Source organism: Nocardioides sp. cx-173, assembly GCF_021117365.1.
Taxonomy (GTDB): Bacteria; Actinomycetota; Actinomycetes; order Propionibacteriales; family Nocardioidaceae; genus Nocardioides.
On record NZ_CP088262.1, the window covers coordinates 2,742,753 to 2,790,000 of the forward strand.

The following is a 47,248-nucleotide window of genomic DNA, read 5'->3' on the forward strand; positions in this document are numbered from 1 at the left end:
GGTCGCCGACCTGCGCGCGGCCGCCGCGCGGCGCGACGCCAAGGACACCGAGGCCGCCGCCCTGATCGCCGATCTGCTCGCCTGCTCCCCCGAGTTCGCGCAGGCCTGGGCGGCCCACGACGTCGCGTTCCGGCGCCACGACCGCAAGCGCCTGGTCCACCCCTCCCTCGGCGTCCTGGAGGTCAACTGCCTCAACCTCGTCAGCGAAGACGGGCGCCAGCGGCTGCTGTGGTTCACACCGGCGGTCGGCACCGACAGCGCCGACAAGCTCAGGCTGCTCGAGGTCGTCGGCTCGCAGCAGGTGTCCCCCCAGCAGTGACCCCGAGCGCCACCATCCAGACGCTTGCGACGCCGATCGCCAGCAGGCCCAGCCCGTAGCCGACCGCGGCCGGCCCCCACTCCAGGACGCTGCCGTGACGGGCGAGGGCGACGCACTGCAGCACCACGAAGGTCACCCCGGTCAGCCCGACGGGGGTCACGGCGGCGGTGTCGTCGACCAGGCCGGCGTGGCCCGCCGCCCAGCCGAGCCCGACCAGCCACGCCCCCACCGCCCGCGCCGTCAGCGGGGTGAGGGGCCACGACCACAGCGTGTCCGCGGTACCGGGCGCGATCAGCAGCACGACGCCCGTCGCCACCAGCACCAGGCCCAGGGCCAGGAGGAGGACCCGCAGCGGCGATGGCAACGGGGTGCGCCAGGCACGATCGATGGGCTCGGCCCGGCGCAGCTCGCGCCAGCCCACGAGCGCGAGCATCAGCGGGACCGCGGTGTAGATCGCCAGCCAGCCGAAGGTGATCGCTCGCGCGGTCTCGGGGTGATCGGCCCCGAGATGGAACCGATCCAGGTGGAGCAGCGTCACGCCCAGCGTCAGGGTCGTGAAGACGAGCACGCTGCCGACCGCCAGGCGGGCGCGATGCCAGTCCCCGGCGCGGGCGCCGGCGAGCTCCAGCACCGCGCTCGACCAGTACGCCGCCCCCAGGAAGACGGCGGTCATCGGCGGCTCGATGGTCCAGGCGAACCAGTCCTCGGTACGACGAGGGAAGACGAAGAGCTGCAGGCCCGCGAGGAAGACCAGGACCGCCGCGATCAGCAGCAGCCGGCGCAGCGCCGGCGAGGTCACGTGGCCGTCACGGCGGGCGAGGGGTGCTCGGCCAGATACCCGTGCAGCACGGAGACGACGGTCGCGCCGTCGCCGACCGCGGTCGCGACCCGCTTGATGGACTCGGCCCGGACGTCGCCGATCGCGAAGATGCCCGGCACGCTCGTCTCCAGGGGCAGACCACCGCCGGTGCGTACGAAGCCGGACTCGTCGCGCTCCACGGCCTCGGGCAGCCAGCCGGTCCGCGGCACCGAGCCGATGAGCACGAACAGACCGGGGGCCTCCAGCTCCTCGCGCGCGTCGTGGCCGGGCCGGGTGTCGGCGACGGTCAGCGCCACCAGGCAGCCGTCGACGGCGCGCCCGCCCACCACCGCGCCGTGGTAGCGGATCGTGAGGTTGCGGGTGGCCTCCAGCTGGCCGATCAGGTAGTCGGACATGCTCGCGGCCAGGCTCGGCCCGCGCACCAGCAGCGTGACGTGCCGGGCATAGCGCGCCAGGTGGAGGGCGGCCTGTCCGGCGGAGTTGCCGCCGCCAACCACGCACACGTCCTGCCCGGCCATCGAGGGCGCCTCGGAGACCGCGGCGCCGTAGAAGACCCCCCGGCCAAGCAGCTCCTCGAGCTCGGGGACGCCGAGTCGCCGGTAGTCGACCCCGCTCGCCACCACGACGCTGCGGGCGCAGACCTCGCTGCCGTCGGACAGCCCGACCCGGTGCACGTCCCCGCCGGGCTGGAGGCGCTCGGCCCGGCGCATGAAGGAGTACTCGGTGCCGAACATCCAGGCCTGCTGGAACGCGCGGAACGCCAGGTGCGCCCCGCTCACGCCGCGGGAGAAGCCGGGGTAGTTGCGGATCAGGGAGCTGGTGCCGGCCTGCCCGCCGACGGCCTGCTGCTCGACGACCAGGGTGGAGAGGCCTTCGGAGGAGGCGTAGACCGCGGCCGCCAGGCCGGACGGGCCGGCGCCGACCACCACCACGTCGAAGACCTGGCCGGCTGGGAGCGGCTTCATGAGGCCGAAGGCGTCGGCGATCTCCAGGTCCGTCGGGTCGACCAGGGTCGTCGGCGGACTGGTGAAGGCGAGGACGACCACCGGCAGCGCGGGCTCGTGGAGGTCCAGGGACTCCAGCATCCGGTGTGCCGCGTCGGTGCCGACCTGGTGGAAGCCCACGGGGATGTGGTTGCGCGCGAAGGAGTCGCGCAGGACATGGGTCCGCTCGTCACGCGCCTCGCCGATGACCCGCACCGCTTCGAAGCCCACGCCCTGGGCGAGGTGCCAGTCGTCGAGGGCGTCGGTGAGCGCGCCGTGGAACTCCTCGTCGCGCGGCCGCTCCGGGCGCACCAGGGAGAGCTCCGCGTGGCCCCGGGCGATGGCGTCGAACACCGGCGCGGAGCTGGCGAAGTCGCCCCAGGTGACCGCCACCGCCCGCTTCGCCGACGGCGCGAGCGGGTACGCCCGGCGCAGGAAGGCGAGGCCCTCGCGGTCGTCGGGTCCGTAGTAGCCGATGACCAGGGCGACGTCGCGCCCCCAGCGCCTCAGCCCCTCGAGGATCGCCCGGGCGTGCGCGTAGTCGGCGCACACGACGACCTCGTAGTCGGCCCCGTAGCGACGGCGCAGCTCGCCACCCATCACCTCGCGCGAGACGGGGTCGGCCGTGGCCAGCATGATGACCGGGTCGGTGTCGTCCATGTCCCGCACCTCCAAGGAGCGCGCTGTCCTTGCGCGGCAACGCTACTCCCAGTCACCCGGCGGGGGTGAAGTCCTTTTTCTCGGTACTCGCCTCGCCGCTCAGCGTGGGACGGGGCTCCCCCAGCAGGAAGCCCTGTCCGAGCACGCCGGGCGGGAGCGCCTCGAGCTGAGCCTGCGTCTCGATCCCCTCGACGATGCAGGTCAGACCGAGCTCGGCCGCGAGCGCGGCCACCGCCCGGATGATCGCCGCGCTCGTCGGGTCGGTGCTGAGCTTCTGGGTGAAGCTGCGGTCGATCTTGAGGGCATCGACCGGCAGGGTCGTGAGGTACTGGAGACTCGCGTAGCCGGTCCCGAAGTCGTCGATCGCCACCGCGACGCCGAGATCGTGGAGCTCCCGGAGCTGGCCCAGCGTGGACGAGCCCAGACCGAGCAGCACGCTCTCGGTGACCTCGACGACGAGGCTCGAGGCTGGGATACCGTGCCGCTCGAGTGCGGAGCGGATCACCGTGGTGAGGTTCACCCGGTGCACCTGGCTGGCGCTGACGTTCACGGCCATCGTGAGCGGTCCCGCGGCAGGGTGAGCGACGGTCCACTCGCGCAGCGCCGTCAAGGACAGCTCGAGGACCTCCTGGTCGAGCAGGTGCACCACGCCCAGGTCCTCGGCGACCGGGATGAACTGGTCGGGAGCGATCGCCTTCCCCTCCTGGTCGGTCAGGCGGGCCAACGCCTCCCACCCCATCAGCCGGAGCCCCCGGAGGTCGAGGACGGGTTGGTAGACGACGCTCAGCCGGGCCAGGCCCTCGGGTGTGGGGGCCAGCGCGTGAGCGAGGGCGGTGGCGACGCGCAGACGCGACTCCCGCTCGGTCCGCAGCGCCTCGTCGAACATCGACACCCGGCCACGGCCGGATCGCTTGGCGCGGTACATGGCGTCGTCCGCGTCGCGCAGGGCGTCGGCCGCGGCGGCCCCCCGGGACACGGTCGCGATGCCCACGCTGAAGGTGACCTCCAGCTCGTTGCCGGCGTGCTCGATCGGGCCGGAGACCCGGTCCTGGATCCGGCGCGCGAGCGACTCCAACGCCGAGGAGCGCTCGGCGGGGCTCTGCGGCGGCCCGCCGGAGCCACGAGTCGGGGCGAGCAGGGCCACGAACTCGTCACCGCCCACCCGCGCTACCGAGTCTCCCGCTCGCAGCGCCCCCTGCAGGCGGCGCCCGACCTCGACCAGGACCGCGTCGCCGGCCGCGTGACCGTAGGTGTCGTTGATGTGCTTGAAGCGGTCCAGGTCGCAGAACATCAGCGCCAGGTCCCCCGCGTCGTCGCCCTGCTGCTCGGCGGTCGTGATCAGCTCGACCAGGCGACTGCGGTTCGGGAGGCCGGTCAGTGGGTCGTGGAGCGCGGAGTGTTGCAAGCGCGCGTCGAGCTCGGCGATCTCGGTGACGTCGCGCAGCACCGCCAGGGCCCGAGGCCGCCCTGAGCCTCGTGCGAACGGCGTGGCCCGGCCCAGGATCCAGCGCGGAGGGCCACCGGGGCGCCGCAGGCGGAACCGAATCATGACGGACTCACCGTCAGGCAGCGTCGCCAACCTGGCCATCGTCTCGTAGACCAGAGCCCGGTCCTCCTCGACGAGGTGCCGCAGGATGCCCGCGGGGGCCTCCGCGGTACTGGCGGCGTACTCCCCCAGCGCCTCCCAGACATTGCGGGAGGTCCACTCCCAGTCCCCGGAGACCAGGTCGAGGACCACCATGACGTCCGGTGACGCGGCGAGGACGGCCTCGTTGAACACCTGGGCCTCGTGCAGGGCCTCGAACGCCTGGCGGTGCTCGGCGACGAGCGCCGGCCCCGGAGTCCGACCTCCCCCGATCCGGCGGCGGCGTGCCACCGGCAGCGCGGCCACGAGCCCGACGACGAGCACGACGCCCAGCGCGAACGTCAGCCATGGCCACATCGCATCAGCGTCGCACGCACCCGGTGCGCCGCCGTCACCGCTCCTCGCGGGACGTACAGTCGAGGTCTATCGAGGTGGACGCCCATGGGGGACTTTCGGTTCTCACGCATGATCGGCTTCGTGATCCTCGGAGCCGCCGCAGGTGCCGCGACGCTTCTCTGGCTCGCGGTCAGCGCCGTTGGTCCGGCCTCCGGTCGGGCGCCAGAGGACGGCCTGATCTTCGGGGTGTGGGACGTCCTCTACGACACCCAGTCGCCCAGCCCTCGTGCGGTCACCGCGGCCATCGGGCTGGCCATGGCGTTCGGCGTCGCCGTGGCCATGGTCGAGCGACGCCTCACCACCAGGTCGCGACGCTCCTTCGCCCCCCGCTCCGCGCCCTTGGCACCTCGGGTGGTGATGGCGGCCACCCGGGGGGTTGACGCCGGGCCGGTGACCGTGACGGTGCTGGTGCCCGCGCACAACGAGGCCGGCTGCCTGACCGCGACCATCGCCTCGCTCCTCTCCCAGTCCCACCCGCCGGAGCGGGTCGTCGTGGTCGCCGACAACTGCACGGATGCGACCGTCGCCGTAGCCGTGCGGTGCGGTGTGGAGGTCGTCGAGTCCGTCGGCAACGCCCACAAGAAGGCCGGGGCCCTCAACCAGGCCCTCGCCCGCCTGCTGCCACTCCAGGGTGACAACGACGTCGTCATGGTGATGGACGCCGACACGCGCCTTGACCCCGGCTTCCTTGCGCACGCCGTCCGGCGCTTCACCGACGACAGGGCGCTCATGGCCGTCGGCGGCCTTTTCTACGGCGAGGAGCGCCCCGGGCTGCTCGCCCAGCTGCAACGCAACGAGTACATCCGCTACGCCCGCGACCTGAAGCGGCGCCGGGGGCGGGTGTTCGTGCTCACCGGCACGGCATCCCTGTTCCGCCCACATGCACTGCGTACCGTGGCCGCCAGCCGTGGCACCTCGCTTCCCGGCACCCCGGGCGACGTCTACGACACGGTGGCCCTGACCGAGGACAACGAGCTCACGATCGCGCTGAAGTCGCTCGGCGCGCTGATGGTCTCGCCCGCGCAGTGCACGGTCGTGACCGAGTTGATGCCGACGTGGCGCGCCCTGTGGGCCCAGCGGCTGCGCTGGCAGCGGGGGGCGCTGGAGAACCTCGGTGCCTACGGCACCACGCCGCAGACCTTCCGCTACTGGGCCCAGCAGCTGGGCATCGGCTACGGGGTCATCGCCCTCGCCGCGTACTTCGTGCTCATGCTGGTGATGGCCCTGTCCCTCGACGAGTGGGTCTGGTTTCCCTTCTGGCTGGGCGTGGGGTTGCTGTTCGTCCTCGACCGCGTCGTCACCGCGTGGAAGGGCGGGTGGCGTGCGCGGCTGCTCGGTGCGGCGCTCTTCCCCGAGCTCCTCTTCGCCGCCTTCCTCTGCGCCGTCTTCACCCGCGGCGTGCTCGACATCTCCCTCGGCCGACAGGCCAGCTGGAAGCACCTGTCGGCGCGCGACGCCGTGACCACCGGGGCGGGACCCCGATGAGCGCGCCGCTCGGGGTCCTGCTCCCGTCGTGGGTGATGCACTCCGAGCTGTTCGGTGTCCTCGCGGCCTTCGTCGCGTTCAACACGCTGATGTACACCGCACTGGCGCTCGCGAAGGTCCTGCCGAAGGTGTACGTCGCTGACTGGCTGTCCCACCGCGACCGGCGCGCCGAGACCCGCAGCATTCATCCGGAGGACCCGCCCTGAGCGCTGCGCCCGCTCGCCGCGCGGCCGGCTAGGCGGGCACGGCGGAGACCGCGATCGGGTCGGTGCGCTCACCCGACGTGAGGTTCAGCGCGATGTCCACGATCATGTCCTCCTGGCCGCCGACCAGCTCGCGGCGCCCGACCTCGAGCAGGATGGCGCGTACGTCGATCCCGTAGCGCTCGGAGGCCGCCTCGGCGTGCCGCAGGAAGCTGGAGTAGACGCCGGCGTACCCGAGGGTCAGGGTCTCGCGGTCCACCCGGACCGGACGGTCCTGGAGCGGGCGCACCAGGTCGTCGGCGGCGTCCTGCAGCGCGAACAGGTCGCAGCCGTGCTCCCAGCCCTGCAGGTCCGCGACCGCGATGAACGGCTCGATCGGGCAGTTGCCCGCTCCGGCGCCGTGGCCGGCGAGGGAGGCGTCGACGCGCGTGACGCCGGCCTCGACGGCGACCACGGAGTTGGCGACCGAGAGCGAGAGGTTCTCGTGGGCGTGGATGCCGATCTCGGTGCCCGCGTCGAGGACGTCGCGGTAGGCGGTGACCCGCTCGCGCACGCCCGCCATCGTGAGCCGGCCGCCGGAGTCGGTGACGTAGACGCAGTGGGCGCCGTAGGACTCCATCAGCTTGGCCTGGTGGGCCAGCTCCTCGGCCGGCGCCATGTGGCTCATCATCAGGAAGCCCGAGACATCCATGCCGAGGTCGCGGGCGGTGGCGATGTGCTGCGCGGAGACGTCGGCCTCGGTGCAGTGCGTCGCGATGCGGACCGAGCGGACGCCCAGCCGGTAGGCGTGCTTGAGCTCCTCGATGGTGCCGATGCCCGGCAGCAGCAGGGTGGTGAGCCGGGCGCGCGAGATGTTCTGCGCGGCCGCCTCGATCCACTCCCAGTCGGTGTGCGAGCCGGGGCCGTAGTTGAGCGAGCCGCCCGCGAGACCGTCGCCGTGGGCGACCTCGATGGCGTCGACGCCCGCGGCCTCGAGGGCCCGCACGATCTTCACGACGTTGTCGGGCGTGATCCGGTGACGCACGGCATGCATGCCGTCGCGCAGCGTGACGTCCTGGATGAAGAGCTTCGTGGTCATGCGGGGACCTCCTGCAGGGAGTGGGTGGCCATCCGCTCGGCGGTGCGCAGCGCGGCGGAGGTCATGATGTCGAGGTTTCCGGCGTAGGCCGGGAGGTAGTGGGCGGCGCCCTCGACCTCGAGGAACACCGACACCTGGTGGGTGGCGGCGGCGTCGCCGGCGAGGGTGTGCACGGGCTGCCCCTCGGGGACGGGCGTGATCTGCACCTGCTGCTTGAGGCGGTAGCCCGGCACGTAAGCCGCGACGGACTCGACCATCTCCTCGACGGAGGTGCGGATCGCCTGGTGCGTGGCCTCGTCTCCGTCACCGATGAGCGCGAACACGGTGTCGCGCATGATCAGCGGCGGCTCGGCGGGGTTGAGGATGATGACCGCCTTGCCGCGCGTGGCACCGCCGACGGCCTCGATCGCGTGCGAGGTGGTCTCGGTGAACTCGTCGATGTTGGCGCGCGTGCCGGGACCGGCCGACTTCGACGCGATGGACGCGACGATCTCGGCGTAGGGCACGGCGGTGACCCGGGAGATGGCCGCGACGATCGGGATCGTCGCCTGTCCCCCGCAGGTGACCATGTTGACGTTGTCGGCGGAGCCGTGCTCGTCGAGGTTGACGGCCGGGACCACGAACGGGCCGATCGCCGCGGGCGTCAGGTCGACCAGCTTCACGCCGTACGGCGCGAGCTTGGCGGCGTTCGCGACGTGGGCCTTCGCGGAGGTGGCGTCGAAGACGATGCCGATCTCGTCGAAGCCCGGCATCGCGATCAGGCCGTCGACACCCTCGTGGGTGGTCGGCACGTTGAGGCGCCGGGCGCGGGCCAGCCCGTCGGAGTCGGGGTCGATCCCGACCATGGCACCCATCTCCAGCACCTCCGAGAGCCGGAGGACCTTGATCATCAGGTCGGTCCCGATGTTGCCCGAGCCGATGATCGCGACCTTGGTCTTGCTGCTCATGCCTGGTCCTCTCCACTGAAGTCGACGGTGACGGTGCCGAGTCCGGAGATCTCGGCGGAGACGTGGGCGCCCGCGGTGACGGCCACCATGGGGCCGAGGGCACCGGAGAGCACGACCTGGCCCGCGCGCAGCGGGGTGCCGACCTCGCGGGCGGTCCGGGCCAGCCACACCAGCGCCGCGAGCGGGTCGCCGAGGCAGGCCGCGCCATTGCCGGTGGAGACGACCTCACCGTCGATGCTCATCGACATCTCGGCGTCGACCGGGGTGAACTCCTCGAGCGAGACGCGCTGCTCCCCCAGGACGTAGAGGCCGCTGGAGGCGTTGTCGGCCACGGTGTCGCCGTAGGTGATGTCCCAGCCGGCGATCCGCGAGTCGACGATCTCGAGTGCCGCGACGGCGTACTCGACGGCCGACCGCACGGTGTCGACGTCGAGGTCGTCGCGGTCCAGGTCCTCGGCCAGCACGAACGCGATCTCCGCCTCGACCTTGGGCTGGAGCAGGCGGGCCATGGGCGCGACCCCGCCGGCGGCGACGTCCATGTCGTCGAAGAGCACGCCGAAGTCGGGGCGATCGACGCCGAGCTGCTGCTGGACCGCCGGGGAGGTGAGGCCGATCTTGCGGCCGACGATCGTGGCGCCACTCGCGAGCCGGGCGGCCGTGAGGCGCTCCTGGACGGCGTAGGCGCGGTCGACGTCGGCGGGGCCGATCAGGTCGCGCACGGGGGCGCAGGGGGTGCCGGTGGACTGGGCGTCGAGGAGACGGGTGGCCGCCTGATCGACGGCGGTCTCGGCGACGGAGGTTGCTGTCATGCCGCCAGCCTGCGGCACGCCGGGCCGACCCCACCAGGCGAACGTTCCACCCACCGGACCCTGCTCAGGGGGCGTCGTGCCGCAGCGCCTCCCGCCGGGCGAGGGTGGCCGCGACGCCGGCGGCGGCGGCCCGCACCGAGGTCGCGTGGGTCTCCGGGTGGAAGCGGGTCACCGGCCCGGTCAGGCTGACCGCGGCGATCGGGCGGTCGTCGGCGTCCAGGACCGGCGCGGCGACGCAGACGATGCCGACCGCGGACTCCTCGTGCTCGTAGGCCACCCCCGCCTCCAGGACGCGCTCGAGCTGGCGGCGCAGCAGGCCGGGGCCCGTCACCGTCCGGGGGGTACGGCGGTCCAGTCGCCCGGCGAGCACCTCGTCGACCAGCGCGGGGTCGCTGTGAGCCAGCAGTGCCTTGCCGATGGCGGTGCAGTGCAGCGGCATCCGCCCGCCGATCCGCGAGGGACTGGAGGCCTGGCGGTGCCCGCCGATCTTGGACACGTAGACGACCTCGCGCCCCTCGAGCACCCCCAGGTGGACGGTCTCGTGGGTGCGCTCGTACAGGTCCTCCATGAACGGGGTCGCCACCTCCAGCAGGCGGCGCTCCACCGAGGCCCGCATGCCGAGCTCGAAGAGCCGGCCGCCGAGGCGGTAGCCGTGCTCGGTGCGCTCGACCAGCCGGGTCGCGACCAGGTCGGACAGCACCCGGTGCAGCGTGCCCTTCGCCAGCCCGGTGCGGCGCACCAGCTCGGCCAGGCGCAGGTCGTGGTCGTCGGCGTGGAAGGCCGAGAGGACCGCGACGACCTTGCCGAGCACCGTGTCGGTGTCGGGTGGTCGCGGGTCGCTGCTCACCCACTGAACCTAGCGCCGAGGTCCGGCGGAGCCGCACAAACCCCGTGATCACGGCCGCCGGACGCCCTAGGGTGACCGCTCACACGATGAGACACCATGAGAGGAACGGACATGAGCGAGCCCTGGCTCCCCGAGGGGTGGGCGCATCCCACCCGGGTCGAGCTGTCGACCGGCCACCACCTGCGACCGATCCATCCCGACGACACCGAGCTCGACATGCCCGCGGTGATGGGGTCGCGCGAGCGCCTGTGGGCGATCTACGGCGAGGCCTGGGGCTGGCCCCCGGCCACCCTGACCGCCGAGAAGGACCGTGAGGACCTGCAGTACCACCGCGACGAGGAGCTGGCACACCGCTCCTTCAACTACGCCCTCTTCGACGCCGACGAGACCGAGCTGATCGGCTGCGTCTACCTCGACCCGACCGACAAGCCCGGCGCTGACGCCGACATCTCCTGGTGGGTCCGCGACGAGTACGCCGGCACGCCGGTCGAGGCCGCGCTCGACGCCCTGGTCCCCCGCTGGGTCGCCGAGGACTGGCCGCTGCGGGCACCACGCTACGTGGGCCGCGACCTCTCGTGGGCGCAGTGGCTGGCGCTGCCCGACCAGGACGAGGACCCGGGCTCCGGCGGCTCCCCCGCAACGTGGGGCTCCACCTTCCCGCGGACGCGGCCCCGCACCGCGTCCGGGTCGGGCACGCCGTGGGTCGGAGCCGACCGGCCGCGCTAGCCGGCCGCGACCGGCACGCGGGCCCCGGCCCGCGACGTCGCCGCCCGGTGCAGGAGCCCGACCACGGCGTAGGCCAGCACCACGCACGCGGCGCCGCCGAGCACGTCGAGGAGGAAGTGGTTGCCGGTGGCGAGCACGACGAGCACCTGCAGGCTCGGATAGGCGACGGCGACGACCCGCCAGGCCCGCGACGGCAGGCCCCACAGCTGGATCGCGCACCACAGCGACCAGCCGAAGTGCAGCGACGGCATCGCGGCGTACTGGTTGGTGGCATCGCCGATGCCTCGCGGGGCGGACGCCGCCGAGCCCCACCAGCCGTAGGCGGAGAAGTCCCGCATGACGTCGGCGATCCCGAGGTCCGGCATCAGCCGGGGCGGCGCGGCCGGCCAGGCGGCGTACACCGCCAGGGCGAGGGCCGAGGCCAGCACGATCGCCCAGTAGCCGCGCCAGTAGTGCCAGCCGCCGTGGCGGCGCGAGAGCAACAGCACCGCCGGCGTCATCACGTAGTGCATCAGCGCGTAGAAGTAGCAGGCCGTCACGGCGACCACCGGCACGGTGCCGATCCAGGTGTTGAGGGGCACCTCGACGCGGTCGAACAGCCACCCCCCCCCAGGCGAGGATGGTGCGGCTGTGGGCGATCGCGAGGCCCGGGTCGTTGCCCTGCGCGGCCCGGATGAGGGTGTAGAGCGCGAACAGCCCCACCAGGACCCCGACCTCGACCAGCCAGTGGGCCCGCGCGGCCGTCAGACGTGTCGTCGTCGCCTCTCGCTCGGCGGTCGCGGCCTGCGCACGAGGCGCCCTCCGGCACTGCTCCAGCATCACCACCATCCCGGGATAGGCTTCAACCGGAGGGTTGCTCCACTTGTGTGGGAAGTGACCAATGCCTCCTCGGAATCCGCAGCCGTTCGCCGGGTTGCGGTGTTGCGCCGACCCCCTGGCCACCCGACGAGCTCGCTGCCTGCGCACCTGCGCGGACGGTCAGCGACGACGCCGCGGCCACCACGCTCCGGCTGCGACGACTGCCCCGACGCTCGTCCGAGTAGCGTGCCGGTCATGGCTGACTCCCTCGACGGCCGCTCGATGCGCGAGCGGATGATGGCCGGCGATCTCTACATCGCCGACGACCCGCAGCTCGAGGAGGAGAGCCACGCCGCGCAGGACCTGATGGCGGCCTACAACGCGACCGGACCCCGCCAGAAGCCGCTGCGCCGGGCACTGCTGGCGCAGCTGTTGGGCAGCCTCGGCGAGGACACCGAGATCCGGGCGCCGCTCTACGTCGACTTCGGCAGCAACATCACGATCGGCGCGCGCTGCTTCGCCAACTACGGCCTGGTCGCGCTGGACGTCGCCGCCATCACGATCGGCGACGACGTGCAGATCGGGCCCGGGGTCCAGCTGCTGACCCCGACGCACCCGGTCGAGCCGGGGCCGCGACGAGACAAGTGGGAGGCCGCCGAGCCCATCACGATCGGCGACAACGTCTGGCTCGGCGGCGGGGTAGTCGTCTGCCCCGGGGTGAGCATCGGCGACAACACCGTGGTCGGCGCGGGCGCCGTCGTGACCAAGGACCTCCCCGCCGACGTCGTGGCCGTCGGCAACCCGGCCCGGATCGTCAAGCACCTGTCCTGACCCCGGCATGCCGCGCCCGGGGCCGGGTACGGGTAGCCATGACCACCAACCCCACCGAGCCCCTTCCCGACCCGGACGTGGTGCCGAGCCCCGGCCCCACCGACCCCGCCGTGCCCCCCACCCCGGGGCCCGGCGAGACGCCGCCGGACCCGACCCTGCCCGAGACGGAGCCCGTGCTCCCCTGAGCGATCGGAGGACGCCGTGGCCGTCACGAGCTTCCAGGATCTCCCCCTCGCCGACCGCGACCGCCCCTGGGACGGCGCCGCCGCCGAGAAGCGCGTGCGCGCCTGGGCCGACGCCCAGGACGAGCCCAACCAGCGGTACCGCGACGCCCACGTCTGGTACGACGCGGAGTCAAAGGACAACTTCACCGCCTACAAGCTGCTGATCGCCGACGTCGTCGACGGCCGGCTGACCGCCGTGCCGCGCGGGGTCATGGCCGCGGGCAACGTCATGCAGGGTTCGCGCGGCGGCGTCGACCTGCCGGCCAAGGACATCGACCGCGTGAAGAGCCACCTGGCGAAGTACTACGCCAAGATGGGCGACTCCGCCCCCTGGGACGACTGAACGACGCTTTCCCTGCTGGTTAGGTTTGACCCATGACCTGGGCGACGTGCAGCCACGGCCACAACCACTGGGGCCGCCGCGGCGCCGCCGGCCTGCTGATTGCGGAGGGCGGGCGGGTGCTCCTGCAACTGCGCGCGCACTGGGCGCACCAGGGCGGCACCTGGTCGATCCCCGGCGGTGCCCGCGAGCGCGGGGAGACCTGGGAGCAGGCCGCGATCCGCGAGGCCGGCGAGGAGCTCGGGTTGGCCGCCCACGAGGTCGCGGTCCGCGGCTCCTCCACCGCGAGCTGCGGCGGCTGGACCTACGAGACCGTGCTGGCGGTGCCGACCGGCCCGCTCCGGCTGGCGGACCTGGCCGAGAGCGACGGCCACGCCTGGGTGCCCGCCGCCGAGGTGACGGACTTGCCGCTGCACGCGAGCTTCCGGGAGGCCTGGTCGGCGCCGGACTCCTCGCTGGCGAAGTTCGTGGCGGCGTCCTAGACCAGTCGCATCCGGACCGAGCGGGTCGCCACGTCGGCCGTCTCCAGACGCACGCGTACGTCGGTCCCGAGCGGCAGGTCGCCGTCCCCGACGACCGGGGCCTCGACGCCCAGCTCGGCCAGCATGACCACGCCGCGGTCGGGCCGCTTCTCCTCGACGCTCACGACGACGGCGTCGAACTCCTCGCCCACCCGGGCGGCCAGCAGCCCCGCCTCGACGAGGTCGAGCACCGCGCGCTCGTAGGCCCGGGCGCGCTGGCTGGACTGCTGCATGGTCCTGGGCAGCCCGGGTAGCGCCGCGAGCACCCAGTCCGGCACCGGCTCGCCGGCGCACAGGGCGACGCACACCTCGCCGGCGTAGCGGTCCGCCAGCCGGCGCAGAGGCGCGGTGACGTGGGCGTACTCGGAGGCCAGCGCGGAGTGCAGCGGCTCGGCCGGCACCTCGCCGTCGAAGGCGACGTAGCCGCTGCCGCGCAGCAGCCGGGCGCTCGCGACCACCATCGCGGCCTGCTCGGGCTGCGTGGGGTCGAGGGAGCGGATGAAGTCGGGGTAGAGCACCTCGGCGGGCCACTCGATGCCGAGCGCGCGGGCGGTGCGGTGCAGGCGCTGGACGTCGCGCGGGTCGGGGGCCGGCAGGGTGCGCAGCAGCCCGACCCGCCCGTAGACCATGAGCGTCGCCGCGCCGAACCCGGTCAGCAGCGAGATCTGGGAGTTCCACAGCTCCACCGGCAGCAGGGAGCGGAACTCCAGGCTCCACCGGCCGCCCTGGATGTCGATCTCCTGCTCGGGCAGCGGCAGCGACACCCCGCCGCGGGCGGCGTCGCGCGCCAGCCGGAGCTCGCCGATCTCCTGCAGCAGCGTCAGCACCTCCCCGCCGGTGCCCTCGTCGACTGCGCGCTGCGCCTGCTCGTAGGAGAGCTTGGCCGTCGAGCGCACCCGGGCGCGCTCGACGTGCACGTCGGTGCCCTCGCCGACCTCGTCGACCCGGATCGTCCACAGCAGCGCCGGGCGGACCTGCCCCTCGACGAGCGAGCCGGCGTCCTCGGAGATCACCTTGGGATGCAGGGGCACCTTGGAGTCCGCGCCGTACAGGGTCTCCCCACGGCGGTGCGCCTCCACGTCGACCGGGTCACCGGGGCTCACGAAGGCGGCGACGTCGGCGATGGCGTAGTGGACGACGTAGCCGTCGCCCGCGCGCTCGATGTGGAGGGCCTGGTCGAGGTCCATCGCCCCCTCGGGATCGATGGTGACGAACGCGATGTCCGTGCGGTCCAGGTCCGGCAGGCGCGGGGCGGCCGCGGCCGCCGCGGCCGCCTCCTCCACCTCGGGTGGGAAGTCCGGGCTCACCTCCAGCTCGCCACGGATCCGCTCGATGCCTTCACGCAGCGTGGTCACCACGGCCGCGCTGTCGGCCCCGTCGGAGTCAGTGTCGTCGGCGACCTTGATGTGGACGACCCGGTTGCTCGGCATCCCCCGACCCTAAGCCCCGACCGCGGCTCTAGGGTTGCGGCGTGCTGATCCTGCTGCCGCCCAGCGAGGGCAAGTCCGCCCCGCGCCGGGGCAAGCCCCTCGACCTCGCCAGCCTCGGCAGCCCGGGTCTGACGCCGGCCCGTGAGCGGGTGCTCGACGCACTGGTCAAGCTGTGCGAGGGCGACCCGGACGTGGCCGCCAAGACCCTCGGCGTGCCCAAGACGCAGCTCGACCTGGTCCGTCTCAACGCCGAGGTGCGGCGGGCGCCCACGGCCCGGGCCGACCAGGTCTACAGCGGCGTCGTCTACGAGTCGCTGGGCTTCGCGACGCTCTCCCCCGCGGCCAAGCGCCGGGCAAGCAGCCGCGTCGCCGTGACCAGCAGCGTGTTCGGGCTGGTCCGCCCTGCTGATCGGATCCCGGCGTACCGCCTCTCCGGCGACGCCGGCCTGCCCGGTCTCGGCGGCATCGCCGCCCACTGGCGCGACCATCTGGGCGACGCGGTCACCGAGGCGATGGGCACCGGGCTCCTGGTCGACCTGCGATCCGGGACCTACGCCGCCTTCTGGCGCCCACCGGCCGAGCTGGCGCCCCGCGTGGCGACCGTCCGGGTCCTGCACGAGGTCGACGGCCGGCGCCAGGTCGTGAGCCACTTCAACAAGGCGACCAAGGGCCGGATCGTGCGGGCGCTGCTCGAGGACGGCCGCGACCCGCGCACCCCGGTGAGGCTCGCCGAGGTGCTGCGCGACCTCGGGTGGACCGTCGAGGTCGGCGACCCCACGGCGAAGGGCACCCAGCTCGACGTGGTGGTCGCCCAGCTCTGACCGGTCCGATCCCACGGTCACGCGCGCCGCGCCGCGTTGTGGCTTGCTACCAGCCCGAGGGGTCCGCGAACGGGTCGCGGGCCGGGGGCAGCGCGTTGTAGAGGCGCATCGACGTACGCGGCTCGTCGCCGGTCGGTCCCCGGCCGAAGAACGACACGACGGTCACCGACGCGGGGGTGAGCTCCATCCGGAACACCGCGTCCAGCGGGGCACTGACGGCGTGGCTGACCAGCGTCTTGATCGGCGTCACGTGGCTCACCACGACGACGGTCCTACCCGGATGCTCGTCGAGGACCCGCTGCAACCCCGCGAGCACCCGCTCCTCCACCACCCGGAACGACTCGCCGCCCTCCGGGGCGGCGTCAAGGGAGCCGAGCCACTCACGCAACGCGTCGGGGTGGCGCTCGCCGACCTCGGCGAAGGTGAGTCCGTCCCAGACCCCGAACTCCATCTCCGCGAAGCCCGGCTCCACGGCCACGTCCTTGCCCAGCACCTCGGCGACGATCTCGGCCGACTCGAGCGTACGGCGCACCGGCGAGGCGATCACGGCATCCACCCGCTCGGCGATGGGAGCGAGCCACTGGGCGGTGGCACGCACCTGGTCGCGGCCCTCGTCGCTCAAGCCGGGGTTGGCACTCGCCAGGCCACCGGAGAAGCGCTTCGCCACCGTGTGCGCCGTGACCCCGTGGCGCACCAGGATCAGCGTGGTCGGGGCGCCGGCGCCGGCGGACCAGCCGCGGACCTGGCTCTGAACCGACGCCGGTGGGTCGCCGGCCGCGGCCGCTCCGGGGCTCTCGATCTCCTCGATCAGCGAGTCCTCGTCCTCCACGCGCGCCGGCACAGTGACGCCGTCGCGGACACCGTCGAGGGCCTCGTTGGCCAGCCGGTCGGCGTAGGAGTTCAGCTCGCGCGGCACCCAGGTGTACGTCGTCCCGGCCGGCGCCAGCCGGGTCGCCTCGGCCGCGAGCGGGCGCATGTCGGGGTGCTTGATCTTCCAGCGTCCCGACATCTGCTCGACCACGAGCTTGGAGTCCATGCGGACCTCCACCTCGGCGTCCGGGGCATGGTCCTGCGCCAGGCGCAGGCCGGCGATCAGGCCGGAGTACTCCGCGACGTTGTTGGTCGCCCGACCGATCGTGCTGCCGTCCTCGGCCAGCACGGTGCCGGTTTCGGCGTCGCGCAGCACGGCGCCGTACGCCGCCGGGCCGGGGTTGCCGCGCGAGCCTCCGTCCGCCTCGATGATGACGCGGCGAGTCACAGCCCGGACTCGCCGGTGCGCACCAGGATCCGCTGGCACTCCTCGCAGCGGACGACCTCGTCGCTCGGCTTGGCGCGGATCACGGCGAGCTCGGCGTTGTCGATGGTGAGCTGGCAGCCGCTGCAGCGGCGCTGGCGCAGCTCGGCGGCGCCCACGCCGCCCTTGCTCTCCCGCAGGCGGTCGTAGAGCGCCAGCAGGTCCGCGGGCAGCCCCTCGACGGCGGGGGCGCGCTCGGCGACCGCGGTCTGGAGCTCCACGTCGATCGCGGCCGCCTTCTCGTCACGCGATGCGACCAGGTCGGCCAGCCGGATGTCGACGGCGGTGAGCTTCTCGGTGAGCTCGGTGAGCGCGGCCTGGGCCTGCTCGAGCTGCTCCATGACCTCGAGCTCCTCGTCCTCGAGCGTCGAGATCCGGCGCTCCAGCGAGGTGAGCTCGTGCTGCATGCGCTCGAGGTCCTTGGGGTTGGTGATGGCACCGGAGTCCATCCGGTCGCGATCGCGGGCGCGGCGTGCCTTGACCTGCTCGACGTCGGCGTCGGCCTTCGCCTGCGCCGCGCTCAGGTCGTCGACCACGATCCGGGCGTCGCGGGCCTGGTCGTCGATCTCCTTGCGCTGCGCCGTGAGCGTCGCGATCTCGGCGTGCTCCGGGAGGTGCGAGCGCTGGTACCGCAGCTGGTCGGCCTTCGCGTCCAGGGCCTGGACGTCGAGCAGCTTCAGTTGGGCGAACGGGTCGGCTTTCAGCGGGTGCTCCTCAGATGCGGGTGGTCCACGGGTCCGTGACGGTCGTGCTCACGTGGGTCACCACCGTATCGCCCAGGACCTCACGCAGCTTCGCCTCCACCACCGGGAGCCAGGTCCACTCCGCGGCCCAGTGCGCCACGTCGACCAGGGCGGGCCCCGCCTTCTCGACGAACTCGCTCGCCGGGTGGTGGCGCAGGTCGCTGGTGAGGTAGACGTCGGCGTCGGTGCGCAGCACGTCGTCGAGCAGGAAGTCTCCCGCTCCCCCGCACAGCGCCACCCGTCGTACGACGCGGTCCGGGTCGCCGGCGACCCGGACGCCGTGCGCGGTCTGCGGCAGCACCTGCGCGACGTGCTCGGCGAACTCCCTCAGCGTCGTGGGGGCGACCGAGCCGATCCGCCCGGTGCCGGTGGTGGCACCGCTGGGGTCGGCCAGCTCGACGACGTCGTAGGCCGGCTGCTCGTAGGGGTGCGAGAGAAGCACGGCGCGCACCACCTCGGCCCGCAGGGCGCGCTCCAGGACCACCTCGATCCGGACCTCGTCGACGGTCTCGATGCTGCCGACGGTGCCGATCGCCGGGTCGGCGCCCTCGAGCGGGCGGAACCGGCCCTGACCCTGGGAGGTGAACGACGCGAAGTCGTAGTCGCCGATGCGCCCGGCTCCGGCCTCCGCAATGGCCGCGCGCAGCGGCGCCGCGGCGTCGGCCGGCACGTAGACGGTCAGCTTGTCGCGCGGTGGCCCGTCCTGGGCCAGGAGCGGCGTGACCTCGGTGAGCCCGAGGGCGTCCGCCAGGGCCGCGGACACGCCGTCCTCGGCGAGGTCCGCGTTGGTGTGGGCCGTCAGCAGCGCGCACCCCGCCGCGGTGAGCGTCGCGAGGGTCCGGCCCTTGGGGGTCGTCGCGGCGACGCTGTGCACCGGCTTGAGGAACAGCGGATGGTGCACGACCAGCAGGTCGGCCCCCCACTCCGCCGCCTCACGGGCGACCTCGATGGTCGGGTCGACCGCGAACATCACCTTCGCGACGGCGGCGTCGGGGTCGCCGGACACCAGCCCGACGGCGTCCCACCCCTCCGCCGTGCTCGGCGGGTACCACGCGTGCAACCGGTCGATGACGTCCTGGAGGGTCGGCATGCGGTCAGGCTAGTGGCGCTCGTGGGTGGTGTGCCGCAGCCCCCCTCCCCCTGGCGTCCTAGGCTCGGACCATGCCCGTCGTGAAGATCAACGCCATCAGTGTCCCGCCGCAGGCCCACGAGGAGCTCGAGAGGCGCTTCGCCGCCCGGGCCGGCACGGTCGAGGGATCGCCGGGATTCCTCGGCTTCCAGCTGCTGCGGCCGGTGCAGGGCGAGGAGCGCTACTTCGTCGTGACCCAGTGGGAGGACGAGGAGTCGTTCGCCGCCTGGCGCGACGGCGACGCCCATGCCGCCCACGCCGGCCCCCAGGACGGCGCTGAGCGCCCGAAGCCCGTCGCCAGCGGCGCGGAGCTGCTGGAGTTCGAGGTGGTCCTCGACGTCAAGCCCAGCTGAGCGAGCCGCCCCCCGACGGGGGCCGCACGCCCGCGCGCTGCTCAGCTTCTCCACGAGTCACACGAGCCGTGGGAAACAGGCGCCTTCCGTATGAACCTTCGTCGGGGAGGCGTGAGTTTCACCGGGTGCCCGGTGAAACTCGCCGACGCCTCAGTTGACCTGGCGGTCGTAGCCCTTCCAGTAGGCCTCGCGCAGCTTGAACTTCTGCAGCTTGCCGGTCGCGGTGCGCGCCAGCTCGTCGCGGAACTCGATCGAGGTCGGCGCCTTGTAGCCGGCCGCCTTGTCCTTGCACCAGGCGATCAGCTCCGCCTCGCTCGCCGAGGCACGCTCCGCGAGCACGACGAGGGCCTTGATCGTCTCGCCCCACCTCTCGCTGGGGACCCCGATCACGGCGACCTCGGCCACGGCCGGGTGGGAGAAGAGCACGTCCTCCACCTCGATCGAGGAGACGTTCTCGCCGCCGGTGATGATCACGTCCTTCTTGCGGTCCTGGATGGTGAGGTAGCCGTCGTCGCCGATGGCCCCGCCGTCGCCGGTGTGGAACCACCCATCGCGCAAGGCCACCGCGCTCTCCTCCGGCTGCTCCCAGTAGCCCTCGAGCACCACGTTGGAGCGGGCCAGCACCTCGCCGCCGCCCTCCTCGGAGTCGTCGATCCTGAGCCGTACGCCGAGCGCCGGCGCCCCGGCGCGCACCAGCTTCTGCGCCCGGTCCTGCGCGGACAGGTCGTCCCACTCCTCGCGTGAGCGGTTGATGGTCAGCAGCGGCGAGGTCTCGGTGAGGCCGTAGATCTGGATGAACTCCCAGCCCAGCTCCTCCTGCACGCGTACGACGGTCTTCGTGGGCGGCGGAGCGCCCGCCATGATGATGCGGACCCGGTCGCGCCCAGGGATCTCGCCCTCCCAGTCCTGGGCCGCCTCGAGGACCGCGGCCGCGACCGCGGGCGCCGCGCACATCACGGTCACGCCGTGGTCCCGCACTCGACGCAGGATCTCCGCCCCGTCGATCTTGCGGATCATCACCTGGCGCACGCCGAGGCCGGTCATGGCGAACGGCATCCCCCACCCGTTGGCGTGGAACTGCGGCAGCGTGTGCAGGTAGACGTCGCGGTCGGTGACGCCGGCGTGCATCGCGAAGGTGACGGCGTTGACCCAGATGTTGCGGTGGGTGATCTGCACGCCCTTGGGACGCGCGGTCGTCCCGGAGGTGTAGTTGATGGTGGCCGTGGCGTTCTCGTCGGGCTCCCAGGCCTGCGGCTCGGGTCCCCCGTCCTCGGGTGCCGCCGCGTAGAGGTCGTCGTCCTGGCCGATCACGAACCGGTGCTCTGCGGTGACCCCACGCAGCTCCTCGTCGAGCTCCGGGTCGACGATCAGCACCCGCGCCCCGGAGTGCTCGACGATGTAGCGCACCTCGTCGGGGCGGAGCCGGAAGTTCACCGGCACCAGCACCCGGCCGAAGCCGGCGACGCCGAAGAACGACGTCAGCAGCCGCGAGCTGTTGTGGCTCACCACGGCGACCCGGTCCCCCACCCCGATGCCGAGCTCGTCCAGCTTGGCCGCCTGGCGGCGCGCCAGCGCCCCCATCTCGGCATAGGTGAGCTCGCCCCGCTCGTTGCCGAGCGGCCGGGCCGGCTGCACGGGCTCGTCCACGGCCCCGACCCGGGCGCCGTAGACCTGGACCGCGCGGTCGAGGAAGTCGGAGATGCTGAACGGGACGATCAACTGGGGCCTCCCGGGGACGGCGCGGTGGTGACGGTGCGTGTGACGGGGCCCACTGTAGTGAGCCGCGCTCGAGCGTCGGCCCGGACCCGCGAGGCAGCCTGCCGAGGTAGCGACGGCCTTTGTCCTTCTGGCCCCGCAGCACCCTGCGCATGCCTCGTGAGAGTCCTCTCATACGGCTCTCACCCGGGGTCCACGATGGGGGATGATCGTGGGGTCATGAGCAGGTTCTGGAAGATCGTCCTCGCGCTGGCCCTGGTGCTCCCGGTCAGCGCCTTCGTCGTCGGGTCCCTGGCCGCGTCGTCGGCCGACGAGCCGGCGCGCCGCGACCCGATCCTGATCGAGGACTCCTCGTCGCCGTCCACGCGACCGACGCCCACACCGTCCGGCGACCCGTCGCCGTCCCACACCGGACGCTCCGACGACGAGTCCCACGACGAGTCCGACGACCCCGACGACATCGACGACATCGACGTGATCAGGCCCGAGCCCGGCGAGGTGGACGACGACGACCACTCCGGTCACGGACACGGCGGTGACGACCGAGACGACCGCGATGACCGGGACGACCACTCCGGCCGCGGCGGTGGCGACGACGACTGAGCCGCCCGCACCTGCCGGCCCCCGACCGCGCCGGTCGGGGGTCTCCGTACGCGTGCGGATCACCGCCGCGGTGGCCGCGCTGGTGCTCCTCGCGCTCTCGGTCGCGGGCGCGATCGTCTACGTCATCGAGAGCCAGCGCCTCGAGCAGCAGACCGTCGACGCCGTCGAGCAGGAGCTGGACGAGTTCGCGGCGTTCACGCAGTCTCGAGGCCGGGGCGTCACCGAGGTCGGCTCCCTGCTGCGCGCCTTCATGGCCGGCAGCGTCCCCGACGACGACGAGCTGCTGGTCGGCTGGGTCGGCGACCGGCCGACCCAGCAGTTCCCGCGTGACGACCCGCTCCCCCGCGACGCCGCCTTCCAGACGGCCGCCGCTCCCCTGGTGCGCGATGGTGGCTCGACCCGTCTCGACACCGCCGAGGGCGAGGTGCTCGTCACGGCTCAGCCCGTCGTCCTCGGCGAGCAGCGCGGCGCGCTCGTGGTCGTCGTCCAGCTCGACGAGGGACGCGGCGGCCTGCGCGACACGATGCGCACCTACGCCATCGTGGCCGCGCTGTCGCTGCTGCTGGTCACGGCGGCCGCGTTCTGGCAGGCGGGTCGGCTGCTCGCGCCGCTGAGGGTGTTGCGCGAGAGCGCCGAGGCGATCGGCGAGACCGACCTGTCCCGGCGGGTCCCCGAGTCGGGCAACGACGACATCACCGCCCTGACCCACACCGTCAACGGCATGCTGGAGCGGCTGGAGGCGGCGTTCGTGGGCCAGCGCCGGTTCCTCGACGACGCCGGCCACGAGCTGCGCACGCCGCTGACCGTCCTGCGCGGCCACCTCGAGCTGCTCGACACCGGCGACCCCGAGGAGGTCGCCGAGACCCGTGCCCTGCTGCTTGACGAGGTCGACCGGATGTCGCGGCTCGTCGGCGACCTGATCCTGCTGGCCAAGAGCGACCGCCCGGACTTCGTCACCCCGGCGGAGGTCGACCTCGAGCACCTCACCGAGGACGTCCTCGCCAAGGCCCGCGCGCTCGGCGACCGCGAGTGGCTCCTGGACGCCACGGCCGCGGTCACCATGCACCTGGACGGCCAGCGACTGACCCAGGCCCTGCTTCAGCTCGCCGACAACGCGGTCAAGCACACGGCTCCCGGAGACGTCGTGGCCATCGGCTCCTCCTACGACAGCGGCACGGCCAGGCTGTGGGTGCGCGACACCGGCCCCGGGGTCGCACCGGAGGACCGGGAGGCGATCTTCGAGCGGTTCGGGCGGGGCCGGGTCGCCGAGCACGATGAGGGCTTCGGCCTGGGGCTGTCGATCGTGCGCGCGATCGCGCAGGCACACGGCGGGGACGTGGCGGTCGAGGACGCTCAGCCGCGCGGCGCCCGGTTCGTGATCACGCTGCCCGGCCCGGCGAGCGCCGCCGCGCCGACCGTCGTACTGGAGGAGGAGCCATGGCCCGCATCCTGATCGTCGAGGACGAGGCGCGCATCGCCTCGTTCCTCGCCAAGGGCCTCCGGGCCGACGGCCACGTCGCCACGGTTGTCGCCGACGGCGTCATCGGGCTGGACCACGCGCTCAGCGGCGAGCACGACCTGATGATCCTCGACATCGGGCTGCCGAGGCTGGACGGCTTCGACGTGCTCGACCAGCTGCGCTCGCAAGGGTCGCGGCTGCCGGTCATCGTGCTCACCGCCCGCGACTCGGTCACCGACACCGTCTCCGCGCTGGAGGGCGGGGCCGACGACTACATGGCCAAGCCCTTCCGCTTCGCCGAGCTGCTGGCCCGCGTGCGGCTGCGGCTGCGGCAGGCGGGAGCCGGCGACCGCGGCGGTGCCCCGGAGGCCCTCGAGGCCGGCGGCGTACGCCTCGACCTGCGCACCCGCCGCGCGACCGTGGGCGGCAAGGAGCAGGACCTGTCGGCCAGGGAGTTCGCCCTGGCCGAGATCTTCATGCTCAACGCCGGACAGGTGCTCTCACGCGAGCAGCTGCTCGACCACGTGTGGGGCTACGACTTCGACCCGGGGTCCAACATCGTCGACGTCTACGTCGGCTACCTGCGCCGCAAGTTCGGCGCCGCCACGATCGAGACCGTGCGCGGCATGGGCTACCGGTTCGGTTCCTGACGCGGATCCGGCGGCGGCTGTGGCAGGCTCCGGACGTGGACAGGTACGGGCCGCTGCGCTCACCGCGAGGTCGCGTCGACGTCGAGGTGCGCCCCGACGTGCTCGAGCTCCATCCCCGCAACTCCCCCTTCGACCTCGCGGACGGCGCCGAGATCGGGCTGGTCGTCGGCGCGATCGCCGTCGCCGTCGCGGGCACCTTCCTGCCCGAGCCGCTCAACTATGCCTGCTTCATCCTGGCCGCAGTGGTCATCGTCGGCCTCGCGCTGACCTACGTCGTCGCCTACGCCGCTGCGGCCGTCATGCTGGTGGTGACCCTCGTCCGGCTGGTGACCAGGAAGGGCCGGCGTCGGGTGCGCAGCTCGGTCGACAACCTCCTGCGCGCGACCACGGCCGGCACCTGGAAGGTGCCTCGCGGCGACGTCCAGTGGGTGTCCCCGATCGACCGCTCGCTGCGACCGCGTCTGCGCCTCGGCCTGCCCCACGGCGAGCTGGTGCTGACCGCGTGGGCCTGGCGTCGCGCTCAGCTCGAGGGCCTGGCGCAGGAGCTCGCCGTCAGCGTCGAACCTTGAACGTGAGCCGCGCCGGCGGCTGTGCCGACAGCACCGGCTCGAGCGCGCCGGCCACCTCCCGCGGCTCCGGACGCTCGGTCGGGTCTGCGGCGAGCATCGCGTAGACCGTCTTGGCGACGTCGGCGGGCGTCCCGTCGGGCAGCGCGTACGGCTCCTCGACCAGCTGCGGGTAGCGCAGGGTGAGGTCCGCGGACCCCCGGTCCCCGTCGTCGAAGGGCCGGTAGCCCGCGATCGCCTCGAAGAGCGTCGCGCCCAGGCCCCAGACGTCGCTGGCGTGACCGGGCGCACCTGCCTGTCCGGGGGCGCACTGCTCGGGTGACATGTAGGCGTCGGTGCCGATCGTGCTGGTCAGCTCGGCGGCACGGTGCCCCGGTCGCGCCACCGACAGGTCGATCAGCCGTGCGGGCGCGCCCATGATCACGTTGCTGGGCTTGATGTCGAGGTGCACGACGTCGACGTGGCGGAAGTAGTGCAGCGCCGAGGCGATGTCGACGGCCAGCGGCAGGTACTGCTGCTCCTGCAGCGGGCCGTGGCGACGTACCAGCGTCGAGAGCCGCGGCCCGTCGATGTGCTCCAGGACCAGGTGCGGACGCGCGCCGCCGAGCTCGTGACGCAGCCGTCGTACGACGACCGGGTGGTTTGCCTGGTCGAGCGCGGCGGCCTCCCGGGCGAGTCCGCCCAGCGTGGCCTCGTCGTCCAGCTCCGTCGGCCGGACGACCTTGACCACCACGGGTGCGTAGGTGATCTCGTCGAAGGCGAGGTAGGCCTCGTACGCCGATCCCCCGCCGAGCAGCCGCATCGCGGTCAGCTCGGGGGTGATCGGGTCGCCCTCGCGGAGGTGCCAGCTCTCGTCGGCGCGCGTCATCGTCGCCCCCTTCAGCCGCGGGTGTTGTGCCGCGAGCGGTCGTTGGTGCGGTTCTGCGACCAGTCGACGCGGTTGTTGCCGGCACCGTCGCTGGTCCAGTCCATGCCCACCCGGTCCCGGCTGTGGTCGCGCCCGGAGTCGCGTCCCGTGCGCGTCTGGTCGCGACTGTGGGTGCCGCCGGTGCGCGTGTGCGTGCCACCGCTGGTGTTGGTGTGGGTGCCGTCCCGCTTGCCCAGGCCGGTGTCGTCGTCATCGTCGTCGGCCACGAGCACGACGTCCGGGGTGTCGTCGTCGCGCTTGAGCCCCTGGTCGTCGCTGCCCGCAGTGGCGGCGCCGATCGGGAACGCGAGGAGTCCGGTGGTCACGAGTCCGGCGACACCCAGCGTGCCGACGTGGAGAGTGGTGAGCTTCATGGTGGGTCCTTCTCTCGAGGGTGAGTTCGGTCGAGAAGGACCCTCGTCGGCGGTGGTGAGCGGTCCGTGAGCCACGCATGAGAGCACTCTCACCGCAGCACCCCCACCGGTCAGAGGTGCTTGAGCGCCTCGCGCCGGCTCAGCCCGGAGAGCCGGTCGCCCAGGCGCGCGACCTCGGCGCGCACCCAGTCGGGGTCCGTGCGGGCGTAGTCCCGAAGGGCCCAGCCGATCGCCTTGCGAAGCCAGAACGACCGGTCCTCCAGGTTGTGCTCGATCGCGTCGCGCAGCAGCACGACGTCGGTCTCCCCCTTGGCTCCCAGCTGGGACAGGACCGCCGTACGCCGCAGCCACAGGTGGTCGTCGGTCATCCAGGCCCGCATGACGGGAGCCACCTTCTGGCGGTGACTGCGCAGCGTGGGCGCCACCAGGTGCGCGGCGATCTCGTCGACGAGGTCCCACCACGCGCCGGTGACGACGAGGTGGCGCCACAGGTCCAGCGATCCGGGGTCCAGCCACTCGCGCGCCAGCCGGTGCCTGGCCACGGCCAGCGCCGCGTACCTCTCCTCGCGGTAGGCCGCCTCGTCCCACAGCGCGCGTACCGTCGCGGTCCACTCCTCCCGCGACGCCGGTCGGTAGAGCGCCAGCGGCGGCCGCAGGACCTTTCGCAGCTCGGGCGCGCCGATGCCCCGGTAGGGCATCACGCTCTTCATGTACGCCTGCTGCGCGCGCGCTCGCTCGGCGTCGCCGGCCGCGGCCAGCGCGGCCCGCACGCTCTCGACGAGGTCGCGGTCCCCGGGCATGACTCCATTCCACACCGTCACGCGCGGGACGGGCGCGAAGGACGCCAGGATGGGAAGGTGGCGAGGCGCAACCCGCTCCTCGGGCCCGTGACACATTCTCGGCGCTGGTCTCGTCGTAGGGGTGAGAGACACCGACACCCAGAGGACGTGGTCCTCACCGGCGCAGGAGGACATGTGCAGCGCACCGATCGGGACGACTTCGAGCAGTTCGCTCGGGCGCGCTCCCACGAGCTGCTCCGCGCCGGATGGCTGCTGACGGGCGATCGACACCGCGGTGAGGATCTGGCCCAGGAGACGCTGGCCCGCGTCTTCTCGAAGTGGTCGCGGGTGAAAGCCGCCGACAACCCGGCTGCCTACGCCCGCACGATCCTGACCCGGATCTACCTCGACTCCGTACGGCGCCGCAGCTCCACCGAGGTGCCGCTCGCCGACCCGCCGCAGGCCCGGGCGGCCACGCCCGACAGTGACCTGCGACAGGTGCTGGTGGCGGCGTTGCGCGAGCTGACCCCGGTGGATCGCGCGGTGGTCGTGCACCGGTACCTGCTCGACGCCGATGTCGCCACCGTGGCCCGCGATCTCTCGCTCAGCGAGAACGCGGTGCGCACCAGGTCCTCACGCTCTCTCGCCCGGATCCGGGAGCATCTCGGAGCCGACTTCATCGATCTGACCGAGAACAGCCGTTGAAAGGCGACGACATGACCCATGACCAGCCCCAGCAGGACGACCAGCTGATCCGCCTGATGGAGCGCGCCATGCTCCCCGTGACCGCGAGCGAGGAGCTCGTCGCCGGTGGCCTGACCCGCGGCCGGCGCCTCACCCGTCGCCGGCGCACGGCTCAGGCGGCCGGGATCGGCGCCGCGGCGCTGGCGGCGGTCGCAGCCCTGGCGGCGCCGTCCTTCCTCGGTGACCGGGACGATCAGCCCCCGTCGGCGGCGAGCGGCCCCGACGACGGCGCCTCGGGCCCCGCGGACGGCCAGACGCAGGAGCCGACGTCGGCACCCTCGGCTGACCAGCTCCCGCCCCACCTGCAGCGGGCGCAGCAGCTGCTGCTCGAGGCTCTCCCGGACGACATCCCGAGCCCGGGCTACTACCTCGCCGGTGTCGAGTATGACCCCGACGGGCGCGGTCTCGGCGAGATTCGACAGTGGGTCACGATCGACGACTCCGGGATCGCCGGGCGACAGCCCGCCAGGTGTGACCGGGTCGCCGCCTCGCCGGCCCCCGACGACTGTGTCGCGACCGAGGCCGGCTGGGTCTTCACCGGCCCGTCGCTGCCCGACGTCTCCGGCAAGCACCCGGATCTGGCCGGGATGCAGGCGATCTACATCCTGCGCGACGGCAAGATCGTCCACCTCATCGCCTACAACGCGCTGGAGGCCGCACTGGGCGGCGAGCCAACCCGTACCGACCCGGTGCTCGACGCCGACGAGCTGGTCGAGCTGGTCACCAAGACCGACTGGTTCGACTGAGCCACGACCGCTAGGTCCTGGTGGGCGCAGAGGGGATCGAACCCCCGACCACCTCGTTGTAAGCGAGGGGCTCTACCGCTGAGCTATACGCCCGTGCTCGAAGCGGGAGCAGACTACGTGACTCCCCAGCGGCATGCGAAGAGGGCCCGAAATGAGTTGAACCGCTGGCGTCTCGGGTCACCAGCGGTTCAACAAGGAAGACACTAGGGGCAGCCGGCTGGGGCCGTCAGCCGAACGCCGGAAATCGCGGCCAGCGGTCTAGACGGCTGCGGCCAGCTGCCTGAGGTGCTCGTCGAGGTCGCGCCCCTCGGGCATCGCGTTGTGGGTGGCCCAGCGCACTGTGCCGTCCTTGCCGACGACGTACGACGAGCGGAGCGGAGCGCCGGTCGCCTCGTCGAAGACGCCGTAGGCGCGGGCCACCTCCCCGTGCGGCCAGAAGTCGCTGAGCAGGGGGAAGTTCAGCCCGTCCTGGTCGGCGAACGCCCGCAGCGAGAACATCGGGTCGCACGAGATGGCCAGCACCTCGGTGTCGAAGGTGAGGAACTCCGCCAGCCGGTCGCGGATCCCGACCATCTCGCCGGTGCACACCCCGGAGAACGCGTAGGGGTAGAAGAGGATCGCCACCGCCTTGCTCCCCCGGTACGACGACAGCGTCACGTCCTGCCCGAACTGGTCGCGCAGCGTGAAGTCCGGTGCCGGTCCCCCGCACTGGATGCCGCTCATGAGTCCCTCTCGTCCTTCGCCAGCTCACGTTTGAGCACCTTGCCGGTGGAGTTGCGTGGCAGCTCGTCGAGCACGACGATCTCGCGGGGCACCTTGTAGCGCGCGAGGTTCTGCTTCACCCAGTCCTTGAGGTCGTCCTCGCCGACGTCGGCGTCCACCACCACGAACGCCTTGAGCCGCTTGCCGTAGTCGTCGTCGTCCACGCCGACCGCCGCCGCGTCGGTCACGTGCTCGTGGCGCATGAGGCAGTCCTCGACCTCCTTGGGGAACACGTTCTCCCCGCCGGAGACGATCATCTCGTCGTCACGACCCTCGACGTACAGGCGCCCGTCCTCGCCGATGCGGCCGACGTCGCCCGAGGACATCAGCCCGTCGACCATGTCCTTGTGGCCCCCGCCGGTGTAGCCCTCGAAGAGCAGGTTGTTGCCCACGAAGATCCGTCCCGACTCCCCCGCCGGCAGCTCGTGGCCCTCGGAGTCGAGGATCCGCACCACCGTCGCGTACGGCGGTCGGCCCGCGGAGGACGGCGCCTCACGCAGGTCCTGCGGGGTCGCGATCGAGGCGTAGGCGACCTCGGTCGAGCCGTAGATGTTGTAGAGGTTGTCGCCGAAGTGGTCCATCCAGCTCAGGGCCAGGTCGCCGGGCAGCGCCGAGCCGGAGGCCGCGACCACCTTCACCCGCGACAGGTCGTAGGAGGCCAGGGTGTCCTCGGGCAGCGCCAGGATCCGCTGCAGCATCACCGGGATCACCACGATCGAGTCGCAGCGCTCCGACTCGGCCGCCTCGAGCGCGCCCTCCGGGTCGAACTTGCGCCGCAGCACCACCGTCGAGCCCAGCAGCATGGCCAGGGCCAGGTGCGCGAAGCCCCAGGTGTGGAACAGCGGCGCGGCGATGTGGGTGCGCCAGCCCGCGCGCAGCGGCATCCGGGAGAGCAGCGAGACCGCCGCGTCGATGCCGGCCTCGTTGCGCGGGGCACCCTTCGGCGTACCGGTGGTGCCGGAGGTCAGGATCACGATCCGGCAGTGTCGCTGCGGCGCGTCGAGGTCGTCGGTCGACTCCGACCCGATCAGCGCCTCGACGGTGGGCACGTCGGGCTCGTCGTCGCTGTCGGCCCAGGCGACCACCCGTCGCTCGGTGGCTGCCGCGGCGAGCATCTCGGTGAACTCCTCGTCGTGCACCACCACGGTGGGCTGCTCGCGCTCGAGCACGTCGACGAGCTGAGGGCCGGCGAACGAGGTGTTGAGGTAGAGCAGGTCGGCGCCCAGCTTGGCGACGGCGATGCTCACGTCGACGAAGTACCGGTGGTTGCGGCACATCACCGCGACCGAGTCGCCCTCGCCCACGCCCTGCGCCTGCAGCGCACGGGCGAGCGCGTTGGAGCGCGTGTGCAGCTCGCCGAAGGTGAGCTCGCCCAGCTCATCGACCAGCCCGACCCGGTCGGGCATCCGCAGGGCGAGCGTCGCGAAGCCCCCAGCCGGCCCGGTGCCCCAGGTCATGACCGTCCTCAGCAGCGCGGCGAGGACGCGCGGCGAGTACGGCCGGATGATCCCGGAGCCGGCCAGCACCCTGGCACTGACCCCGAGTGAGGACGCCCGGAGGGTTAGCTTCTGGAGCACGCTCGCAGGGTACGACGGCTCGGCCGCCCGTGGGGCGCGGGGCCCGCTCAGGCGGGCGTCTTCGGCGCGACGAGGCGCGTCGCGGCCCAGTCCTTGCTGACCGCGGCCGTGGTCGTCTGCGAGAGCCCCGCGATGGGGGCGGCCTCGGCGACCGTGGCCGCGTCGACCGCGTTGGGCCGACCGATCTTGGGGGTGAGCAGCCAGATGGCGCCGCCACCGACGAGGTCGGTCAGCGAGTCGACCAGCCCATCGACGAGGTCGCCGTCCTCGCTGCGCCACCAGAGGATGACCGCGTCGACGACGTTGCCGTAGTCGGCGTCGACCATGTCGGCGTCGATGGCGTCCTCGATCGCGACGCGCAGATCGTCGTCGGTGTCGTTGTCCCAGCCGAGCTCCTGGATGACCATGCCCGGCTTGAACCCCAGCCTCTCGGCGGGGCCCGTGGCAGATCCTGTTTGGGTGGACCCGCCACCCGCGGTCGAGCTCACTGGTTCCTCCAGTCATCGAACGGTTGGGCCCGCCACGCGGCGGACCAGTGGGAGTAGTCCACCGGAGTTGGCGCAGGGGCGCAACCTCTGGCGTGCCCGCCGACCGTCTCATGGGACGCCGCGTGGCACTACCGGTGGGTAAATTTCGCCCTGTGATGCGGCGTGCCAGGATGGACGCGTGACCGAAGAAACACCCTCCCCTTCAGGCACCCGCCCCGGCAGCACCCCCTCCGTGATCCACGAGGGGCTGCCGACCCAGCTGCCCGACATCGACCCCGACGAGACCTCCGACTGGCTGGCGTCCTTCGACGACCTCGTCTCGGAGCGCGGCCGCGCGCGTGCCCGCTACGTCATGCTGCGCCTGCTCGAGCGAGCCCGCGAGAGCAACGTCGGCGTGCCGGCGCTGCGCAGCACCGACTACATCAACACCATCCCTCCCGAGCGCGAGCCGTGGTTCCCCGGCGACCTCGAGGTGGAGCGCCGGATCCGCGCGTTCCTGCGCTGGAACGCCGCGATCATGGTGTCGAGCGCCAACCGCAAGGGTCTGGAGGTCGGCGGCCACATCGCGACGTACCAGTCCTCGGCGAGCCTCTACGAGGTCGGCTTCAACCACTTCTTCCGCGGCAAGGACCACGAGGGCGGCGGCGACCAGGTCTACATCCAGGGTCACGGCTCCCCGGGCGTCTACGCCCGCGCGTTCCTCGAGGGCCGCCTGAGCGAGGAGCAGCTCTACCGCTTCCGCCAGGAGGTCCAGCACGGCCAGGGCAAGGGCCTGCCGTCCTACCCGCACCCGCGCCTGATGCCGGACTTCTGGGAGTTCCCCACGGTCTCCATGGGCCTGACCGGCATCAACTCGATCTACCAGGCACGGTTCAACCGCTACCTCGCCAACCGCGGCATCAAGGACACCAGCCAGCAGCACGTGTGGGCGTTCCTCGGCGACGGCGAGATGGCCGAGCCCGAGTCGCTCGGCGCGATCCGCGTCGCCGCGCGCGAGGAGCTCGACAACCTCACCTGGGTCATCAACTGCAACCTGCAGCAGCTCGACGGTCCGGTGACCGGCAACGGCAAGATCATCCAGGAGCTCGAGGCCAACTTCCGCGGCGCCGGCTGGAACGTCATCAAGGTCGTCTGGGGCCAGGAGTGGGACCCCCTGCTCGCTCGCGACGTCGACGGCGTGCTCGTCAACAAGATGAACACCACCCCCGACGGCGACTTCCAGACCTACGCCGTCGAGGACGGCGCCTACGTCCGGGAGCACTTCTTCGGCGGCGATCCGCGGCTGCGCAAGCTGGTCGAGCACATGAGTGACCAGCAGATCCACAAGCTCCCGCGCGGCGGTCACGACTACCGCAAGGTCTACGCCGCCTTCGACGCGGCCACCAAGCACGTCGGGCAGCCGACGGTGATCCTGGCCCAGACCATCAAGGGCTGGACGATCGACGCCCTCGAGGGCAAGAACGCCACCCACCAGATGAAGAAGCTGACGCCGGACGACCTCAAGAAGTTCCGCGACCGCCTCTACCTCCCGATCTCCGACCGCGACCTCGAGCGTGCCTACGAGGAGACCGGCGCCGCGCCGTTCTTCCACCCGGGCAAGGACGCCCCCGAGATCGAGTACATGATGGAGCGCCGCCGGGCCCTCGGCGGCTCCCTGCCCCGGCGGGTCAAGCGCGCCAAGGACCTCAAGCTGCCCGGCGACAAGACCTACGCCGAGCTCAAGCAGGGCGGGGGCAAGCACCCGGTCGCCACCACGATGGCCACGGTCCGGCTCCTCAAGGACTGGATGAAGGACCCGGAGATCGGCAAGCGCATCGTGCCGATCGCCCCGGACGAGTACCGCACGTTCGGAATGGACGCGATGTTCCCGTCCGCGAAGGTCTACAACCCGGGCGGTCAGCAGTACGACTCGGTCGACCGGAACATGTTGCTTTCCTACAAGGAGTCGCAGCAGGGCCAGATGCTCCACGAGGGCATCTCGGAGGCCGGCGCCATGGCCTCCGCGACCGCTGCCGGGTCGGCGTACGCCACCCACGGCGAGCACATGATCCCGTTCTACATCTTCTACTCGATGTTCGGCTTCCAGCGCACCGGCGACTCGATCTGGGCCATGGCCGACCAGCTCGCGCGGGGCTTCCTGATCGGCGCCACCGCGGGCCGCACCACGCTCACCGGCGAGGGCCTGCAGCATGCCGACGGCCACTCGCCGCTCCTCGCGGCGACCAACCCCGCAGTCGTGCACTACGACCCGGGCTTCGCCTACGAGGTCGCCCACATCATGAGGTCCGGGCTCGAGCGGATGTACGGCGAGCAGGCCGAGGACGTGATCTTCTACCTCACCGTCTACAACGAGCCGGTCCCGCAGCCCGCCGAGCCGGACGACGTCGACGTCGACGGCATCCTGCGCGGCATCCACCGGATCTCCGTCGGCAAGGGCGACGGGCCGCGCGTCCAGCTGCTCGGCTCCGGCGTCGGCCTGCCGTGGATCGCCCGGGCCGCCGAGCTGCTCCAGGAGGAGTGGGGCGTCCAGGCCGACACCTGGTCGGTGACCTCGTGGAACGAGCTGGCCCGCGACGCCGTCAAGGCCGAGGAGTGGAACCTCCTGCACCCCGGCGACGAGGCCCGCACGGCCTACGTCAGCGACCGGCTGGGCGACGCGGTCGGCCCGGTCGTGGCGGTCTCGGACTTCATGCGGGCAGTGCCGCTGCAGATCGCCCGCTGGGTCCCCGGCGACTACCGCGTCCTGGGCGCCGACGGCTTCGGTTTCGCCGACACCCGCCCCGCCGCCCGGCGCTTCTTCCACATCGACGCCGAGTCCGTCGTCGTCCAGGCCCTCCAGGCCCTGGCCGACGCCGGTGAGATCGACCGCGACGTCGTGGTCAAGGCCTCCGAGAAGTACCGCATCGACGACCCGACCGCCGTCGCGGGCGTCAAGCAGGAGGGCGGCGACGCATAGTCGCTCACCGTCCCACTGCTGACCCGTCAGAAACTTTCTGACGGGTCAGCGGCATTTGGCGGCGCTCCGGTCAGGCGCTGGTGACATCCGTGACCGACGCGAGCGGGGCGACGGGGCTGACCGGGCCTACCTGCCCGTCGCGCAGCAGCCGGCGCCACTTCGAGCGGCTGTAGGTCGCCGGCTGGGTGGTGCGGACGAAATCGTGCACGGTCTTGGCGAAGCGCTGCGGGTGGTCCTTGTGCGGGAAGTGCCCCGCATTGGGGATGACCTCGAGGCGCGCCTTGGGCGCGAGCGCGGCGGCGTTGTTGGCGTGGCGTACGGGGATGACCCGGTCGTCGCGGCCCCAGACGACCGCCATCGGCATCGCGTCGGTGAGGTAGGCGCGATCGGCCATGGTCACGATCTGGCCCTCCCAGTCCACCACCGCGCGTACGACGTGGCGGATCGCGGCGCGCGCGTGCGGGTCCTTGAACGAGTCGTAGATCTCCGCGACCTCGCGCAGGTCGCGGGTGAGCTTCCAGCCCGTCCCGTAGAGCGCGCGCATCCCGGCCAGGCCGACGTGGCGCACGCCCGGCAGCGTGAGCACCCCCATGAGCTGGTGGTAGCCCGGCGTCGTGATGGCGCGGATGAGGGGCGAGACCTCCGGACCGAGGCCGCCGGAGGCGACGAGCATCAGCCGCTCGGTGCGCTCGGGGAACTGGTAGGCGAACTGCATCGCCACTCCGCCGCCGAAGCTGTGCCCCACCACGGTGACCCGGTCGATGCCCAGCACCGTCAGCAGGTCGCGCATGCCGTTGGCGTAGCCGCCGAGGCTGTAGTCGGCGCGCGGCTTGTCGGACAGGCCGTGGCCCAGCAGGTCGGGCGCGATGACCGTGTAGCGCTTGGCCAGCATGTCGATGACCGGCTCCCACGTCGTGTGGTCGCAGCCGAGACCGTGCAGCAGCAGGAGCGTCGGGCCCTGGCCCACCTTCACGAACGCGCGCCGGTGCCCGTGGATCGTGAGGTACTCGACCTCGTGCATGGTTCCCCCCACCGGGCCCTCCTGGAGGACGGCCTCTCAGAATTCAATCAGAGGACCTCCCCTGTCGGTATGACGATTACCCCAATCCGAAACGATTCATCCCTGATCCGCTGGCGTCTGGGCATTTCGATCCTGCCTGCCGCCCACCGGGGCCTAGCCCTAGGCTGAGCGGGTGCCCCGACGCTCCGCCAGCAACCCGCGAGCGCGGGCTGCGACGGCACTGCGGCGCTCGACGGGCGCCCTGAGCACGGCGGCGGTGGCGCGCATGGAGGCGGACATGCCGTGGTTCCGCGAGCTGAGCGCCGAGGACCGGTCCTGGGTCGCGCTCATCATCCAGGCCGGCATCAAGGGCTTCGTCGACTGGTACCCCTCCGACGAGGCGGCGGCGAAGAGCGGCGGGACGGCCCTGGCCGCCTCCGTCTTCGGCGCGGCGCCCCGCGCCCTGGCCGGGGTCATCACGCTGCAGCAGACCGTGGACCTGGTGCGACTCTCGATCGAGGTCGTCGAGAGCAACATCGACGCGGTGCTCGAGCCCGAGGACGCCCCGGACGTCCACGCCGCCGTGATGCGCTACGCCCGGGAGGTCGCGTTCGCGACCGCCGAGGTCTACGCGCGCGCCGCGGAGGCCCGCGGGGCCTGGGACGCCCGCCTGGAGGCGCTCGTGGTCGACGCCGTTCTGCGCGCCGAGACCGACGAGTCCGTGCTCTCACGGGCCAGCGCGGCCGGCTGGGCTACCAACGGCCGCGTCGCCGTCGTCCTCGCGGCGATGCCCGAGCGCCGTACCGAGTCCGACCTCTTCGAGGAGGTACGCCGTGCGGCCCGGGCCGCGGGGCTCGAGGCGCTGTGCGCGGTGCAGGGCGACCGGCTGGTGGTGCTGCTCGGCGGGGTCGACGACGAGAAGCGGGACGCCGACCTGCTCGTCGACCTGGTCGCCGAGGGCCCGATCGTGGTCGGCCCGGTGACCGAGGACCTCAGCCACGCCCACCTCTCTGCGCGGGCCGCTCTGTCGGCCTACCGGGCCGCCGCCGGCTGGCCCGAGGCCCCGCGCCCGGTGCGCAGCAGCGACCTGCTGCCCGAGCGGGTCCTCGCCGGCGACGGCCACGCGCGGCGCCACCTGATCGAGGAGGTCTACGTACCCCTGATGCTGGCCCGCGGGACGCTCATCGAGACCCTGGCCTCCTACTTCGCCACCGGCGCCTCGCTGGAGGCGACGGCCCGGGCGCTCTTCGTGCACGCCAACACGGTGCGCTACCGGCTGCGGCAGGTGGCCGACACCACCGGCTACACGCCCGCCGTGCCGCGCGACGCGCTGGCCCTGCAGATGGCGCTCGTCCTCGGACGCCAGTCGGGACGCGACGCGACGTCGGAGAAGTTGTAGGAACCCTCCAAATTCCCGCCAACACTTTGGTGGGTGGCGGACCCGCGTCCGAGGCCGCGACACCGGCAGAGTGAACGTGTGCTCGTCATCGTCGCCCCCGGCCAAGGGGCCCAGACCCCCGGCTTCCTCGCCCCCTGGCTCGAGGACTCGGTCTTCGCCTCGCGCATCCACTGGCTCTCGGCCGTCGCGGGGCTCGACCTCGCCCACTACGGCACCGAGGCCGACGCCGAGACCATCCGCGACACCAAGGTCGCCCAGCCGCTGCTGGTCGCCACCGGGCTGATCGCCGCCCTGGAGCTCTTCCCGCACCCGATGGACGCCTTCGAGCGTGTGGGTGCGGTCGCCGGCCACAGCGTCGGCGAGCTCGCCGCGGCCGCCGGCGCCCGCACCATCACCGCCGAGCAGGCCATGGTCCTGGTCCGCGAGCGGGGCCTCGCGATGGCCGAGGCCTCCGCGGCCACCCCCACCGGCATGACCGCCGTACTCGGCGGTGACCGCGAGGAGGTCCTGGCGGCGCTCACCCGCCACGGGCTGACCCCCGCCAACGACAACGGCCCCGGCCAGATCGTCGCCGCCGGCACCATGGCGCAGCTCGCGGCCCTCGCCGAGGAGCCCCCCGCCAAGGCGCGACTCATCCCGCTTCCCGTGGCCGGCGCCTTCCACACCGAGCACATGGCCCCCGCGGTGGGCCACGTCGCCGCGCTGGCGCGCTCGGTGTCGGTGCACGACCCCCGCATCCCGGTGATCTCCAACAAGGACGGCCACGTCATCCATGACGGCGCCGAGGTGCTGCGCCGCATCGTCGGTCAGATCGCCAACCCGGTCCGCTGGGACCTGTGCCTGGACACCATGTCCGACCTCGGCGTCACCGGCATCCTCGAGATGCCTCCGGCCGGCACGCTCACCGGCATCGCGAAACGCGCCCTCAAGGGCGTCGAGACGTTCGCGCTCAAGACCCCCGACCAGCTCGACGACGCCCGGGCGTTCTGCGACAAGCACGGTGAGGGCTCGCTCATGAACACCACGCCCACGTGGCGCATGGTCGTCTCCCCCAGCAAGGGCACCTTCCACCTCGACAGCGCGGCCGCCGAGGCCGACGTGCTCGAGGCCGGCGCCACGCTGGGCGACGTCGCCAGCACCCGCGACCGGATCGTGATCACCTCGGCGCACGGCGGCGAGATCGTCGAGTGGCTGGTCGAGGACGGCGACCCGGTGTCTCCGGGCCAGCCGCTCGTGCGCATCCACCCGGTCGGGAGCTACTGATGAGCATCCAGACGAGCGTCGGCTCGCCGTATGCCGCGATCCTGGGCGTCGGGGCCTACCGGCCCACCCGGGTGGTCCCCAACTCCGAGATCGTCGCCGCGATCGAGTCCAGCGACGAGTGGATCCAGCAGCGCTCCGGCATCAAGGAGCGCCGCATCGCGGGCCCCGACGAGACGGTCCAGTCGATGTCGGTGGCGGCCTCCCGGGTCGCGCTGGAGCGGGCCGGCATCGACGCGCGCCAGATCGACTGCGTCGTCGTGGCGACCGTGAGCCACATGATGCAGACCCCGGCCATCGCCACCGCGATCGCCCACGAGCTCGGCACCGAGCACGCGGCGGCGTTCGACATCTCGGCCGCCTGCGCCGGCTTCTGCCACGCCGTCGGTATGGCCAACGACTTCGTCCGGGGCGGGAGCGCCCGCCACGTGCTGGTCATCGGCGTCGAGCGGCTCTCCGACATCACCGACTTCACCGACCGCGGCACCGCGTTCATCTTCGCCGACGGCGCCGGCGCGGTCGTGATCGGGCCCAGCGAGACCCCGGGAATCGGACCGGTCGTCTGGGGCTCCCAGGGCGAGCACTTCGACCACATCCGGCAGGTCGAGGACTGGCGCGACGTGATCGCCAGCGACTCCCCGGTCATGCCGCACCTCACGATGCAGGGCAACGCCGTCTTCCGCTGGGCGGCGTTCTCCATGGCCAAGGTGGGCCAGGAGGCCCTCGACCGGGCGGGGATCGCCCCCGAGGACCTGGACTGCTTCGTGCCCCATCAGGCCAACATGCGCATCATCGACGCGCTGGCCCGCTCCATGAAGCTCCCCGACAGCGTCGAGATCGCCCGCGACATCGCCGAGATGGGCAACACCTCGGCCGCCTCCGTCCCGCTCGCCCTCGAGCGGATGATCGCCGACGGCCAGGCGAAGTCGGGCGACACCGCCCTGCTCATCGCCTTCGGCGCCGGCCTGGCCTACGCGGCCCAGGTCGTCGTCGTCCCCTGACCGCACCACCCAACCAATCACACCGAGATGAAGGAAGTCCCCATGGCAACCACTGAAGAGATCCGCTCCGACCTGGCCGAGATCGTCAACGAGGTCGCCGGCATCGACGCCGACGACGTCCAGCTGGACAAGTCCTTCACGGACGACCTCGACGTCGACTCGCTGTCCATGGTCGAGGTGGTGGTGGCCGCCGAGGAGAAGTTCGGTGTCTCGATCCCCGACGACGAGGTCAAGAACCTCAAGACCGTCGGCGACGCCGTCGCCTTCATCGAGCGCGCCCAGGCCTGAGAGAGCACATCATGAGCAACCGCATCCGAGTCGTAGTCACCGGTCTGGGCACCACCAGCCCCGTCGGCGGTGACGTCGAGAGCACGTGGGAGGCCCTGGTCGCCGGGCGTTCCGGAGTCCGTGAGCTGACCGACGACTGGGCTGCGGAGATGCCGGTCCGGATCGCCGGCCGCGTGGCCGTCGAGCCGACCGAGGTCCTGGAGCGCGTCAAGGCGCGCCGCCTGGACCGCTCGTCCCAGCTGGCGATGGTCGCCGCCATGGAGGCCTGGCGTCATGCCGGCCTCGAGGGCTCCGTCCAGGACGGGAGCGTCGACGGCGACCGCGTCGGCGTGGCGATGGCCTCCGGCATCGGCGGCGTCAACACGCTGCTGGCCAACTACGACATCCTGAAGGAGAAGGGGCCCCGCCGGGTCTCCCCCCTCGCGGTGCCGATGCTGATGCCCAACGCCCCGGCGGCCAACATCAGCCTGTACGTCGGAGCGCGGGCGGCGGTCAACACGCCGGTCTCCGCCTGCGCCTCCGGCAACGAGGGCATCGCCCTCGCGCTGGACCAGATCCGACTGGGCCGCGCCGACATCGTCGTCGCCGGCGGCACCGAGGCCGCGATCCACCCGCTGCCGATGGCCGCCTTCGCCAACATGATGGCGCTGTCCAAGAACCCCGGGGACCCCACCACGGTCTCGCGGCCGTGGGACACCGGCCGCGACGGCTTCGTGCTCGGCGAGGGCGCCGGCGTCCTCGTGCTGGAGTCCGAGGAGCACGCCCGTGCCCGCGGTGCCACGATCTACGCCGAGGTCCTGGGGGCCGGCATCACCGCCGACTCCCACGACATCGCCCAGCCGGACCCCGAGGGGCGCGGCGGCTCGCGGGCGATCCTGCGCGCGCTGGCCGAGGCCGAGATCTCCCCCAGCGACATCTTCCACGTCAACGCGCACGCGACGTCGACGCCGCTGGGCGACATCGCCGAGGGCCTGATGCTGCACGCCACGCTCGGCGACCACGTCGACAACGTCGTCGTCACCAGCACCAAGTCGATGACCGGACACCTGCTCGGCGGCGCCGGCGCGCTGGAGTCGATCGCGACCGTGCTCGCGCTGCACCACCGCGTCGTACCTCCGACCATCAACCTGGACAACCTCGACCCCCAGGTGGAGCTCGACATCGCCACCAAGCCGCGCGACCTGCCGGTGGGCGACATCGCCGCGCTGAACAACTCCTTCGGCTTCGGCGGCGCCAACGTGGCCGTCGCCTTCGGCAGCGCCTGATGAGCGCCCCCACGGCCGAGCGGGTCCCGAAGCCGGCCAAGCTCCCCCGCGACGAGGACCCCCGCAACCCGGTCACCCGCCTGAAGGCGCTGATGGACGAGGGCACTCTCGAGCTGATCACCCCTGACGACGACTCGGGCATGGTCGCGGCCATCGGCCTGGTCGACGGCACCCGCGTCGTGGCCTTCTGCTCCGACGCGACGGTCATGGGCGGCGCCATGGGCGACGTCGGCTGCCGCGTCGTGGTGGACGCCTACCACCGCGCCATGACCGACAAGCTGCCGATCATCGGGCTGTGGCACTCCGGTGGGGCCCGCCTCGCCGAGGGCGTCCTCTCCCTGCACGCCGTGGGCCGGATCTTCCACGTGATGACGCAGGCCTCGGGCAAGATCCCGCAGATCTCGGTGGTGCTCGGCCCCGCCGCCGGAGGCGCCGCCTACGGGCCGGCGCTGACCGACGTCGTGATCCTCGGCCCCGAGGGCCGGATCTTCGTGACCGGACCCGACGTGGTCCGCTCGGTCACCGGGGAGGCCGTGGACATGCTGCGGCTCGGTGGCCCCGAGCCCCACGGGCGCCGCTCAGGAGTGGTCCACATCCTCGCCGACACCGAGCAGGACGCCCTTGACCGCGCCCGCGACGTCGCCTCGCTGCTGGGATCCCAGGGCAGCCTGCGCGTGGAGGACGTCGAGGACCGTGACCTCGAGTCCATGCTCCCGGAGTCGAAGAAGCGCGCCTACGACGTGCACCCGCTCGTGGAGTCGGTGCTCGACGAGGGCACGGCCCAGGAGCTGCACGCGCGCTGGGCGCCCAACATCGTCACCTCACTCGGCCGCTTCGGCGGCCGCACGGTCGGCGTCGTCGCCAACAACCCCCTGCGCCTCGGCGGCTGCCTCGACTCGCTGTCGGCGGAGAAGGCCTCCCGGTTCGTGCGCATGTGCGACGCGTTCGGCGTCCCGCTGATCGTGCTCGTGGACGTCCCCGGCTACCTGCCCGGCGTCGGGCAGGAGTGGGACGGCGTCGTACGCCGCGGCGCCAAGCTGCTCCACGCCTTCGGCGAGTGCGTGGTCCCCCGCGTCACCCTGGTGACCCGCAAGACCTACGGCGGCGCCTACATCGCGATGAACGCCCGCTCGCTCGGCGCCACCAAGGTGTTCGCCTGGCCGGGCGCCGAGGTCGCGGTCATGGGCGCCGTCGCGGCGGTGCGGATCCTGCACCGGCGCAAGCTGGCGGAGGTCTCCGCCGACATCCGCCCGCAGGTCGAGGCCGAGCTGGCCGCCGAGCACGAGCGCATCGCGGGCGGCGTCGACAAGGCCGTCGAGATCGGCGTCGTGGACGAGGTCGTCACGCCCGACCGCACCCGGTCGGCCATCGCCCGCGCCATCGACGACGCGGTTCAGACCCACGGCGTGCTGCACGGCCAACACGGCAACATCCCGCTCTGACTGGGTGTGTCTATGCCGACCGTCGGTACCAGATGTAGGGCCGCTCGTCGCCGGAAAGATCGAGGCGAACTCTCTGCAGACCCAATCGGTCCAGAGCGACGCAGGAGGACCGCTCTCCCGGTAGTACGCGAAAGAGATGCCCAGCCAGTGGCCACTCGTCGAGGATCCAGTCGTTCACAGCCTTGACTACGACCTCAGCCAAGCCGGTGTCCTGCTGATCCTGTCGTAGCCAGAAAGTCACCATGGCGGTGTCGAGCGGAGTTTGGTCGACGAGGTGGCCTGGTGCCTCTGCGCGTATGAGGTACTCGCGAAGCGGATTCATGTACAGGCAGCCGAGCGCCTCGGTCCCCGACGGAGTGAGGATCACGTACGTGAACGCGTGGCGGCGCTTGTGGTCGTCTTCGTGCTGCGCGACGAGTTCAAGGTCATCCGAGAAGGAGAACCCTTGTCCAGGCCAGCGACCATCGCTGTGCGTTCGAATAACGTCGGGGCTCGCCATGTAGCACGCGTAGTCCACAGCGGCAGTGTCCGCGGTGAGCGGGGTCATGACGAAGCGCTCATGCCGCAGCCCCGTGGGAATCACTGCCGCGTCGTCGAGCATCGATCCCCTCTCGCATCTGGATTCAGTGCACGGAGCGGGCAGTCAGGACACCTCCGGATCTGACGCGACGAGTGCCGTCCACACGAGCGCGCTCCCGCCGTACGTTCCCCTGGGAGCCGCCATGCTCGCTCTCGGGCAGGACGCGCAACGACGTGGCAACGCCGGCGACCTCCGGCCAGCCCGTTGCCGACGTGGTCGCGTGTTCTCGAACGACTTCGCCAACTGGTGGGACCGTGCCGTGGGCGAACTCGACGGGCCCGGCGTGCCGGAGGGCGCGGAGGACCGGCTGCTTGTCGTCCGACTCGACTCTACGGACCTCGATGTCGTGGTCTCGGCCGAGGAACAGGGGCTGCTCAGACCACCTGGTGCAACCACCGCACAGGCGCGCCGTCGCCGGCGTGGCGGAAGGTCTCCAGCTCGTCGTCCCACGGCTTGCCGAGCAGGCGGTCGATCTCGACCAGGAGCGTGGTGTCGCCGAGCGCGGCCTTGACGACCGCGGCCTTGAGCCGGTCCTCGGGGATCATGATGTCCCCGTGCAGACCGGTCACGGCGTGGAAGACGCCGAGCTCGGGGGTGTAGGAGAAGCGGGTGCCCTCGGTGGCCGAGGTGGGCTCCTCGGTGACCTCGAAGCGCAGGTGGTTCCAGCCGCGCAGGGCGGAGGCCATCTGCGCAGCCGAACCGACGGACCCGGCCCAGGACAGCTCAGCGCGGTAGGCGCCGGCCTGCGCGGGCTGGGGGGTCCAGACCATGTTCACGGCAACGCCAAGTACGCCCCCGACCGCCCACTCGATGTGGGGGCACAGCGCGGAAGGCGCTGAGTGGACGTAGAGAACGCCCCTCGTCGCCGCGTGGGTGGCAGTGCGTGTGGTCACGGTGACCTCCTTCATCGTCGGCGCGAGCTACGCCTTCCCCAGCGGTCTCGCAATCGATGAACGTCAGTCGTGTGACACGTGTGTAGTTATGTCTCCATTGTGACCTATGAGCCGCCTGAGCACCAGCGGGACCGCTGACCCGTCAGAAACTTTCTGACGGGTCAGCGGGGAGAGGCGCGAGTTGGTGACGGGTCACCGGGCCTACGCTCGGCACATGTCCACCGCGCTGCAGGTCGACCGGCGCCCCCGCTGGGGCTGGGCCGTGGGCGGCGTCGGCGCCGCGGTGCTGGCCGGCATCGTTGTCTGGTACGTGAACAGCCCGGAGCCGCTGCCCACCTCCGAGCGGACGGTGACGGCCTCCACGGCCGTCGGGCGACCGGTCTACGTCGGCGTCTTCGCGCCCACGGCCGACTTCACCCGCCGGCTGAGCCTGTCCGGGGTCAAGGTGCACACGGCGGCCAACACCGACGTCGACGTCGTGCCACTGCTCTGTCAGGGAGGTGGCTTCGGCGTCACCAGCGAGCCGGAGACGTTCTGCGAGGAGCTGGTCGATCCGGAGGGACGATCGTTCGCCGCCGGGGACTCGATCGTGCTGAAGGTCAGCGGGGACGAGTTCGCCCTCGCCGTCATCGACCGCGTGAAGCTCGGCTACCGCGACGGCCTGCAGTGGGCCACCCACGAGGCCGGGTCGGACGCGGTGGTGCGCATCGTGGCCCCCGCGCCCTGACCCCGCCAGCCGGGGATCAGACGCCGAGCTTCTTCTCGAGGGCCTCGGCACGCTCCGCCGCATCCGTCATCTCATCGGAGTCGACCGCGTGCGTGCGGTGGAACCACGTCAGGGCGTCGGTGTCGCGCCCGGCGGCCTCGAGCGTGTCGGCGTAGGCGTAGCGCAGGCGGGTCACCCAGGGTGCTCGGCTCTTCGAGGTCAGCGGCGCGAGCTCCAGCGTGCGCAACGCGGCATCGAGCTGGCCCATGTCGCGACGAGCCCCGGCCTCCACGATCGTCATCTCCGCCTTGGCCTCCGGCGCGAAGTTGGCCACCGAGGGGCTCTTGGCGAGCTTGAGCGCCTGCTCCGGGTTACCGAGCGCGCGGTGGCAGTCGGCCATGATGGGCAGGTACGCCGTGGCACCGTTCATGCGCTTGGCCGCGCGCAGCTCGGCCAGGGCCTCGGCGTAGCGACCGGCGGCGTAGGCGGCCTCGCCTGCCGCCTCGCGCACGACCGCGAGCCGAGGCGCGCGGGCACGGGCCGCCAGCGTGTGCTGGTAGGCGGTCTCCGGGTCCTCGTCGATGACCCGGCCCGCGGCGACCATGTGACGCGCGATCCGGTTGGCCAGCTTCTCGGGCAGGCCCTTGAGCTGGGCACCGATCGCCCGGTCCAGCTCGTCACCGGTGATCTCGGCGGGCAGGTCGGGTCCGTCGTAGAGCGACTGCTCCTGGGTACGCGGCGCCTGGTCGTCCCTCGGACGCTTGAAGTCTCCCGACCGCGCGGGGCGGCCCTGACCGGAGCCTTGCCGTCCGCCGGCGGGCTTGCCCCCGGTACGGCGGTCTCCGGAGGCGCCGCGGCCTCCGGAGGCGGGCTTGCCGGAGGCGGGCTTGCCGCCCCGGCCGGTAGTGGGGCGAGCGCCCCCGGTGCTGCGAGCGGGCCGTTGGCCTCGACGATCCTCAGCCACGATGTCATCCCTTCGGCTGCGGCCATGCGGCCGCGCGGTGTCGTGCGAAATAGCGTAGAGGCCACCATAACGGTGGCCTCTACGAGGTGTTTGTCCGGCGGCGTCCTACTCTCCCACAGCCTCTCGGGTGCAGTACCATTGGCGCTGTCAGGCTTAACTTCCGGGTTCGGGATGGGACCGGGTGTTTCCCTGACGCTATGGCCGCCGTAACTCTATGACCCCATATTACCCGGTCTGGTCCCCCGTGTTAGTTGGGGGGCCACCGGGTGGGGTGGTCTTGTAGTGGACGCGTGCATACGTTGAGTAGCAGGTGGTTGTGGTTTTGGTTGAGGGTTTGTGGGGCAAGCCCTCGGCCTATTAGTACCGGTCGGCTAGGCATTGCTGCTGTATACCTCCGGCCTATCAACCCAATAGTCTGTTGGGGGCCTTAACCCACAAGGGGTGGGAAACCTCATCTTGAAATGTGCTTCCCGCTTAGATGCATTCAGCGGTTATCACTTCCGAACGTAGCTAACCAGCCGTGCCCCTGGCGGGACAACTGGCACACCAGAGGTTCGTCCATCCCGGTCCTCTCGTACTAGGGACAGATTTTCTCAAGTTTCCTACGCGCGCGGCGGATAGGGACCGAACTGTCTCACGACGTTCTAAACCCAGCTCGCGTGCCGCTTTAATGGGCGAACAGCCCAACCCTTGGGACCTACTCCAGCCCCAGGATGCGACGAGCCGACATCGAGGTGCCAAACCATCCCGTCGATATGGACTCTTGGGGAAGATCAGCCTGTTATCCCCGGGTACCTTTTATCCGTTGAGCGACGTCGCTTCCACATGCCGACGCCGGATCACTAGTTCCGACTTTCGTCCCTGCTCGACATGTCTGTCTCACAGTCAAGCTCCCTTGTGCACTTACACTCGCCACCTGATTGCCAACCAGGCTGAGGGAACCTTTGAGCGCCTCCGTTACATTTTAGGAGGCAACCGCCCCAGTTAAACTACCCATCAGGCACTGTCCCTGATCCAGATCATGGACCTAGGTTAGATATCTAGTACGACCAGAGTGGTATTTCAACGTTGACTCCACAACCACTGGCGTGGCCGCTTCACAGTCTCCCACCTATCCTACACAAGCCGAACCAAACACCAATACCAAACTATAGTAAAGGTCCCGGGGTCTTTCCGTCCTGCCGCGCGTAACGAGCATCTTTACTCGTAGTGCAATTTCGCCGAGTCCACGGTTGAGACAGCGCCCAAGTCGTTACTCCATTCGTGCAGGTCGGAACTTACCCGACAAGGAATTTCGCTACCTTAGGATGGTTATAGTTACCACCGCCGTTTACTGGGGCTTAAGTTCTCCGCTTCGAACCCGAAGGCTCTAACAGGTCCCCTTAACCTTCCAGCACCGGGCAGGAGTCAGTCCGTATACATCGTCTTACAACTTCGCACGGACCTGTGTTTTTAGTAAACAGTCGCTTGGGCCTGGTCTCTGCGGCCCTCCCCGCTGCCGACCGTAAAGGTCATGACGGTTCGGGCCCCCCTTCTCCCGAAGTTACGGGGGCATTTTGCCGAGTTCCTTAACCATGGTTCGCTCGATCGCCTTGGTATTCTCTACCTGATCACCTGAGTCGGTTTGGGGTACGGGCGGCGTATAGCTCGCTAGAGGTTTTTCTCGACAGCATAGGATCACCCACTTCCCCCATACGGGGTCGGCGTCACGTCTCAGGTCCGTCATCAAAGACAGTGTCCCGGATTTGCCTAGGACACACCCTACCTGCTTACCCGTGGACAACCATCGCCACGGTTGGGCTACCTTCCTGCGTCACCCCATCGCTTGACTACTACCGGTTCGGATCCCACGCTACGCTCACCCGTCTCGCCCCGAAGGGTCCGATCAGATGAGTTTCAGATGGTTAGCATCACCGGGCTCGTCATGGGCGCTACTTTGCCGGTACGGGAATATCAACCCGTTGTCCATCGACTACGCCTGTCGGCCTCGCCTTAGGTCCCGACTTACCCAGGGCAGATTAGCTTGACCCTGGAACCCTTGATCATTCGGCGCACGGGTTTCTCACCCGTGATTCGCTACTCATGCCTGCATTCTCACTCGTGTCGCATCCACCACTGGATCACTCCGTGGCTTCACCCGCGACACGACGCTCCCCTACCCATCCACACACCTGAACCAACCGGACAAGCCGGCGGCTTAGCTTATATGTGAATGCCATAGCTTCGGCGGATGACTTGAGCCCCGCTACATTGTCGGCGCGGAATCACTTGACCAGTGAGCTATTACGCACTCTTTCAAGGGTGGCTGCTTCCAAGCCAACCTCCTGGTTGTCACTGCGACTCCACATCCTTTTCCACTTAGTCACCGCTTAGGGGCCTTAGCTGATGGTCTGGGCTGTTTCCCTCTCGACAATGGAGCTTATCCCCCACTGTCTCACTGCCGCGCTCTCACTTACCGGCATTCGGAGTTTGGCTAACGTCAGTAACCTTGTAGGGCCCATTAGCTATCCAGTGCTCTACCTCCGGCAAGAAACACACGACGCTGCACCTAAATGCATTTCGGGGAGAACCAGCTATCACGAAGTTTGATTGGCCTTTCACCCCTATCCACAGGTCATCCCCTCAGTTTTCAACCTAAGTGGGTTCGGTCCTCCACGCGGTCTTACCCGCGCTTCAACCTGCCCATGGATAGATCACTTCGCTTCGGGTCTTGATCGTGCTACTAAAGCGCCCTATTCAGACTCGCTTTCGCTACGGCTACCCCACACGGGTTAACCTCGC

The 47,248-nt window shown here is 71.3% G+C and carries 47 protein-coding genes, 1 tRNA gene and 2 rRNA genes (2 of these 50 only partly in view); 24 read left to right on the forward strand and 26 right to left on the reverse strand.

From position 1 onward, the window contains the following. Window positions 1-319 carry the 3' portion of an MmyB family transcriptional regulator gene (locus LQ940_RS13240; RefSeq protein WP_231245002.1) on the forward strand. Its footprint begins 539 nt before the window's first position, so 319 of the gene's 858 nt are visible here — the last part of the coding sequence; its start codon lies off the left edge, out of view; it ends in the stop codon at window positions 317-319. Here the strand turns inward: LQ940_RS13240 and LQ940_RS13245 are convergent. The 3 genes from LQ940_RS13245 to LQ940_RS13255 are packed head-to-tail and all read right to left on the reverse strand — an operon-like array spanning window position 270 to window position 4,724. Further along, a complete protein-coding gene (locus LQ940_RS13245; protein WP_231245001.1) occupies window positions 270-1,118 on the reverse strand; it encodes a hypothetical protein in 849 nt (282 codons plus the stop codon). The two genes, LQ940_RS13240 and LQ940_RS13245, sit on opposite strands and share 50 nt — an antisense overlap. Beyond that, window positions 1,115-2,782, reverse strand: coding sequence for an FAD-dependent oxidoreductase (locus LQ940_RS13250; RefSeq protein ID WP_231245000.1), 1,668 nt, complete (start codon window positions 2,780-2,782; stop codon window positions 1,115-1,117). Before LQ940_RS13250 ends, LQ940_RS13245 begins: the two co-directional genes overlap by 4 nt. 52 nt (window positions 2,783-2,834) lie before the next feature. Beyond that, entirely contained in the window at window positions 2,835-4,724 is a 1,890-nt protein-coding gene (locus tag LQ940_RS13255) for a putative bifunctional diguanylate cyclase/phosphodiesterase (protein ID WP_231244999.1), read from the reverse strand. A gap of 108 nt (window positions 4,725-4,832) precedes the next feature. Between LQ940_RS13255 and LQ940_RS13260 the strand changes: the two genes are divergently transcribed. Beyond that, window positions 4,833-6,248 (forward strand): glycosyltransferase family 2 protein, encoded by a 1,416-nt coding sequence (locus LQ940_RS13260; protein WP_231244998.1) that lies wholly within the window; start codon window positions 4,833-4,835, stop codon window positions 6,246-6,248. After that, on the forward strand, window positions 6,245-6,454 hold the full coding sequence (locus LQ940_RS13265; protein ID WP_231244997.1) for a hypothetical protein: 210 nt from the start codon (window positions 6,245-6,247) through the stop codon (window positions 6,452-6,454). Before LQ940_RS13260 ends, LQ940_RS13265 begins: the two co-directional genes overlap by 4 nt. A 28-nt stretch (window positions 6,455-6,482) precedes the next feature. Here LQ940_RS13265 and dmpG read toward each other — a convergent pair whose 3' ends face one another. The 4 genes from dmpG to LQ940_RS13285 all read right to left on the reverse strand — a co-directional run bounded on the left by dmpG (window position 6,483) and on the right by LQ940_RS13285 (window position 10,132). Continuing rightward, window positions 6,483-7,529, reverse strand: coding sequence for a 4-hydroxy-2-oxovalerate aldolase (gene dmpG, locus LQ940_RS13270; RefSeq protein WP_231244996.1), 1,047 nt, complete (start codon window positions 7,527-7,529; stop codon window positions 6,483-6,485). Then, on the reverse strand, window positions 7,526-8,476 hold the full coding sequence (locus LQ940_RS13275; protein ID WP_231244995.1) for an acetaldehyde dehydrogenase (acetylating): 951 nt from the start codon (window positions 8,474-8,476) through the stop codon (window positions 7,526-7,528). Before LQ940_RS13275 ends, dmpG begins: the two co-directional genes overlap by 4 nt. After that, the gene (locus tag LQ940_RS13280) at window positions 8,473-9,285 is read right to left on the reverse strand and encodes a 2-keto-4-pentenoate hydratase (RefSeq protein ID WP_231244994.1); all 813 of its coding nucleotides are present in this window, start codon (window positions 9,283-9,285) and stop codon (window positions 8,473-8,475) included. The genes LQ940_RS13275 and LQ940_RS13280 overlap by 4 nt, the downstream gene beginning before the upstream one ends. Window positions 9,286-9,349: 64 nt before the next feature. Further along, entirely contained in the window at window positions 9,350-10,132 is a 783-nt protein-coding gene (locus tag LQ940_RS13285; RefSeq protein ID WP_231244993.1) for an IclR family transcriptional regulator, read from the reverse strand. Window positions 10,133-10,243: 111 nt separating this feature from the next. On the opposite strand from LQ940_RS13285, the gene LQ940_RS13290 reads away from it, so the two are divergent. Beyond that, the gene (locus LQ940_RS13290; protein WP_231244992.1) at window positions 10,244-10,858 is read left to right on the forward strand and encodes a GNAT family N-acetyltransferase; all 615 of its coding nucleotides are present in this window, start codon (window positions 10,244-10,246) and stop codon (window positions 10,856-10,858) included. On the opposite strand, the gene LQ940_RS13295 is transcribed toward LQ940_RS13290, so the two are convergent. Further along, window positions 10,855-11,457 (reverse strand): phosphatase PAP2 family protein, encoded by a 603-nt coding sequence (locus LQ940_RS13295; protein ID WP_269215126.1) that lies wholly within the window; start codon window positions 11,455-11,457, stop codon window positions 10,855-10,857. The two genes, LQ940_RS13290 and LQ940_RS13295, sit on opposite strands and share 4 nt — an antisense overlap. Before the next feature lie 454 nt (window positions 11,458-11,911). Between LQ940_RS13295 and LQ940_RS13300 the strand changes: the two genes are divergently transcribed. From LQ940_RS13300 to LQ940_RS13320, 4 genes are read left to right on the forward strand one after another with little or no spacing between them, the layout of a single operon-like run. Beyond that, window positions 11,912-12,487: a sugar O-acetyltransferase gene (locus LQ940_RS13300; RefSeq protein ID WP_269215117.1), complete on the forward strand. Its 576-nt coding sequence runs from the start codon at window positions 11,912-11,914 to the stop codon at window positions 12,485-12,487. 38 nt (window positions 12,488-12,525) lie between these two features. Beyond that, on the forward strand, window positions 12,526-12,672 hold the full coding sequence (locus LQ940_RS13310; protein ID WP_231244990.1) for a hypothetical protein: 147 nt from the start codon (window positions 12,526-12,528) through the stop codon (window positions 12,670-12,672). Window positions 12,673-12,688: 16 nt separating this feature from the next. Further along, window positions 12,689-13,054 (forward strand): hypothetical protein, encoded by a 366-nt coding sequence (locus LQ940_RS13315; protein ID WP_231244989.1) that lies wholly within the window; start codon window positions 12,689-12,691, stop codon window positions 13,052-13,054. Window positions 13,055-13,086: 32 nt separating this feature from the next. After that, the gene (locus LQ940_RS13320) at window positions 13,087-13,533 is read left to right on the forward strand and encodes an NUDIX domain-containing protein (RefSeq protein WP_231244988.1); all 447 of its coding nucleotides are present in this window, start codon (window positions 13,087-13,089) and stop codon (window positions 13,531-13,533) included. Here LQ940_RS13320 and LQ940_RS13325 read toward each other — a convergent pair. Next, window positions 13,530-15,002 (reverse strand): RNB domain-containing ribonuclease, encoded by a 1,473-nt coding sequence (locus LQ940_RS13325; protein ID WP_231244987.1) that lies wholly within the window; start codon window positions 15,000-15,002, stop codon window positions 13,530-13,532. The two genes, LQ940_RS13320 and LQ940_RS13325, sit on opposite strands and share 4 nt — an antisense overlap. A 41-nt stretch (window positions 15,003-15,043) precedes the next feature. Between LQ940_RS13325 and yaaA the strand changes: the two genes are divergently transcribed. Beyond that, window positions 15,044-15,823 (forward strand): peroxide stress protein YaaA, encoded by a 780-nt coding sequence (yaaA, locus tag LQ940_RS13330; protein WP_231244986.1) that lies wholly within the window; start codon window positions 15,044-15,046, stop codon window positions 15,821-15,823. Between the two features lie 46 nt (window positions 15,824-15,869). Here yaaA and LQ940_RS13335 read toward each other — a convergent pair whose 3' ends face one another. The 3 genes from LQ940_RS13335 to LQ940_RS13345 are packed head-to-tail and all read right to left on the reverse strand — an operon-like array spanning window position 15,870 to window position 18,950. Next, window positions 15,870-17,081 carry a bifunctional RNase H/acid phosphatase gene (locus LQ940_RS13335; protein WP_231244985.1) on the reverse strand — a complete coding sequence of 404 codons (1,212 nt, stop codon included), beginning with the start codon at window positions 17,079-17,081 and terminating at the stop codon, window positions 15,870-15,872. Beyond that, the gene (locus LQ940_RS13340) at window positions 17,078-17,821 is read right to left on the reverse strand and encodes a zinc ribbon domain-containing protein (protein ID WP_442939792.1); all 744 of its coding nucleotides are present in this window, start codon (window positions 17,819-17,821) and stop codon (window positions 17,078-17,080) included. The genes LQ940_RS13335 and LQ940_RS13340 overlap by 4 nt, the downstream gene beginning before the upstream one ends. Before the next feature lie 10 nt (window positions 17,822-17,831). After that, window positions 17,832-18,950 (reverse strand): Nif3-like dinuclear metal center hexameric protein, encoded by a 1,119-nt coding sequence (locus LQ940_RS13345; RefSeq protein ID WP_231244983.1) that lies wholly within the window; start codon window positions 18,948-18,950, stop codon window positions 17,832-17,834. A 71-nt stretch (window positions 18,951-19,021) separates the two neighbouring features. On the opposite strand from LQ940_RS13345, the gene LQ940_RS13350 reads away from it, so the two are divergent. After that, window positions 19,022-19,342, forward strand: a complete 321-nt coding sequence (locus tag LQ940_RS13350) for an antibiotic biosynthesis monooxygenase family protein (protein ID WP_231244982.1) — start codon at window positions 19,022-19,024, stop codon at window positions 19,340-19,342. 150 nt (window positions 19,343-19,492) lie between these two features. On the opposite strand, the gene LQ940_RS13355 is transcribed toward LQ940_RS13350, so the two are convergent. Then, window positions 19,493-21,061, reverse strand: a complete 1,569-nt coding sequence (locus LQ940_RS13355) for an AMP-binding protein (protein WP_231244981.1) — start codon at window positions 21,059-21,061, stop codon at window positions 19,493-19,495. A 216-nt stretch (window positions 21,062-21,277) separates the two neighbouring features. Between LQ940_RS13355 and LQ940_RS13360 the strand changes: the two genes are divergently transcribed. Genes LQ940_RS13360 through LQ940_RS13375 form a run of 4 tightly spaced genes read left to right on the forward strand, consistent with a single transcriptional unit; the run spans window position 21,278 to window position 24,339 of the window. Next, window positions 21,278-21,661 carry a hypothetical protein gene (locus LQ940_RS13360; protein WP_231244980.1) on the forward strand — a complete coding sequence of 128 codons (384 nt, stop codon included), beginning with the start codon at window positions 21,278-21,280 and terminating at the stop codon, window positions 21,659-21,661. Beyond that, window positions 21,615-23,114 (forward strand): sensor histidine kinase, encoded by a 1,500-nt coding sequence (locus tag LQ940_RS13365; RefSeq protein ID WP_231244979.1) that lies wholly within the window; start codon window positions 21,615-21,617, stop codon window positions 23,112-23,114. The genes LQ940_RS13360 and LQ940_RS13365 overlap by 47 nt, the downstream gene beginning before the upstream one ends. Beyond that, entirely contained in the window at window positions 23,099-23,770 is a 672-nt protein-coding gene (locus LQ940_RS13370) for a response regulator transcription factor (protein ID WP_231244978.1), read from the forward strand. Before LQ940_RS13365 ends, LQ940_RS13370 begins: the two co-directional genes overlap by 16 nt. Window positions 23,771-23,805: 35 nt before the next feature. After that, window positions 23,806-24,339: a hypothetical protein gene (locus LQ940_RS13375; RefSeq protein ID WP_231244977.1), complete on the forward strand. Its 534-nt coding sequence runs from the start codon at window positions 23,806-23,808 to the stop codon at window positions 24,337-24,339. Here the strand turns inward: LQ940_RS13375 and LQ940_RS13380 are convergent. The 3 genes from LQ940_RS13380 to LQ940_RS13390 all read right to left on the reverse strand — a co-directional run bounded on the left by LQ940_RS13380 (window position 24,323) and on the right by LQ940_RS13390 (window position 26,417). After that, a complete protein-coding gene (locus tag LQ940_RS13380; RefSeq protein ID WP_231244976.1) occupies window positions 24,323-25,204 on the reverse strand; it encodes a serine/threonine-protein kinase in 882 nt (293 codons plus the stop codon). The genes LQ940_RS13375 and LQ940_RS13380 overlap by 17 nt on opposite strands. 11 nt (window positions 25,205-25,215) lie before the next feature. Further along, the gene (locus LQ940_RS13385; protein WP_231244975.1) at window positions 25,216-25,617 is read right to left on the reverse strand and encodes a hypothetical protein; all 402 of its coding nucleotides are present in this window, start codon (window positions 25,615-25,617) and stop codon (window positions 25,216-25,218) included. 110 nt (window positions 25,618-25,727) lie between these two features. After that, window positions 25,728-26,417 carry a DNA alkylation repair protein gene (locus LQ940_RS13390; RefSeq protein WP_231244974.1) on the reverse strand — a complete coding sequence of 230 codons (690 nt, stop codon included), beginning with the start codon at window positions 26,415-26,417 and terminating at the stop codon, window positions 25,728-25,730. 174 nt (window positions 26,418-26,591) lie between these two features. On the opposite strand from LQ940_RS13390, the gene LQ940_RS13395 reads away from it, so the two are divergent. Beyond that, window positions 26,592-27,101 (forward strand): SigE family RNA polymerase sigma factor, encoded by a 510-nt coding sequence (locus LQ940_RS13395; RefSeq protein ID WP_231244973.1) that lies wholly within the window; start codon window positions 26,592-26,594, stop codon window positions 27,099-27,101. Window positions 27,102-27,112: 11 nt separating this feature from the next. Next, window positions 27,113-27,886 carry a hypothetical protein gene (locus LQ940_RS13400; RefSeq protein ID WP_231244972.1) on the forward strand — a complete coding sequence of 258 codons (774 nt, stop codon included), beginning with the start codon at window positions 27,113-27,115 and terminating at the stop codon, window positions 27,884-27,886. Between the two features lie 18 nt (window positions 27,887-27,904). Here LQ940_RS13400 and LQ940_RS13405 read toward each other — a convergent pair. The 4 genes from LQ940_RS13405 to LQ940_RS13420 form a co-directional block, all read right to left on the reverse strand. After that, window positions 27,905-27,979 (reverse strand) — tRNA-Val (locus LQ940_RS13405). Between the two features lie 165 nt (window positions 27,980-28,144). After that, entirely contained in the window at window positions 28,145-28,609 is a 465-nt protein-coding gene (locus LQ940_RS13410; RefSeq protein WP_231244971.1) for a peroxiredoxin, read from the reverse strand. Then, a complete protein-coding gene (locus LQ940_RS13415) occupies window positions 28,606-30,225 on the reverse strand; it encodes an AMP-binding protein (protein ID WP_231244970.1) in 1,620 nt (539 codons plus the stop codon). The genes LQ940_RS13410 and LQ940_RS13415 overlap by 4 nt, the downstream gene beginning before the upstream one ends. Window positions 30,226-30,272: 47 nt before the next feature. Beyond that, window positions 30,273-30,713 (reverse strand): DUF3052 domain-containing protein, encoded by a 441-nt coding sequence (locus LQ940_RS13420; protein ID WP_269217211.1) that lies wholly within the window; start codon window positions 30,711-30,713, stop codon window positions 30,273-30,275. Between the two features lie 232 nt (window positions 30,714-30,945). Here LQ940_RS13420 and aceE point away from each other — a divergent pair, with 232 nt between their 5' ends. Continuing rightward, on the forward strand, window positions 30,946-33,669 hold the full coding sequence (aceE, locus tag LQ940_RS13425; protein ID WP_231245013.1) for a pyruvate dehydrogenase (acetyl-transferring), homodimeric type: 2,724 nt from the start codon (window positions 30,946-30,948) through the stop codon (window positions 33,667-33,669). Between the two features lie 70 nt (window positions 33,670-33,739). Here aceE and LQ940_RS13430 read toward each other — a convergent pair whose 3' ends face one another. Continuing rightward, complete coding sequence (locus tag LQ940_RS13430; RefSeq protein WP_231244969.1) at window positions 33,740-34,690, reverse strand: alpha/beta fold hydrolase; 951 nt, start codon at window positions 34,688-34,690, stop codon at window positions 33,740-33,742. A gap of 172 nt (window positions 34,691-34,862) precedes the next feature. On the opposite strand from LQ940_RS13430, the gene LQ940_RS13435 reads away from it, so the two are divergent. The 6 genes from LQ940_RS13435 (at window position 34,863) to LQ940_RS13460 (ending at window position 41,324) form a co-directional block, all read left to right on the forward strand. After that, window positions 34,863-36,068, forward strand: coding sequence for a PucR family transcriptional regulator (locus LQ940_RS13435; protein WP_231244968.1), 1,206 nt, complete (start codon window positions 34,863-34,865; stop codon window positions 36,066-36,068). Window positions 36,069-36,146: 78 nt separating this feature from the next. Next, window positions 36,147-37,331, forward strand: coding sequence for an acyltransferase domain-containing protein (locus tag LQ940_RS13440; RefSeq protein WP_231244967.1), 1,185 nt, complete (start codon window positions 36,147-36,149; stop codon window positions 37,329-37,331). After that, window positions 37,328-38,329 (forward strand): beta-ketoacyl-ACP synthase III, encoded by a 1,002-nt coding sequence (locus tag LQ940_RS13445; RefSeq protein ID WP_374229558.1) that lies wholly within the window; start codon window positions 37,328-37,330, stop codon window positions 38,327-38,329. Before LQ940_RS13440 ends, LQ940_RS13445 begins: the two co-directional genes overlap by 4 nt. Before the next feature lie 42 nt (window positions 38,330-38,371). Next, window positions 38,372-38,617, forward strand: coding sequence for an acyl carrier protein (locus LQ940_RS13450; protein WP_231244965.1), 246 nt, complete (start codon window positions 38,372-38,374; stop codon window positions 38,615-38,617). An 11-nt stretch (window positions 38,618-38,628) separates the two neighbouring features. Continuing rightward, on the forward strand, window positions 38,629-39,882 hold the full coding sequence (gene fabF / locus LQ940_RS13455) for a beta-ketoacyl-ACP synthase II (RefSeq protein WP_231244964.1): 1,254 nt from the start codon (window positions 38,629-38,631) through the stop codon (window positions 39,880-39,882). Beyond that, complete coding sequence (locus LQ940_RS13460; protein WP_231244963.1) at window positions 39,882-41,324, forward strand: acyl-CoA carboxylase subunit beta; 1,443 nt, start codon at window positions 39,882-39,884, stop codon at window positions 41,322-41,324. The genes fabF and LQ940_RS13460 overlap by 1 nt, the downstream gene beginning before the upstream one ends. A 10-nt stretch (window positions 41,325-41,334) precedes the next feature. Here LQ940_RS13460 and LQ940_RS13465 read toward each other — a convergent pair whose 3' ends face one another. Both LQ940_RS13465 and LQ940_RS13470 read right to left on the reverse strand, forming a co-directional pair. After that, the gene (locus tag LQ940_RS13465; RefSeq protein WP_231244962.1) at window positions 41,335-41,925 is read right to left on the reverse strand and encodes a GNAT family N-acetyltransferase; all 591 of its coding nucleotides are present in this window, start codon (window positions 41,923-41,925) and stop codon (window positions 41,335-41,337) included. A 353-nt stretch (window positions 41,926-42,278) separates the two neighbouring features. Next, a complete protein-coding gene (locus LQ940_RS13470; RefSeq protein WP_231365030.1) occupies window positions 42,279-42,797 on the reverse strand; it encodes a DUF3145 domain-containing protein in 519 nt (172 codons plus the stop codon). 214 nt (window positions 42,798-43,011) lie between these two features. Between LQ940_RS13470 and LQ940_RS13475 the strand changes: the two genes are divergently transcribed. Next, complete coding sequence (locus tag LQ940_RS13475) at window positions 43,012-43,524, forward strand: hypothetical protein (protein ID WP_231244960.1); 513 nt, start codon at window positions 43,012-43,014, stop codon at window positions 43,522-43,524. A 16-nt stretch (window positions 43,525-43,540) separates the two neighbouring features. Here LQ940_RS13475 and LQ940_RS13480 read toward each other — a convergent pair whose 3' ends face one another. From LQ940_RS13480 to LQ940_RS13490, 3 genes are all read right to left on the reverse strand, one after another. After that, window positions 43,541-44,467: a tetratricopeptide repeat protein gene (locus LQ940_RS13480; RefSeq protein WP_231244959.1), complete on the reverse strand. Its 927-nt coding sequence runs from the start codon at window positions 44,465-44,467 to the stop codon at window positions 43,541-43,543. Window positions 44,468-44,559: 92 nt separating this feature from the next. After that, window positions 44,560-44,676: ribosomal RNA gene (rrf, locus tag LQ940_RS13485) — 5S ribosomal RNA — on the reverse strand. A 128-nt stretch (window positions 44,677-44,804) separates the two neighbouring features. Next, window positions 44,805-47,248: ribosomal RNA gene (locus LQ940_RS13490) — 23S ribosomal RNA — on the reverse strand; it runs 687 nt beyond the window's last position.

Bases quoted from the DNA above. Each gene is read 5' to 3' on its own strand.
- LQ940_RS13250 (WP_231245000.1), bottom strand. From the start codon at position 2,782: ATGGACGACACCGACCCGGTCATCATGCTGGCCACGGCCGACCCCGTC.
- LQ940_RS13255 (WP_231244999.1), bottom strand. From the start codon at position 4,724: ATGTGGCCATGGCTGACGTTCGCGCTGGGCGTCGTGCTCGTCGTCGGG.
- LQ940_RS13260 (WP_231244998.1), top strand. From the start codon at position 4,833: ATGATCGGCTTCGTGATCCTCGGAGCCGCCGCAGGTGCCGCGACGCTT.
- LQ940_RS13265 (WP_231244997.1), top strand. From the start codon at position 6,245: ATGAGCGCGCCGCTCGGGGTCCTGCTCCCGTCGTGGGTGATGCACTCC.
- dmpG (WP_231244996.1), bottom strand. From the start codon at position 7,529: ATGACCACGAAGCTCTTCATCCAGGACGTCACGCTGCGCGACGGCATG.
- LQ940_RS13275 (WP_231244995.1), bottom strand. From the start codon at position 8,476: ATGAGCAGCAAGACCAAGGTCGCGATCATCGGCTCGGGCAACATCGGG.
- LQ940_RS13280 (WP_231244994.1), bottom strand. From the start codon at position 9,285: ATGACAGCAACCTCCGTCGCCGAGACCGCCGTCGATCAGGCGGCCACC.
- LQ940_RS13290 (WP_231244992.1), top strand. From the start codon at position 10,244: ATGAGCGAGCCCTGGCTCCCCGAGGGGTGGGCGCATCCCACCCGGGTC.
- LQ940_RS13300 (WP_269215117.1), top strand. From the start codon at position 11,912: ATGGCTGACTCCCTCGACGGCCGCTCGATGCGCGAGCGGATGATGGCC.
- LQ940_RS13310 (WP_231244990.1), top strand. From the start codon at position 12,526: ATGACCACCAACCCCACCGAGCCCCTTCCCGACCCGGACGTGGTGCCG.
- LQ940_RS13320 (WP_231244988.1), top strand. From the start codon at position 13,087: ATGACCTGGGCGACGTGCAGCCACGGCCACAACCACTGGGGCCGCCGC.
- LQ940_RS13325 (WP_231244987.1), bottom strand. From the start codon at position 15,002: ATGCCGAGCAACCGGGTCGTCCACATCAAGGTCGCCGACGACACTGAC.
- LQ940_RS13345 (WP_231244983.1), bottom strand. From the start codon at position 18,950: ATGCCGACCCTCCAGGACGTCATCGACCGGTTGCACGCGTGGTACCCG.
- LQ940_RS13350 (WP_231244982.1), top strand. From the start codon at position 19,022: ATGCCCGTCGTGAAGATCAACGCCATCAGTGTCCCGCCGCAGGCCCAC.
- LQ940_RS13360 (WP_231244980.1), top strand. From the start codon at position 21,278: ATGAGCAGGTTCTGGAAGATCGTCCTCGCGCTGGCCCTGGTGCTCCCG.
- LQ940_RS13365 (WP_231244979.1), top strand. From the start codon at position 21,615: ATGACCGGGACGACCACTCCGGCCGCGGCGGTGGCGACGACGACTGAG.
- LQ940_RS13370 (WP_231244978.1), top strand. From the start codon at position 23,099: ATGGCCCGCATCCTGATCGTCGAGGACGAGGCGCGCATCGCCTCGTTC.
- LQ940_RS13380 (WP_231244976.1), bottom strand. From the start codon at position 25,204: ATGACGCGCGCCGACGAGAGCTGGCACCTCCGCGAGGGCGACCCGATC.
- LQ940_RS13385 (WP_231244975.1), bottom strand. From the start codon at position 25,617: ATGAAGCTCACCACTCTCCACGTCGGCACGCTGGGTGTCGCCGGACTC.
- LQ940_RS13390 (WP_231244974.1), bottom strand. From the start codon at position 26,417: ATGCCCGGGGACCGCGACCTCGTCGAGAGCGTGCGGGCCGCGCTGGCC.
- LQ940_RS13400 (WP_231244972.1), top strand. From the start codon at position 27,113: ATGACCCATGACCAGCCCCAGCAGGACGACCAGCTGATCCGCCTGATG.
- LQ940_RS13410 (WP_231244971.1), bottom strand. From the start codon at position 28,609: ATGAGCGGCATCCAGTGCGGGGGACCGGCACCGGACTTCACGCTGCGC.
- LQ940_RS13430 (WP_231244969.1), bottom strand. From the start codon at position 34,690: ATGCACGAGGTCGAGTACCTCACGATCCACGGGCACCGGCGCGCGTTC.
- LQ940_RS13450 (WP_231244965.1), top strand. From the start codon at position 38,372: ATGGCAACCACTGAAGAGATCCGCTCCGACCTGGCCGAGATCGTCAAC.
- fabF (WP_231244964.1), top strand. From the start codon at position 38,629: ATGAGCAACCGCATCCGAGTCGTAGTCACCGGTCTGGGCACCACCAGC.
- LQ940_RS13460 (WP_231244963.1), top strand. From the start codon at position 39,882: ATGAGCGCCCCCACGGCCGAGCGGGTCCCGAAGCCGGCCAAGCTCCCC.
- LQ940_RS13465 (WP_231244962.1), bottom strand. From the start codon at position 41,925: ATGCTCGACGACGCGGCAGTGATTCCCACGGGGCTGCGGCATGAGCGC.
- LQ940_RS13475 (WP_231244960.1), top strand. From the start codon at position 43,012: ATGTCCACCGCGCTGCAGGTCGACCGGCGCCCCCGCTGGGGCTGGGCC.